We start from the raw sequence: 55,580 nt of genomic DNA on the forward strand, positions 1-55,580 counted from the left end.
GTCAGCGGTCGGTTCAAGGGTGATCTCCACCGTGGAGGAGCCGGGCGGGACGGGCATGGCGCCGCTCTCCCAACCCCAGGTGAAGACAAGCCGCCTGGGCGGGTCCACGATGAGGAAGCGGCCGGAGGCGACGTTCTCCCCGCTGACGCGGGTTCGGTACGCGCCACCTGGTTCGAACGAGAACGTACCGTCGGCGCCCATCCAGGACAGCCACTTCTCGCGGTCGGTGAAGAAGCCGAAGACGGTCTCGGGGCGGGCGGCGATGCGCCGTTCCAACGTGACGGTGTCCGTAGGGTTCGCGGGGGTCGTCATGAGGGCCTCTCGTTCCGTTCGGCCTCTTCGGCGAGCCGGGCCAGAGTGTCGAGCTTCGTGCCCCACATGGTCTGAAGGTAGTCGGCGAGCGGGCCGAGCGCCTCCCGGTCCGCCCGGTAGAACCGCTTCGTCCCGTCCTTGCGCAACGTGACGAGACCGGTGTCCCGAAGCACTTTGAGGTGCTGGGAGACAGCGCCGAAGGTGACCTCGAAGCAGGCGGCGATCTCACCCGCGGACAGCTCGTGCTCCCAGACCAGCCGCAGAATCTCGCGCCGCCTGGGTTCGGCGATCACCTGTACCGCGTCCATGTCCCCGAATTTTAGTCCAGCCTGCAGCTTGTCGTTCCGGGGTGGCTTATTTTAGTCTGCACTTAATTAACCGCACGGGGGCCCGGCACCATCAGGAGTACGTCATGACCTCGATCACCTACGAGACCGATATCGCCACCGCCCGGTCCGTGGTCCTGGAAGCGCTCAACACCCACGACGGCCTGACCGGCTGGTGGACGAACGACGTCAACCGCAAGGAAGAAGTCCTGTACTTCAACTTCCCCGGCGTCCCCGAGCCCTTCCAGCTCCGCCGCGACCAGGCCGACGAGAACCGCGTCGTCTGGGTGAACGTCGGCGCCTTCCCGCCCCACTGGGCCGGCACCACCATCACCTGGGACCTGACCGGCACGCCCGAGGGCACTCGGGTGGCGTTCGCACACTCCGGCTTCCCGGAGGGCGAGCCGGAGGTCCCGATGATCAGCGAAACCTGGGGCATCCTGATGACCCGGCTGAAGGACTACGCCGAGACCGGCAAGCCCAATCCCTTCTTCACCGTCTGAGAGCTCTCGATGAAGGTCGACGTCCTGACCGAGGCCGTCATCGCCGCCCCGTGCGAACGGGTCGCCGACTACGCGGCCGACCCCTCGCACGCGCCCGAGTGGTACGCCAACATCGCTTCCGTGGAATGGCGGACCCCGCCGCCAATGACAGTCGGCTCCAAGGTCGCGTTCATTGCCCGCTTCCTCGGCAGGCCCTTGGCCTACACGTACGAGATCACCGCATACGAACCCCGACGTCGGCTGGTGATGCGTACGGCCGAGGGCCCATTCCCCATGCAGACCACGTACACCTGGGAACCGCACGGCGAGGCCGCGGACCACACCCGCATGACGCTGCGCAATCATGGCGAGCCCAGCGGATTCGCCTCCCTGGGCACCACAGTGATGGCGACCGCCATGCGCCGCGCACAGCGCAAGGACCTCGCAGCCCTCAAGGCGCTGCTGGAGCACCGAACGTGATCCCAGCCGTCAAGCGGGCCTCGAAGCCGGTGACTCAGGGCAATGACGACGGGTTCGGCGCACTGCCGTCCGCTACTCGGGTAGCCGTCGGCTCCCGCATCACGGCTGCGAGGACGGGTGCAGGAGCGGCGCCGCCGGCCAGCTACCGGGGTCAGGCGGCGAGCACGGCCAGGACGACGGCGAAGGCGGGCAGCCAGGGCCCGGACGACGCCCCCCGATCAGGACGGGCAGCGCGCAACGTGCCCCACGGGCCAGCGCAGCCCGGCCCCCGAGCGACTTAGGTGCACGGGTCCCTCGCGTCCGTGGCTACTCCCGTTCCCGGAACGGTCACGCGGTGACTGTTCCGGGAATGGGCTGCCACACGGAGGGGCTGCGACTGGCTGTTCGGTCCCGGAGGATGAGGCGTCGGGTTCGCGTCGTTCAGGGGATGTCGGGCACGATCTCGAACAGCTGGGCAGTGATGGGCGACATGGGGCCCCGGGCCGTCGCAGGTGCGGTCGGCACAGCGTGCACTGTCCTGGAGGACGACACGACACCGACCGGGTACGTCCGTGACGTCGTCGAGCGGGTGACCGCCAGCATGCCGGTAGCGCGGGCCGCCGGGCAGGTCGAGCCGCAGCAGATCCTCGCCGAGCACATAGGGCACACCGTCGAGTTGCCGCTGGACCGCTCCTGCGTGCTCGCCGAGAAGGTCGCCGCCGACCCGGCAGCCGTGGTGGGCCTACGCCATCGCCTGGCCGACGACAGTGCGCGGCTCGTCGTCTCTCGCAGGCTCGATGCGACGGTCCCTGCCCTGCTTGACCACACCTGCCGTGGCGATGGTCGCGTGATCTGCCGCGGTCGCGGGGTACCCGTAGTGGACGAGGAGCCCATCCGGGTTCACCGCTTGATCACGGAAGGGCGCCGCCCTATGCCTGATGGAGCCGACCGCGCGCCCAGCACCGTCCCCCGCGCCGACCTGGCACTGGCCGCGGACTGCGAGGTGTGCAAGGGATGGGGAACGGTCGTCACCGACGACGGGCAACATGAGCTGTGCCCGGCCTGCCAGACCGGTGGGCGCTGAGCCGGCTCCGTCACGAATCCGCCCGCCCCCGCGCCCGGGAGCAGTAGAGGCACGACGTCGATGCCGGTCACACGGTGGGCCGGTTCCCAGCCGCGAGGCGGCGCCGGTTGTGATCGCCAGTCCCCCATCCCAACCCTTCAAGCCGGGCGTGTGGCGTTCGGGCTACGGCTATCGCATTGTGGGCGAGCCGAGGAGCAGTGCGGCAGGTCAGCCAGCGGGCGGTCTTAACCTGAGCCGAAAGGGAGACCGGGCGACATTCGGAGCGATGCGTGGCGAGGGTGGCGGTGTGGCAGCGGCTGGGGAGATGGAGGCGGCTGCTGCCGGCCGTTCTGCTGTTCGCGGCCGTGGTGATCGACTTCTTCACGCCGCCCACTCTCAGCGCTGCGGCTCTCTACGCGGCGGCGGTCCTGACAGCCGCCCCTTTGCTGTCCCTTCGCGGCACCATCGTCACCGGGGTGACCGCGTTCCTCCTCGATTTGGCGATGTTCGGGTACTTCGGCTACCACGCAAGCGCGACCGAGATCAGCGAGCTGTCCATGGTCGCGACGGTGGCTGCGATCGCGGTCTTCCTCAATCGCCTTCTGTATCACCTGCAGACCCAGCTGCGGTCCGCGCGCGATATCGCCGTCGCCGTCCAGCGGGCCGTCCTGCCGGATCCGCCGAAGGTGCACGGTCCGCTGCGTTTCGCTGCGCGCTATGAGGCCGCTCAGAGCGACGCGCAGATCGGCGGGGACCTCTACACGGTGGTGGACACGCCGTTCGGCATGCGCTGCGTGATCGGCGATGTGCGCGGCAAGGGACTGGAAGCGGTCCGGGCGGTCGCGGCCGGCATCGGCACCTTTCGTGAAGCGGCCCTGCAGGAGCCCAGCCTGACCAGGCTGGTGGAACGGCTGGAGCGAGCCGTCGCTCTGGAGGCCCAGCAGTCGGGGAACCTGACCGAGCTCGAAGGGTTCATCACCGGCGTGGTGGCGGAAGTCCCCCCGCACGGAGGCGAAGTCCGCCTGGTCAACCGCGGCCACCCGCCCCCCGCGCTGTTCCTGGCAGACACCGTGCGATACGTCGAGCCCAGTCAACCGGCACTGCCGCTCGGCATGGCCGCCCTGGCCACCAGCCCGGTGTGCATCGATACGGTGGCGTTCCCCCAAGGAGCCACCCTGCTGCTCTACACCGACGGCCTCACGGAAGCCCGCGACGAAAACGGCGCCTTCTACGACCCCGCCGACAGGTTCACCGCATCCCGGCATACGAGCCCGGACACCCTCCTCGACGCCCTGCTGGCCGACGTGCACACGCACACCGGCGGGCGCAGAACCGACGACATGGCACTCCTGGCCATCACCCACACACCCGAGAACCACGACGACGCCGAGGAGAACTAGGATCCACCCGGCACAGGCCTTCAGCACCTGACGGCCACGGTCTTGTCCAGGGACCGGGTCGTGGCCGGTGCGGCCAGTGACGACCACGCCGGACAGCCGTCGGTCGACGATCGAAGGCGCGGTGCAGGTGCCCAACTTCCAGCCGGGCCGGACCCACAGCCATTCGACGAACACGGTCAGCGAGCCGGGGGCGATGCCGGTGACGGGCAGTCCGAGCAACGCGCAGAACCGCTCCCGCTGCTTCCAGCCGGCGGCGTAGGAGTCGGAGGTGTTCTGCGGCCGGGGGCTCTTCTCGTGCCAGGCAGTTCGCTCCTCCAGCTCGTGGAGTCTGACGAGCACCTCGGGGGTGAACTCCTGCGCGGTGGCCCCGACCGGACAGGCCGACTCCGGCGGCGGCACCGCGGTCGGCGTCCCTCTCGCCTGCCGAACGTCATGAACCAGGTGGTCCACGCGACCAGGGCGGTGACCAGGCCGACGAGCGTCACGCGCAGCGCGCGGATCGCCCGGTGCGCGTGGGCGCCCCCGTGCCCGGCGCGGAACCCAGCACCTGGGCAGCCTCGGAGTGGATCATCCCCAGCTCCCGGGTCGGCAGCATCACCCTGCGCCACGCGTCTCCCCCACCCCCGCCGCCCGACAGCTGACCCGCTCGCACGCAGGGCCCCGGCCGTCAGGTCGGGTGACCTGTTCCGTGACATTCATCGCGCTTCGCCGCAGGCGGTGTGGTGAGTGGCCGTGGACGAGGCAGGGGCGCCCCTCGCGGGGCGCCCCTGCTCGCGAACTGAGGCGGTCAGCCCGGTCTGTGGAGGGAGGGGCTACCCGCAGCCGGCGCAGACCGTCTCCCGCACCAAACTCGATCGCCTCCCGCCGCCCCGGCGGGCCGCCGCAAACTGACCACCATCGCCGCGTGTCGGCGTCGCCGGCGTCGACAGGGACCACCGCCTGGTCTGCTGGGCGGTGACGTGGCCGGGCCGGACCTCCCACTGGCCGGCTCGCCAGGTGAGAAAGACCGGGGACAGCGGCGGCACCGCCAGATGCCAGAAGGCTCTTGCCGGCAGGGCCAAAGCGTGAACGAGCGCGGCCCGCACCACGGCCGCTTCCGTGATCGCCACCACGTGGCCCGCCTCGGGCGCCACGTGGTCCAGCCAGCGCGCCGTCCGGCGGCACAGCCCGCGCACCGACTCACCTCCGTGTGGCGCGGCATCCGGGTCCGTAAGCCAGGCACTGAAGGCGTCAGGGTCGGCTGCGGCGACGTCGTCGACGGTCCGACCGCACCATGTGCCCAGGTCAAGACCGCGCAGCGCGGGTTCGACCGCTGCCACCAGGCCGAAGGCGTCCGCGGTCTGGGCGCAGCGGACCGAGGGCGCCCGGACGGCCGTCCCGTGGAGAGGAAGCGCCGCTCCCAAGCTGCCGGCCATGCGCACACTGCACTCGCTCAGGGGAGCGTCACCGAGGAAGGGGTCCACGGCGGCGTCACCGCCGGGCACACTCACCAACGTCAGGCGGATCGTCATCAGACCAACCTCCTCCCGGCCCGGCCAAGCGCCGTGACCCGTGCGCTCCATGATCAGCGACAGCCCCGCCGCGGCAACATCCGTCAGACGGCCGGACCGCGCCCGCCGACCGGCTGGCGCGGCCCACCACCCGGCCGGACCCGGCACAGGCCGCCGGTTGCGACACAACGAGTTACCCCAGGTAACGATGGTTGATGGCGCGGCGCTCATCCGGACAGACGGCGGATGTTTGTAAGCATTTTCTATGGACCGCAGTGCACGGCTGTGAAGTGGCTCCAGGCGTACGGAGTTATCCTTGCCCCACTCGGCTCTCGGGCTGTCATCTGACTCGTACAGATTGATCGGGCAGGGCTCAATCGCCTCGGATGCGGGCATGCAGGTGCATGTCATGTCGGCCGTCGTCGTGGACCGCGGCGCTGCGTTTGGTGCCTTCCAGGAGATAGCCGGACTTGGTGGCGACCTTGCAGGAGGCATGGTTGCGCGTTGAGTGGTCCAGATGCAGGCGGTAGAAGCCGATCTCGTCCAGGGCCCAGACAGTGAGCGCCGTGAGGGCGCGCGAGGCGATGCCGGACCCGCGGGCGGCCGGGAGTACCCAGTACGCGACGTCGGCTATGCCGTCGTCGAAGTCGAGGCCCCGAAGTGCGATCCGGCCGAGCACCTGGCCATCGTCGTGGGTGATCGCCCAATGGCCGCCCTTCTCGCATTCCCAGTCCTGGCGGTATGTGTCGAACCACTTCCGGACCTGAGTCTCGGTGGCGGGTCGGCGCGTGTGCCAGCGGCGGATCTCCCGGTCCTGGTAAGCGGAGAGGAATGCTGGTGCGTCGGCCGGCTCCCAGGGGCGTAGCAGCAGGTCTCCGTGGGCGGGAAGCACGGGTTGGGGAGAGTCAGCGAGGAAGCCGGAGGGAATGACGGGCTGCGTCGGCAGAGCGCGAGTCATGGACCATGATCGCCCGGCGATGACTACGCACGTCAAGGTCGCAGACGCGGCTCTTCACGCGGTGACTCGTTCGCCGGCCCGCCAGGAGTGATTGCCCGGACACGACCTGTCCGGCGGACCGCTTCGGGGATGCGCTGACCGAGGCCCACCGAGGGTTCGAAACTACCGTCAACACCCCCTGCTCGGGCCAGTGGAACCACCCGATCAAGGTGGGGCCACATCACCTTGCTACAGGGGCGCGAATCACACCAATACACGCCCCCTCCACCCCGGCAGTGGAGCCAGAACAACTCCGTGCACTGGAGCCCAAAGAAGTACCTACAGACACCGCGGAAGGCCACGTAGGGCCACCCGGCCGCGCGCGCCCGTCACCGCAACGAAGCTGCCGGGATACCGCGGACACACGGATCCGTGGACGCGCGGAAGGGCGGGGGCATGGCGGAGGGGCCACGGGAATACCCGTGGCCCCTGGCTGCCTGGTGGCGGGTCGGTCAGGTGCAGAAGGAGTCGCTCCCCGGCGTCCTGACGCTCTCGGACGTCGTGACGCTCTTGGAGGTCCTGACCCGGGCGAGGAGGCTGCGCAGGGTGGAGAGCTCTTCGGGGGTGAAGTCGGCGAAGAGCTCCTTCTCCACGGCGGTGATGGCGTCCTGGGCCCTGGCCAGGACGCGGCTGCCCTCGTCGGTGAGTGCCACGATATGGCGGCGCCGGTCGGCCGGGTCACGCCGGCGTTCGACGAGGTGCGTGTTCTCGAGGTCGTTGAGGATCCCGCACAGGATGCTGGGATCCACCTCCAGGACCTCGGCCATGCCCTTCTGGCTCATGTTGCCCGACTCGCCCAGCATCACCAGCGTCGCGCCCTGGCGGGGTGTCAGCCCGCACAGCTTGAACGCGTGCTCCGTGCGGGCATAGGCGATGGCGCCGTGCCGGGCGAGCAGAAAGCCCAGCCGGTCGAGAGGTTCGGCCTCGACGGTGCCGGTCAGATCCGCAGTCATTGTCACCCCACTTACCTTGCCTGTCGGCAAACTATTACCCGAAAGTAATCATCTATCGGCGTCGATGATAGCAGGGACTCAATGATGCAGGTCCGGGCCGCGGCGAAGGGCACGGCCGACAGGACCGGGGGCGCGGCGGCGGACAGGGAGGGGTGACCGGCGGATGCACCATGCCGCCTCGGGCCGCACCGCCCCTGGCGGCCCGCTCCCCGCCCGGCGACCGGAGCCAGCCGGCGATCCGCCGACCGGTCCGTCCCCCGCAAGGCCGGCCAAGGCGGCGCGACGGCCCCATCGGACCCGCGTCCCCTGCCGCCGCGCCCCTCGACCCCGACCGCCGGTGCGGGGCGGCCGCGGCGGTGCGGTGGCGGGCGCGCCCGCGGCCCTCTGCCTCCGCACCTCATGACCCCGACCGCCGGTGGGGAGGGGCGGTTGGGGCGGGCGTGAGTCGACAGTTTCCGCGACACCCCGGCAGCTTGGTTTCGGTGAGTCGACAGTCACACCCACTCATTCATTGATGCGTCTCAACGATCTGCTAGCGTCAACGCATGATGTTGTTCGGCCGTACCGGCCACGAGCCCCTCGGCACAACGCGTCGATCGTTCACCGCCCGCACCACAGACCGGGCGAAGCAAGGAGACAGAACCATGAAGAAGCTGATGACCCGCGTCGCCCTCGCAGCCGCCACCGTGACCATGACCGGCGTCGCCGTCACCGGCACCGCCTCGGCAGCCACCCTGCCCACGGCCCAGCACAACGCTCACCACAGCACCGTCGCCACCGTGGCGGAGCGCGCCGGCCTCTCCCGCATCGGCCAGGGATGGTCCCTCTCGGACGGGCAGCGTGAATGGCACGGCGAGCGGGACCAGTCGGGCTACTCCTACTGGCGCTCCGACGACCACGGCCAGCACCTCCGCTACGACGGCCACCGCGTCTACCACCGCCACCACGGACAGTGGACCGCCGTCACCCAGGCCGACGAGCGCGCCTACGCCTTCGACCGCTGGCACTTCGACCAGCTCTGGACCCTCCGCGTCATCGAAGACCCCTACGGCATCTGAGCCGGCCCGCCCCGCAGAACACCCGAACAGACAAACCGATCAGACAGGCCGAGCAGAGAACATGATGAAGCAGTCGATCCGCACCCTCGGGCCCCTCCGCCGCCTCCGCCCGGTGACGGACTTCGGTACCGGTCGGCACCGCGGGCAGCCAGCCGCCGAGCGCCCCTCCGCCCTGGACGCCCCCGCAAACGGCCGCCACCGCCGCTCCGAGGCCCTCGCCCTTCCCGCATCCGCCTGACCACTCTCGTATGGCCCGACCCCGCGAGGCCGACCACCCACAAGGCCCTGCCGCACACGCCTCACACCACGAATCACCCACGCCCCCGACGCGCCACGGCACGGCACGGCACGGCAGCAGCCGACCCGGCGAACAACACCGAACCACCGCCCACGCACCGAGCAACACGGGCACACCACCACCGGCCCACCCGGCCGGCACACCACCGAGCATCACCCCTGAAGAGCACGCACCCGCACCCCCGCCCCGCCGCGCGAACAGGCCCGGACAGCTACCGCCCCGCCCGCTCCGCCACGCACCACACCGCAGCACCGCCGACGACCGCGGCCGCCATCAGCAGCAGGCCGCCATCACCACATCACCGGCCACCCGATGAAAGCCGCGAGCACCACCGACATCGCGGCACCGAAGACACAGACCGGGATGTGGCGGCCCTGCGGGCGCGGCTACCCGACGGCTCCGCGCATCGCACGTCGGCGCGGCTGCGCCACATCGCGGCAAGCGATCGCGCGGTGACGACGGGGATGGTGCTGCGTGAGTTCACCACACTGTTGGACATCGAGGTCAGCGAACCCCGACTGGACGGTCTGCCGCGGCCAGCGGTGCTGCCGTCCACAGCGAAGTACAGCTTGAGACCTGCCACGCGCGACTGGCCCTGGACCATCCCCGCGCGAAACCGCCCGCACGACCGGCGCACAGGCGTCTCCTTCGGCACCGCGTCGTCCTGATCGCCCACCTCCGCCGCCCCTATGCGGACCGGTCGCGTCATGCGCCACCCAGATGATCTCCGGCTACGAAACTCTTGCCAGAGCCACTCAGACGAGAACGTGGACAGAAGCTGTTGGCGTGGCGCGCCGTGGCGACTTCCCCCGGTGCGCAGCCGAAATGGCGATCACTGGCTTCGTGCAGCAGCTCGGTGACGGCGGCGCTTGCGTTCAATAGGAGCATATGCTCCTATTGGGGAGGCGCTAAAGCCCCAGCGGTAACAGCGGGCCGCCATCTGCACCCGCGAGTACACATCGCTTAGCGCTGAGCACCTACCCATATAGGTGCATAACGATCGAATCTGCCCTTACCGTTGCCTCGGAGGAGTCACACCATGACGAGCGTCAAAGCCGCAGCAGTCCAGATCAGTCCGGTTCTCTACAGCCGCGCAGGCACCATAGAGAAGGTCGTGAACAAGATCCGCGACCTTGGTCGTCAGGGTGTCGAGTTCGCCGTCTTCCCCGAGACCGTCATCCCCTACTACCCCTACTTCTCCTTCGTGCAGCCGCCCTACGCCCAGGCCAAGGAACACCTGCGTCTGCTCGAAGAGGCGGTGACCGTGCCGTCCGCCGACACCGATGCCATCGCCGAAGCCGCCCGGGAAGCCCACATGGTCGTCTCGATCGGCGTCAACGAACGCGATGGCGGAACGATCTACAACACGCAGCTTCTGTTCGATGCAGACGGCACACTGGTCCAGCGCCGCCGCAAGATCACCCCGACCTACCACGAGCGGATGGTGTGGGGCCAGGGCGACGGGTCAGGCCTGCGAGCCGTGGACAGCGCCGTCGGCCGCATCGGCCAGCTCGCCTGCTGGGAGCACTACCAGCCGCTTGCACGCTACGCGCTCATCGCAGACGGGGAGCAGATCCACGCCGCGATGTACCCAGGCGCCTTCGGTGGCCCGCTGTTCGCCGAGCAGATGGAGGTCAGCATCCGCCAGCACGCGCTGGAATCGGCCTGCTTCGTAGTGAACGCCACTGCCTGGCTCGACGCCGACCAGCAGGCACAACTCGCAAAGGACACGGGAGCCTCTGCCGGAGTGTTCTCCGCTGGCTTCTTCACCGCCGTCATCGACCCCGAGGGTCGCATCATCGGCGAGCCGCTCACGGCCGGCGAAGGCGAGGTCATTGCCGACCTCGACCTTTCCCTGATCAATGTGCGCAAGCGCCTGATGGATGCCCGCGGCCACTACAGCCGACCGGAACTGCTCAGCCTGAAGATCGACCGTACCCCGAGGTCCAATCTGCAGGAGCGCAGTACCCAGGCGTCGGCTCAGCCTTCCGCATCGGCGGAGGAGGGCCGCACCGAGGTGTAGTCCCTTTCGAGTCGCCTCGATCTCTCTTGGCGGACAGCGATGTTCGCAGACGTCCGCCTCCGCCAAGACCCCACCATTCGTGCCGCTCGCACCGGCAGGGCCATGACCAGGCATGACCTGGCCCCACTTCCTGTCACGGGCCCTCGACACCACTCGCGCCCGCCCATAGGCAGAGAGCAGTGCCGCCCCTCCCCCTTGCGCCCCAACGAAGGGGCACCGACACCGCAGGGGTTGGGTCCAGAGCCACAACTCTTCGTCCTGCCAGGCTCAGACGTCGACCGCCAAAACCTGGAGATGACGAAGACCTGGGCCCCGGAGAGGAGTGAGGCGGACGCCCCGTTGGCCTTCGGTGACGTGCCTGGCGAGGTTCCGCCCTCTGATGAAGGCCCTCATCACGGCCGTACCCGGTTCGGCCCAGGGGTATCTAACTCGTCGTCACGAACATCGAAGAAGCCCGCACCGAGCTCGTCGACCGCGACATCGAGGTGAGTGCGATGCAGGGAAACGACGCCGGCGGTACCACGCACAACGGCCGATAGGGCAAGAGCATTCGCTGGTCCGCGCCCCGACGACCACATAGTTGACGAACAAGGATGAGCAATGAGAGAAGCAGCGACGACCGGGACGAGCCGAACCTACGACGTGATCGTCATCGGCGCCGGACCGGTGGGCGAGAACGTCGCCGACCGGACTCGCGTTGCGGGGCTCAGCACGGTCATCGTCGAAAGCGAGCTCATCGGTGGCGAGTGCTCGTACTGGGCCTGCGAGCCGAGCAAGGCCCTGCTGAGGCCGGTACTCGCGCGCGCCGACGCGCGTCGTGTGCCAGGGCTGCGCGCAGCGGCGGCCGGCCCCCTGGACATCCCCGCCGTGCTCGCCCACCGCGACGAGATGACGTTCCACCGGGACGACACCAAGCAGGCCGAATGGCTCAGAGGGGTCGCTGTCGATCTCCTGCGCGGCCATGGGCGGCTGGAGGGTCCCCGGTGCGTGTCGGTGACGACGCCGGAGGGGGACACCACCGTACTGACCGCACGCCACGCCGTCGTCCTCTGCACCGGCACCACCGCCGCAGTGCCCGACGGTCTGGGCCTGGAGAGCACACGGCACTGGACCAGTCGCGAAGCGACCAGTGCGGACCACGTACCCGGCAGACTCGCGGTGGTGGGCGGAGGAGTCGTGGCGGTCGAGATGGCCACGGCCTGGCAGGGCCTCGGCGCCGAAGTAACCATGCTCGTCCGCGACGGCGGCCTGCTGCACCGGATGGAACCCTTCGCCGGGGAACTGGTCACGGAAAGCCTACGCGAAACGGGAGTTGACATCCGCTTCGACGTCACAGTCACCGCGGTGAAGCGCAAGGACGGAGACGACGGTGAGGTGACGATCACCCTCGACGACGGCAGCCACCTGGTCGCGGACGAGATCCTCTTCGCCACCGGCCGAAGCCCGAGGACCACCGACGTCGGACTCGACAGTATCGGCCTGACACCGGGCGACTGGCTCGCCGTCGACGACTCCTGCCGCGTAACGGCCGTTTCCGGCGGCTGGCTGTACGCCGTCGGAGACGTCAACCGCCGCGCGCTGCTCACACACCAGGGCAAGTACCAGGCGAGGATCGCCGGCGCCGCGATTGGTTCCCGAGCGAACGGCGAACCCGCGCAGGCGGACAGGTGGGGCCGACACGCCGCCACGGCCGACGGCACGGCCGTCCCGCAGGTGGTCTTCACCGACCCGGAGGTCGCTTCCGTCGGTCTGACCACGCACGAGGCGGCGCAGTCTGAGCGCCGCATCGACGTGGTCGACTACGACCTGGCACGCGTCTCCGGGGCCCACCAGTACGCCCGCAGCTACCGCGGCAGGGCGCGCATGCTGGTCGACGCGGACCAAGGCACCGTAGTAGGTGTCACCCTCGTAGGCCCCGGAGTTGGGGAAGTTCTTCACGCCGCGACCATCGCCGTCGTCGGTGAGGTGCCGCTGGACAGACTCTGGCACGCGGTTCCGGCCTTTCCCACGATCAGCGAAGTCTGGCTGCGGCTCCTCGAGACCTACCGGGATCGAACCCGCACTGACCAGGACCTGGCTGACATCACGACCGGCTGACGCCCTGCTTCGCCTTGCTGCATCCATCCACCAGGCGACCAGCTACACATCACCACCGACAACGCGTCCATCCAGCGTTGCGTCGACAGGAGGACTCCCATGGGCGATCTGATCACCACTGCCATCGAGGCACACGGCGGCCTGGACCGCTACAACCAGTACAGCTCGGCCACAGTGCACTTCCGTCTCGGCGGTTCACTCTGGCGCCTCAAGGGACAGGAAGGGATTCTGAGTCATGCGGCCGTACGGCTCGACCTTGACCGGCAACACGCCAGCCACTACCCCTTCACCGCTGCCGACCTGCGGACCTCTTTCACCGCCGAGCGGGTGGCCGTCGAGACCGTCAGCGGCAAGGTGAAGGCCGAGCGGCCCAACCCCCGCGCCTCGTTCCCGAGCGACGTGACCGCCTCCTGGGACGATCTGCACGTCGCCTACTTCGCCGGGTACGCCATGTGGAACTATCTGACGTCCCCGTTCACCTTCAGCTCCAGCGGGTTCACGGCAGTAGAGCTGTCTCCGATCACCGAGGAGGGAGAAACCTGGAGGCGCCTGCAGGTCACCTTCCCGGACCACATCGCGACCCACTGCCGCGAGCAGGTGTTCCACTTCGGCCCAGACGGCCTGCTGCGCAGGCACGACTACACGCCCGAGGTCATCAACGCCGGTCCTGCCGCGCACTATCCCACCGAGTACAAGGAATTCGACGGGATCATGGTTCCGACCCGGCGTCGCGTCTACCGGGTGGCAGAGGACGGGAGCGTATTGCGGGACACGGAACTCGTTGCCATTGACGTCGAGAGCGTGCTCTTCATCTGAACCAGCCGCGGCGCGTCTCGGCCCCTTGAACAGCCGGGGGCCCGAGCCCCCGTGATCAGACCCGCTCACTTGCGCAGGCGCCATGGCCGTGACCCCGGCATCGGCGACGTCCGCCGATCGTCATCTCGCGCATGACGCCCGTGACCACTCGAGGAACGACCACTCGAGAAACGTCCCGCGAGACCACTCGGACTTCGAACCGGTCGGCAAGCAGACCCAGTACAAAGAGGTCGATCTGGGCGAGAAGAGGGTCAGCCTGGGCGACGAGAGGGTTGTCGCAGAGGACCCCTACCGTGACGGCAAGAAGGTCGGCGACCACAGTGTGGTCTGCACCTACATCCAGGTGGAGCCAGGGGTGCTTCAGTGCCTCGGCACATAACTCCCTGCCCGAGGGGCAACTCGCCGGGCAGGCGCTGCTTCACCTGCCGGCTCCCAAGTCCGTCGACCTCGCCATCACGGGGGGGGGAACCGGCCTGGACCACAACGCCCGCGGCTACATCACGACGGTTCGCCGCCGGCATGACAGAGAGGCACTTCAGCGTCCACGTCGAGCGCTGACACCACGGCGATGACCGCTCGGGTGAAGGGCCCCCTGGCAGCCCGCGCAGCCGGCCTTGCCGACGAGGTCGCCTCCGGCGCCAAGGCGCCGCGCATGCCGCGCCCGCGGGAGTCCTGACGCAGTCGACCAGGGCATACACGTACAACGCCGCGACCATCGCGTAAATCGCGTAGACCAGCACTGACGTCATCGGGTCACCTCACGTGCAAGGGGCGGCTGCCCACTGGCGGGTATCTCAAAAAACTGGTTCACACTCACGCAGTGTGTGCCGTTCATGATCGCGTCGGCCGTGCTGGGCATCGAGCTCTCACCCGCACACTCCATCCGCCCTACCTGCGACAGAGTCGGAAAACCGGGCCGCCTGAGTCGCATCGCGTAGCCACGGAGAGCTCTTGCGTGACGGTCCCGACCAGTCGTGGAGTTCTCCGCTGCCGGCAGCCGTTGCCCACAGCCCAGGCCGCAGCTGATCAGTGGATCTGGACGGCTTTGATCGGCCCTTCGCCTGCTGTGTCGAGGCGCAGGAGGGGAACGTTCGGTGTGAGCCTCACTCGGCGGCGCCAGTGACGCCCGGCCGACCCTCAATTCTCGCGCCTGGCCACTCGACATCGGATAATGGCATATCGACCAAACGGCATCAGATCGTCACCGGCTGCGTCGCTCCTCGTGTCGAAAGGAGCCGTTCCGTGACCAGCATCAGTTCAGCCGAGGGTGCGCCGACAGGAGCTACCGCAGCCCCTGATATCGACTTGGCGGAGTTGCTCCATGCTGCGGTCCGGGATGCTGTGGCGCGGCTGCAAGCTGTGGCGGCCGCGTTCTACTTCCTGGACGAGGAGCGCAACGAACTCACGCTCGCGATGATCGCCGGCAGCCCCCCGTCCCTGTTCACCGTTCCGGGCCGTATCTGCCTGGATACCCCAGCCGCCTCTACACTTGCGGTCGCCTCGGGCACTGTGTCAGAGAGCTTGGACGCTCCAGGGCCTGGCGTTCCTGATTCTGACGATGCAGACGAGGAGTACGTGCTGCCCTATCCGTATGCCGCCCTGGCGGCCCCTGCAACGGCGGGGAGCACCCGCTTCGGCGTCATCACCGTCCTGCGTCTTGAAACGCGTCGCCCGTACGACGCCGGCGACCGCACCGAACTGGAAGGCATCGGTTCCAGGCTCGCCGAGGCGCTCGCCAAAATCGCTGCCGATGGTGTCGCCGTCAGGGCCGGACCCATGCCAATGCTTGCACCCATGGGCCTGGAGACGGATGCCAGCATCGCCGCACCCGGCTGGGGAGTGCCCGGCGTTCCGGGTACACCGGGAACAAGCATGATGTTTCCGCTGCGGCGGCTCGCCGACCTGCTCAATCGGGCCACGACGATGGACGACATCGTGGGAGCGGCTCAGTACTGCGTCGTGTCCCCGTTCGGCGCCCGGGCCCTCGTGCTCGCGTCAGCCAGTGAAGGCCGACTGTGGGTCCTGGGCCACTGCGGAGCATCTCGGGCGATGGCCCGCGGTCTGCACGGCACAGGGCTGGACACCCCGACCCTCGCGGCCAGAGCATTTCGCGGGCGCCCGCTGTTCCTGTCCGAAGGCCGGCCTTCGGACGCCCGATCAGACCCGTTCGACGGATCAGCGGAAGCCTACCTTCCTCTCACCGGGAGCAAAGAGCTGACCAGCATCCCCGTCAGCCGGAGCACCCACGTCATCGGCGTCTGCTGCCTGCTGTTCCCCGGCCATCGGGACTTCCCGCCCGAAGAGAGGGCAGTCCTGAGCATGATGGCGGGGTTGCTGGGAGCCGCGGTAGAGCGAGTCGAGCTGGGGACAAAGCAGCGTGAGATTGCCGAGTACCTCCAAGTAGGACTCCTGCCATCGGACCTGCCCGAGACGGAACGTCTGACCACCGCAGCCCGATACCGGCCGGCCGCCGCCACGTCCAAGGTGGGGGGTGACTGGTATGACCTCACCAGGCTGTCGGACGAACGGACGGTGCTCGTCGTCGGAGACGTCGAGGGCCATGGTCTGGAGAGCGCCGCCGTCATGGGCCAGGTACGCACCGCAGTGACCGCCTACGCAACTGAAGGTCACCGCCCTGCGGTGGTCCTCGACCGCGCTGGCCGCCTGCTTGAACAGCTAGGCACGCCTCTGATCGTGACCTGCTGCGTCGTCGCTCTGGACACGGTGGACGGTACCGCGGAGGTAGCTTTGGCAGGTCACCCCGCTCCGCTGGTCCACCTGCCCAACGGCAGCGTCGGCACCCTGGACGCACCGTCCAACCTCCCCCTGGGCGTTTCCCCGAACTGCCCGAACGGCTTCCAAGGGCGCGAACACACCATCGAGCCCGGTTCCGTCCTGATGCTGTACTCCGACGGCCTGGTCGACGGCAATTCGGGTGACCCGGAACTCCGTGCACACGCGCTGCTCACCGCCAATCACGCACAAGCCGACTCCGATCTTCAAAGACTGGCCGACCACATCCTCGCGGACGTTTCCGCCACCAAGGAACATCGCGACGACGCGGTCCTGCTCCTCGCCCGCTACGAGGGCGCCGGCACCGACGACACACTGCGGACGGGAAGCCTGCATATCCACCGCCGCGACCTGCAGGGCGCCAGGGCGGCACGAACTTTCGTAGACCACCAACTGTCGTCTTGGGGTTTGGCAGAGCTGACAGACACCCTCCAATTGGTGATCTCCGAGATCGTCACCAACGCCCTCATCCACGCAGGCAGCGACGTCGATGTCCGCCTGAGAGCATTCACAGACCATGTCCGGCTGGAAGTACGGGACTTCGACAGCAACCCTCCCGTCCCTTCGCCCCTCGCCTCCTCCCAGGAGTCCAACTCAGAAGCCGAACACGGCCGAGGCCTGCTCATCGTGGAGGCACTGGCCGAACCGTGGAGCAGCTCCCCCAACGGACGCGGCAAAACAGTCTCGCTGAACATGCCCATCCCAGTGTCCGACACCTGACGCTCGCCAGGCCGGCGGCCGGAGTGCCGTCACGGCTGCCGCAATCAGTCATCTCGGTACGACCGCGACAGGTGACTCTGGATCACCTTCCCGAGGGTTGGCAGGCCACTCAGATCACCAGCCACCCCGCCGTCACCCAGCCGAACGGGATCTTCTCGGCGATGGCCCGGTGGACCATCGCCATCGCCATCGCCACCTTCGTCTCGAAGGCGACAGGCCCGGCTATCTGCGCGGGAACACCAGCTGGTGCGGGCACTGCTCGCGTCCCCGTACTTGGCGGCTAGGCCGGAGGCGAAGTCCCGCAGCCAGTCCGAGGGTTCGGCGAGTTCGGCGATCAGGTTCTCTGCCTCGGACGAAGGGCCGGTCGGGGTGACGCTGCCGGCTGCCGGCGCGATCAGCCTGCCACACGTACGCCGAACTGGAACGATCCGATCGTGCTCATCGACTCGTAGCGTACGTAGGCGCCCGGGTACGGAGCGTGCAGAACCTGGTTGTTGCCCGCGTAGAGACCGACGTGCTCGGTGTTGTTGAAGAAGACGAGGTCACCGGGCTTGAGCGCACTCATGCCGATGTGGGTTCCGTCGTTGACCTGTGTGTAGGTGACCCGGGATATGTGGACACCGGCCTGTGCGTAAGCCCACTGTGTGAGGCCCGAGCAGTCGTAGGAGCTGGGTCCCGTGCCGCCCCGGCTGTACGGCTTGCCGATCTGGGTGGCGGCGGCGTTCAGGGCGGCGGCACCGAATGGGGAGGCGGCCACCTCGTTGCCGAGATCGACGCGTTCCGCGGCAGTGCGGCTGGCACGATCCTCGGCATCGGCGATCTCCTGACGTTCGGCGGCGGTCAGGGAGTTGAGGAGCTTTTGCGCCTTGCTCAGCTTGGCCTGGATCTCCTTCTTCTTCTTGCCGAGCTCGGTACGGGTGTCGGCGAGATCCTCGAGCTTCTGCGTGGCTGCGGCGCGCTGCTGGGCCAGCTGGCGCTGCTTCCGCTGGACCTTCTTCAGCGATTCCAGCTGCTGCGCCGAGAGCGACTCAAGCGTGGACGCCTTGTCCAGGTAGTCGTCCGGGTCGGCGGAGAGGAGCAGCTGGATCGAGGGATCTATGCCACCGGAGCGGTACTGGGCGCTGGCCATCGAACCGATGCCCGTGCGCAGTTCGTTGAGCTCGTCCTGGTCGCGGGCGACCTTGTCCTGGATCAGGCCGATCTCCTTCTGCAGTTTCTCCTGCTTCTCCTTGGCCCCGTCGTACTGGTTGGTGGCCCGCTCTGCCTCTTCGTAGAGCTTGTCGACCTTCGCCTTCACCTCGCTCTTGGTGGGCTTGGGGGCCGCGTTGGCAGCCTGCGAGGTGAGCGCCACCGCAGCGGCGGCGGTCGCGGTGAGCACAGTCACGCGGGCGCGGCTCTGCGGCTTGGGTCGACGGTGAAGCGCCACGAAGACGAACTCCTTCTTCCTCCACCGCCCACAGAAGAACCGCTGGACGGCGCCCCTTCACCGTCACTCGCCTCGTGCGAGCGATCATGCGCGTGAAGGTTCGAGCCCTCACCATAGTGATCTTCTTGTGACTATTTCAAAGTTTGAAGAGAACAACCTCGGTCGCGTTCTGCATTGTTTACGCACAAATCGATCACAACTCATACAACGCAGCATGCCGTCGCCTCACCCGTCAGACCCACACCACGGTCCGCCCCGACCACCTTGAAGTCCGGCCTCTGCATCTGGACTTGATCATCAACTCTCCTGGTTCGGGCGACCGTGTTCGGTGAGGGTTCCGATTCGTTTCACGGTCTCCCCCCTTCACGGCGTGGGACTGGCCTGCGGTTATTCGAACCAGGTGGCCGTCCGCGCCCGGGCTTGGAGGGGTGACCGGGAAGGCCGGTGCTTACGCTCGGCGCGCCGGCGCAGGTGCTCGCGACAGGGGTCGACGGGGTGGGCCGGTGGGCGAAGGCAAGGCGCAGGATCTGGGGTTCGGGCATACGGACGTAGGTTTTGACGCCGTCCAGAGCCAGGTCGAGACGGCGAGAGTACGCCAGCAGGCCGAGGAACTGCGGGCCCAGGCCGGGCGCTTCCGCGCCGGGATCACATCGTTGCGGCCAGCAGCCACCCAGCCGCCGGGCCGTCCGCGCGCGCCAGAGTCGAGGAGAGGGTGCGCTCATGCGCTGGCGGATGCCCCTGGGGAAACGCACCCGCCAGGTGGTGCCAGGCCGCAAGGGTGTCGGGGTGGCCCGGCCCCTGGACTCGTTGCCAACGTTCCACCACGTCGGCGAACGCGGTCACGGCGCTGGTCGGATCACCCGCCTCACCCCGCCAATTGACCAGTCCTTGCTGCACGTTGAGGGTGCACGGGTGGTCCGAGCCGTGGACCTTTTATATGGTCATCCGGCTGGGCGGGTCATGATGCGTTTGGATACCCGTGATCACGGGCTTCAGGCCCTCACCGTCGTGGACATTGACGGCCGAGACGCCGACAAGAAAAGGGGGGCGGTCCGTTCGTCCTGGCGGAGGACGGTGAGGTAGCGCATTGTCTACGTGCTCGCCTCCCCCGCTGACAGTCCCGCCACACGTTCTGGCGCTGCTGTCAGCAACCCACCGAACTGCCAAGCGACCAGACTGTGAGCGTCTGATGCGCGCATGCCCGAGCCGTATCCGTCCGGAGGATGGAGAACCGGGCTGCAGAAAGAGAGGCGACGCGTGGCCGCGCTGAAGGTGCCCGGTAAGCCGGATCAGAACATCGAGTTGGCGGCGCAGGCTGGGGATCCGGCTGCGATGAGGGTGATGGGCCATTACCTCCAGACCGCTCTCGAGCCGCACGCCGACCAGGTGGAGGCCGAACGGTGGCTCCTGGCCTCGGCCGAGGCCGGAGACCCGGAGGCGATGTTCAATGTGTCGTGGATCTATCACGAGCGGGCCGTCGACGCCGCCTGGATGAGCTGGTGCCGACGTGCCGCGGAAGCCGGCTGTGTCGGCGCGATGCGCGCCATGGCCGTCATCACCGCAGACACGGACGAGGAAGAATCCTGGCTCCGCCGGGCCGCAGGCGGCGGAGCCCGAGGCGAGATGCTCCGCCTCGCCGACCTGCTGACGAGGAAAAGACAGGAAGCCGAAGCGGAGCAGTGGTATCACGCACCCATCGCCCACGGTCTTTCCTCCGCACGCACTGACTTTGCCTCCTTCCTGATCGCACAGGACCGCCCGGCGGACGCCGAGCAGTACGTGAGGGTGGAGGCCGAAGCGGGCTCGTGGGCAGCCGCCAGGCGACTGGCCGAGGTCCTCGAAAAGCTGGGCCGGGCCAACTGCAGCCGGCAGGGCCGCCGAGTTGTAGTCGGCTGGCGGGAGCAGCGTAATCGCGATCAGGCGGCGGGCTCGGCGCTTACCCGAGCACCGAGCCCCACACCGCCGCTCCGTCACGGCGAGCGGTTGGCGTGACCCTCGGCCTTTCCGGCCAACTCATCGCCATCAGACGGCCGTTACGTCCTCCCCTGCCACGATGCCGCCCACCCCTGAGGACACAGCAGGGGCAGCAATCGCGGGTTTCACCCGCATCGCCCGTTCCCGACGCACTCACTGATCGTTTCAGAATGAAGTTCATTGTGAGGACTGGCAGTTGGGTGGACTGCGGCAGGATCTGTCGGGCGTCCGCTGATCTTGTGCCGGATGACCTGTGGGAACGTGCGGCCCCGCCATTACCTCCTCGTCCGCCCAGGCGGCAGCGGTATCCCGGGCAATAGCCGGCGGATGACCGGGCTGCACTGTGGGGCATGGTTCATGTGCTGCGCACGAGTGTGAGGTCGCGGGATGTACCAGCGGAACAGGTCGGCTGCAGTCGCGTGACGCCCTGGCGGCGTCTGCGGGACCGGACCGAGGTTGCTGTCTGGCTGCAGCTGCACGAGGTACTGCTGACCGAGCTGCGGGCCTCGGGCCTGCTGGACATAGATGACGTGGCGATCGACGGCTCACATGTCCGGGCTCTCAAAAGGGGGCAGGGCCAGGCCCGCCATGTCACAGGACGTCGCGCTACCTCGTCTCAGGGGGTGTAGCCACTGACGACCACGGAGGAGCACACGATGGACGCGCGACTGAACTACTTCGCCAGCCCGAACCCCGGCAAGGCCCTCAAGCACTTCATGTCGGCGGGCAAGGCGCTGAAGGAATCCCCGCTGCCAGCCGCGACGCAGGAGTTGGTGGCGCTGCGCGTGAGCCAGATCAACGGCTGCGCCGTGTGCATCGACATGCACACAAAGGAGGCCACCGCTGCCGGGGAGGCCCCGGTGCGGCTGAACCTGGTTGCGGCGTGGCGGGAGGCCACAGTCTTCACCGAGGCCGAACGCGTCGCGCTGGAGCTGGCGGAGCAGGGGACCCGGGTCGCGGACGCGGCCGGCGGGGTCAGCAACGAGGTCTGGGCGCGTGCGGCCGAGCACTACGACGGGGAGCAGCTCACCGCCCTGGTGACCCTGGTGTCCTTCATGAACGCGGTGAACCGGCTGAACATCATCACCCAGCAGCCGGCCGGCGACTACGAGGTCGGGCAGTTCCACTGAACGGTCGCCGGCGACCGGCCCGGGGCCCGGGGTCCGGGCCCATGGGGCCTTGCTCTGCGTCGCCGGTGGATCGGATGATCACCAGAAGATGCCCGCGCCGACGAGTACGGCCGGGCTGGACGATTGCTAGGGGGAGCCGGCGTGAGCAAGGTCGAGGAGTTCGAGGAGCTGCGGCCGCTGCTGTTCTCGATCGCCTACCGGATTCTGGGCAGCGTGGGTGAGGCCGAGGACGCGGTACAGGAGACCTGGCTGCGCTTCGACGGCTCGGCGACCCGGCCCACGTCGACCAAGGCCTTTTTGTCTGCCACGGTGACGCGGATCTCGATCGACGTGCTGCGCTCCGCACGGGTGAGGCGGGAGGAGTACGTCGGGCCGTGGTTCCCCGAGCCGCTGCTCACCGATCCCTATCAGGATCCGGCACGCTCGGCGGAACTGGCCGACTCCGTGTCGATGGCGGCGCTGCTGCTCCTGGAGCGGCTCAGCCCGCTGGAGCGGTCGGTGTTCGTGCTGCGGGAGGTGTTCGGCTTCGGCTTCGACGAGGTCGCCGCGGCGGTGGAGCGGTCGGAGGCGGCGTGCCGACAGCTGCTGGTACGGGCGCGGCGGCACATGCAGGCCGGACGGCCACGGTTCGAAGCGGACCGTCGGGAGCGGCAGGAGCTGGCGACGCGATTCTTCGGCGCCCTCCGCGATGGCGATGTCGTCGGCCTGCGGGATCTGCTCGCCGCCGACGTGTCGATGGTCGGGGACAGCGGCGGCAAGGCCCCGCAGCTGGCCAGGGCCGTCATCGGGGCCGAGAACGTGGCCCGGCTGCTCGCCTCCGTCTTCCCCCGGATGGCCTGGATCGACGTGACCTTCGAGCCGCACGAGGTCAACGGCCAGCCCGGAGCGATCTTCCGCGACCGGGACGGCAGGGTGCTCCACATCATGGCCCTCGATGTGCTCGACGGGCAGATCCAGACCATCCGCTCGGTGATCAACCCCGACAAGCTCGGCCACCTCGGGCCGGTCGCTGACGCCTGGGCTGTCGACCGTGAGGTGAAGCAGGCCCGCCGACAGACGAAATGACCTCGGGACTGGCGTGGGTCGGCTCGTTCACCGGCAGCTCATGTCTGCGGCCGCAGGATGGCCGGTTCGCCTGTCCGGCGAGGTTGAGGTCGTGCAGGCGGGCTATGCCGCGCATCGCGTGGTGCACGACGTCGCCGCGGAGGCGGCCAGTCGCGCACGATCTGCCAGGTCTTCATGCGGGCAGCCGGACCGACTGACCGCCTCCTTCGCGCACGCGTTCCCCGACCACTGGGGCGGCTTCTGGGGCATTTGCCGCCGGTTGCCGCCCCACATCATCTGTCTCCAGGCGGTACAACAGGTCGCCGTGCCCTTCGTGGGCACACGCTTCCCGCCCCGCCACGGTCCAAGTAAAAGCGCCAAAGTCCCGGGCCTCCGGGAACGGCACCCTGTTGTCGACGCCCGGACCGCCAAGGGCCGGCGACGGTGACCCCTTCGTAGTACCAACACCACTCCCCCACCGTCACCTTGCAGCCCGCCCCGCTCATCGGCTCGATGCGCGAATCGGTGACGAGTACCTCGGCGCAGACGCTCCATCCGTCCCTGCCGACATCGCCGGTGCTCGAACGACGTGCATCGGGAGCCGCCACGGAACTCGGCCACGGACGGCAGCAGGTCGATACCCGCGGCGAACGGCAGGGGAACGGCGCGCGGTCCGGCGGTGGCTGGGGCTGGGGCTGATCAATGTTTGATGCGCCCGCAGATGGCCGATCTTCGTCGGGTCACTATGTCCGGGAACTCGCACTGGATGGTGTCGCCGGGCCGGGAGAGGGCTGTCTCAAAGTAGCCGATGATCTTCAATATTCCTTGGGTTCTTGATCGCGTTCTGTTTAGAGTCCGCGTTTGTGCCGACTTCTTGTGTCCGGCACAGACCTGCAAGGGGGAAGAACACAATGAACCGAGTCAAGAACACAGTGGGTGCCATGGCAGCCACAGTCCTGCTCGGCGCCTTCAGCGTTCCGGCAGCTGCCTCGACCAGCAGCGACGCCGAAGCAGCGGCCAACCCGGCCTATCGGGTTCTCAAGCACCTCGACTACTCGGGCCCGGGCAAGGCGTCGTTGCGCGTAGGCTACTACGACCGTACGCACGACAAGGGCTTCGGCTGGAACAAGGTCAAGAAGAAGCACAACATCACGAAGTATTCCGCGGTCGAGTACATCGCCAAGTCCCCGAACCGAAATCGAGTCGGAAACTCGACGACCTATCACATGACCGGGTATGCGGGGAAGTACCGTTGCCGCAACGGGGTATGCACTCTCGTCAAGCAGTACAAGATGATCCTTTCGGTTAATGAGAAGGTACAGCGTGACGGCCAGGACAAGGGCGTCATCACCATGTACTGCGTGGGGGTTGTCCGGTGCCCCAACTGGGTCAGCACCACTCTGGCCAAGGAGAACCGCTCCCTTGCCGCTTCCGACGAAGGGACCGTTCCGGAGGAGGACGCTCCTGACAATTCTCAGGCCCCATCGGACGAGGTCGTGGACGAGGCTGACCTCGAGGACGAGAACACTCCCATGGACGGCGGTGCTCCGGCAGACGAGGGTGACGCTGTCGACGGCACCGAGACGTACCTGAGCTCCTACCAGCCGCTGGCGGACTCCGTGTCCGTCACAGCGCCGACCACCGCACTGACCGCCTCCGGCCGTGAAAGGCTGGCAGCCTCCTACAGTCCCCTCGCCTGGACTGTCCCCGTGTCCGCGACTGAAGACCGGTACCGCTACGCCGGGTCCTACAACCGACTCCGGTAAGACGTCGATCCGCACTCGCCGCCCCCGCCGGTCGGGGGCGGCCCTCCACCGCCGAGAAAGACACGTTCGTGGCCGATCAGGACAGCGAATTCCTCACCCATGCAGCCGAGGTCGCCTTCGACCTCGGCCTTGACCGATTCCGCGTCACCAAGCTCACGCTCCGATCCCGCGCCATCGAATTCACCGAGTTCAGCGGCCCGTCAGAACCGCCTGTCTACTTCGAGGGCGAGCCGCCCGCAACTGGACGCGAGGCACGCCGCACCTACGACTGGCAGCCCGCCGCCGACGCGCCGGCCTGGATGAACATGGCGTGGCTGCTCGACGATCTGGCCGCGTGGATCGATCAGATGGCCGAAGACCGCATCACCCTGATCGGCATCGAGGCGCCGGAGCCGCACGAGTGCGACGTGCTCGTCCTCGACGGCGACAGCCGCTATCGAGTCCGGATAGCACTGGCAGGCAGACGAGATGTCCTGGACTTCCCCGGCATGTATCTGCGGGAGATGTTCGCCGAGGGCCGCTACCGCACCTACCTGCTGGAGGACCAGCCGGTCGTCGACCTGCGTGGCATCCTCTGAAAGACTCGCCCGGCGTCGGCGCGGGCTGTCACTCGATGAGCCTCTTTCCGGCGAGTGCCAGATTGTGGAGGCGGGCGATGTCACGCATGGCGTGATGAACGCCGTCGCCTTTGAGGCGACAGTCTCCAAGGATCTTCCAGCACTTCATCCGGGCGAAGGTGTGCTCGACTCGACACGAACCCGCGCTTGCGAGACTGGTTGTGTAAGCGGGGATAGCTGCCGCACCGTCAAGCTCGTCGGTCAGGGCCGGGGTGCCGTGGTTCTTCGGCGTGTTGTCGATACGGCCGTAGCCAGTGGCGGCGGCCGGCGAGGCGGACACTGTGAGCGGAACAGGTGGTGATGTCACCCCACTGTGTGCTGAGGGTGAGGGTGCCGCCCGTCATGCCGCGTCGTCGAGTCGCTCGAACTGGTCGGCACTCAGCACCACCTCCAACGCCTTCATGTTCTCCGCGAGATGGGTTACCAAGCCTGTTCCCGGGATCGGGACCAGATTGGGTGAACGATGCAGGAGCCAAGCCAGCGCCGCCTGCGCCGGGGTGATGCCGAGCTCCGCGGCCACGGCGGCGACCGGGCTGCCAGGGCCGGTGTGGCCGCCCATGGCCACAGGGAAGAACGGCAGGAAAGCGATGCCACGCGCCGCCGTGTGGTCGACGACGTCCTCGTGGTCGCGGGCCCCCAGGTTGTAGAGGTTCTGCACCACGGCGATCGGGGCGGTGCGCCGTGCTTCCTCCAGCTGCTCGACGGTCACCTCGGACAGGCCGATGTGCCGGACCTTGCCCTCCTGCTGCAGCTGTGCCAGCGCGCCCACCTGGTCGGCGATGGGATAGGCAGGGTCGAGACGGTGCAGATGCAGCAGGTCGATACGGTCCGTGCGCAGGCGGCGCAGGCTCAACTCGGCCTGCTGGCGCAGGTAGGCGGGGTGGCCGAGCGGCACCCACTCGGTGGGAGAGGGCCGGGTGACGCCGACCTTTGTGGAGACGGCGACCGCGTCGCCGTACGGATGCAGTGCATCGGCGACCAGTTCCTCGCCCGCACCGAGTGCGTAGGCGTCGGCCGTGTCGACGAGGTTGACGCCGAGTTCTACGGCCCCTCGCAGCAGGGCGATCGCCGCGGCACGGTCGGCGGGAGGGGTCCAGATCGGTGCGGAGGCACCGCCGGGAGCGTCCGGTCCGTCGGCCAGCCGCATGGTGCCGTAGCCGATCCGGCTGACGGGAAGATCGCCGCCGAGGTTGAATGTGGTGCCGGTCGAGGTCGTGGCCGTCTTCGTGTTCGCGTCTGTGTTCGTCATGGCTCAGACGCTATGAGCTGACATTGATGAGAGATTCAAGCCCATGTGAGGTGGATCACCATGAAGATCGGCGAACTGTCGTCCCGGGCAGGCGTCAGCGTCCGGCTGCTGCGTTACTACGAGGAGCAGGGTCTGCTCGTGTCGCAGCGCACGGCGGGCGGTCACCGTTCGTACGACGCGTGCGCACCGGACGTCGTACGCGACATCCGGATGCTGCTGTCGGCGGGCCTGCCCACACGGACGATCCGCGAGGTCCTGCCGTGCGTGGAGAACCGCGGCACGACGGTCGGTGACTGCATGGCCGACCGGCTGCGCGACCGTCTCACCGAGCTGGAGACGCAACTCGCCGACCTGGCCGCCACTCGCGATGCTCTGGCTGCTCTGCTCACCGACTCGGCACGGCTGGCCGCGCTGAACTCGGCGGCCTGATGCCGGCCACTGGCGTGGCACGAGCGGGTGTCGTCCCGCTCCTTCAGAGCGTGACGGGTCCACATTCGGCAGCGGTCTGTGCGACTGGCCGGCCGGCAGGGCTGTCCGCGGTGGTCGCCCGGTGAGTGCCCATGCGAGGACAAGGGCGTCGTCCGTCCCGCGGACGGCGTCGTGTCCGGCACCCAAGGAGATCGTCGCAGGTCACGCGCGAGCGCCGGATCGGCTGAGAGGTCACGCCGAAGTGCCTTGATGGCCCTCTAGGCTTCTGACGTGCGCTATCTGACGGAGTCCTTCGCCCTTGGGGCCCTGGGACGGGGTCGACCGGTCGAGCAGTTCCTCGGTCCTGCCGGCTCACCCGAGCGTCCCGGCATCCACTACGTAGAGGTCCGGCCGGCCAAGACCCACTACGAGATCTGGCTGCACATCCTGGAAGACGTCGGTAACGAGACCTTCGCAGACCTGGTCGAGTTCCCTCCTCTTGAACCTGACGACGAGGAAGAGGAGTTCGATCGCCCTGTGGCGACTCGCGAGGAACCGCTCGCCGCCCTCACAGCCGCCGAACACGTCACCGGAGCAGTACGCGGAAGGTGGGTCGACGCCGGTCTGGTCCAGGACGAGTATCACGACTACGTGATGGCCGGACGGCCGGCAAACAGCTCACCAGATGGACACCCCTGGCCAGTGCCACCGTTCAGGTCTTGACGATCAAGGCGGATTACGCAGCGGCGGACAGAGTCGTGGAAACGGCCAGGCGGTGCTCACGCCGGCCCCCAGTCGTGCTCAGCGGATCTCCTCACCTGTGCTTTGGCCGCGGGCGGGGCTCGACGTGTTCGACGCCACCGTTACTCTCATGAAGATCAACACAGGAGAGACGGAGGTGCGCGTATGAATCTCGCCCAGAAGACGGTTGTGGTTACCGGGGCCGGGCGCGGGTTCGGAAGAGCGCTGGCGTTGGAGGCGGGCAGGTCGGGTGCGCGCGTGTTCCTGTCCGCGCGCACCCTGGCTGCCGCTCAGGGGGTGGCCGACGAAGTGGCGGCCGACAGCGGCGCGGAAGCAGAAGCGTTCGCCTGTGACCTGGCTGATCCTTCCACCGTGCGGGCCTTCGCGGAGGGGGTCGCCGCCCGCACCGACCGGGTAGATGTACTGATCAACAATGGTGCCCGCTATCTGGAGGGCCCCGATCTGTGGGACGCCGACGACGACGCGATCACCGACACCATCGCCTCCGGAGCCGCCGGCACCCTGCTGACCGTCAAGCACTTCCTCTCCCTGCTGCGTACTTCCGAGGGCGCAGATGTGGTCAACCTGATCTCCTCGGCTGCGGAAGCCCAGAACCACCGGTCCCAGGCGCATCCTGCGTTCTACGCGGCCAAGGCCGCCCAGGCCGGCTTCGCAGACGTCCTCTCTCATCGCCTCCGCCCCGAGGGCATCCGAGTCATCTCGCTCTACCCGCCCGACTTCACCGACGGCGACCCGCTCCACTCCACCTGGGAACACACATCCCGGACCGCCGACGACCCGCTGACCGCCCAATCTGTGCTCGAGTGCGTCCTTTTCGCGATCGGTCAACCGCGCGACTGCTTCATCCGGTCCTTTCACTTCGAACAGGTGTAGATCACCGGCACGGAACGCATCGTCACCCATCCACACACTCGCCCCCTGCCTGCACGGTCAAGAACCTCAGCGACCGGCAGAGTCCCGCGTGAGACGCCTCGAAGCGGCTCCCGATTCGGCGCGTAGCAATGCCACAGACCTGCCGCGCCGTTGTAGTACGCAGCCCTGCAGGACACAGCAGCAAATCGATCCATACAGGGACGGGGCGAAAGTACCGCAGGCCGTACGGGGCCAGTCGACTCGCCCACTCAGGCAGATGGGCCGTGACCGCCTTCCGAGAGCCGCGCGCAGGCAATGCGCGCTCACCCAGCCCGGCCGGCATCCGGCTCACGCCTCCCGTAGTTGCGTACCCGCGTGAGGGCCCGAACCGCCTTTTCGGTCTCGGGCCCTCACTCACGTGACCTCGCCTGTGTGGGCGCTTGCACGGCCTTGGAGCACCGTGGTGAGAGGCGGACCGGGCGCTTGCTCGAGTACTGAGCCCCAGACCGCCGCTCCGTCATGGTGAGCCGGCTGGCGTCCGGTGGCCGTCACCCCGGCACGATCGGGGGGCGAGAATCGCGGTACGCGATGTCGCGGATTCAGAGTGCTCAACGCCGCGGCCCTGGCCGGGGCGTGACGTCGTGCCGACGTGGTCGTGGGGCGGCCTGCCTCCATGCGCCGGTGCCCTCCAGATGTCATGTCCTTCGCTCGCTCAGGCTTCTCCCATCCCGGTGCTCGCGACTGCACCCACGATCGCCACCGCGTGTCCGCTCACTCGCACGCGCGGGTCCGTGGTGGATGCCTCGACCTGGAGCAGGCTGGGCCGACCGAGATCCTCCCCTTGGCGGATGGTGAAGGCGCCGGAGGGCGGGAGGGTGCCGAGGGCGCGCAGGTAGCCGCCGAAGGCGGCCGCCGCGGCGCCGGTGGCAGGATCCTCGACGACGCCGCCGATGGGGAAGGGGGCGCGGGCGTGGAAGAGTTCCTGGGCTTCTCGCCAGACGAGCTGGAGCGTGGTCCAGCCGTGACGGTGCATCACCTCGGCCAGAGCGTCGAAGTCGTAGTCGAGGGCCGCGAGACGCTCGCGGGTGGCCACGGCCAGAACCAGGTGCTCGTTTCCGCCGAAGGCGACGTGCGGTGGGAGTGCCGGGTCAAGGTCTTCCGGGGACCAGTGCAGGGCTGCAAGGGAGGCGTCTACCTCCTCGTCGCGCGCCGGTCGGGAGCGGGTGGGGACGCTGGTGAGCGTCGCCGTCACGGAGCCTTCGGGTTCTGTGGAGGTGTCCAGGGCGATCTCACCCGCCGGCGTGTCGAAGACGAGCGGGCCGGGGCCGATCCGTTCGGCCAGGGCCACCGCGGTGGCGACCGTTGCGTGGCCGCAGAAGGCGACCTCGGCAAGCGGACTGAAGTAGCGCAGTCGGAACCGGCGCGACGCGTGGTCCCCAGCGGTGACGAACGCGGTCTCCGAGTAGCCGACTTCGGCGGCGGTCGCGAGCATGGCGGCATCGTCCAGTGCGGCCGCGTCGAGTACGACGCCGGCCGGGTTGCCACCGGCGGGGTCGGTGGTGAAGGCGGTGTAGCGCAGGATTTCGGGGCGTGTCTTCAGGCTCATGCCCCTACCGTGGCATCGTACAGACATCCATACAAAGGATGGATGCCGATTGAATCCATCGTTTGTATCCGATGCTCAACGCTGTCGTCGGCGGCCTGGACATCCGACTGCCGCAGGCGGCCGGCGAACCCATGGTGCCCGAGCGCACCACCGTCGAGGCCTCCGCGCCGGACAACCGGCCCTGGACGCGCCGGTCGATGGTGGACCTGAACGCGGTCTTCTTCTCAAGCCTCACCGCAGAGGGCGGCCACGTCCCAGGACGGCTTCAACCGGTTCCGCATGCCGAGGAGTTCCTTACCGGCCACGTGATCGCCGAGGCCGGCCTCAACGGGTTCACTGCGGAGCAGGTCATCTCCTGGCAGCCGGACTATGCGGTGCATCACGACGGCAAGTACGTGGTGCTCAAGCTGAAGGGTGTCTCCGGTCCGAAGCGGGGGCCGGAGGCAGGCGGGGCGATGACACCGCACAGGCCGCCGGGCGACACCTGCCCACCGCAGCGCGAAGGGCCTGGCGCGAACAGCGCAGGATGGCCGGCCCATCCCCATCGCGGGCGACGAGCACTCCGTCGACGAGGTACAGCGCCCCGGGACGTTACGCCTTGACCGGGCCGCTCCCTGCCCTCTTCACGATGCGATCGCCGACTGCAAGCGACTTCCACAGGCCACGGTCGATGCGCACCTTGATGAGCTGGGCGTCCGATCGCCTCACCTTGATGAAGTGGTACATGTTCGCGCCGTCGAGCATGCCCCGCGACTTGTCCTCAACGATGCCTTCCCAGGCATCGTCCGGTCCTGGTTTGTGAGATTTGAACATGCCGCAAGCCTACGGAGGGCGACAGGCGTGGTGCAGTGTCAAGAGGCACACATACGGCAGTACAGGTGTCACACAAGGAGCCCTACAAATGTCCTGAGCAGCGCAACGACGTAAGCCTGCAGGACACGACACGCAGAACGTGGCCAACGCCTCATCGAGAAAGATCCCCCGCGCCTGCCCCTTCCGGCATCGCCGGCTTCAGCAGCGGCTGGCCCTTCGCCCCCCCCCAAGAACGGGCCACCGGCCGGCCCCCGCTCCCCCATCAAGCCCGCCACTGCCGTGATGAACCCGTCCCGCGCCGGCCTCACGTCCATCCGGGAAGCCGCCGGTGCTCAGTGCCAAAGATGCGCAGGCGACCCCCACCACCTGCCTGACACGGACCGACACCCCGCACAGGCGCATGGACCCCGCGCTCTCCGGCAGCCGGGCATTGGTCTCCCGGACTCCGCACGGAGCCCGAAGCACGATCCGCGTGCCGCTCGAGCACGCTCCCTGCCGGGATGCGGACCGTGAACACCGCCCACGACAGGATCCGAGCCGTCGGCGAGCTGGCCAACGCCACCCTCAAGAGCCGGCGGCTCCTGCGCAAGCTCCATTGGAGCGCTATGGCAGCGCCTGCCACGCTGATCTCAGGTTTTCAAGCTCAGCGGTCCTTCGGCCTGATTGAGCATCGTCCGCCCCGCCTCCCCGGCCTGACCGACGTGTCTGCCGCCCCCGGCCACGTACATCGGGCACCGCGCACCGGTCGATGCGCGAACGGTGAGGACCCGGAACCGTGACGGCACCGGGTCCACCACCGACTGCCACCCCTCACCACGCCGATACAGAAGTGTGGGGTACGGATCCCGTGAGTCGCGGCCAGTTGCAGATCATCGACCTCCACCTGCCGGACAAGGCCCTCGCCGCGGTGGAGAAACCGGCCCGCGACCGCAACTCCCTCCAGCACTACGCCTCATCGAGGGCGTCCCCGCCTCGACACACAACAGCGCCCCCTGAGTGCGTCAGTCGGCCACAAGGAGCATTGAAAGGCTTCCGCCGCTGCAGCAGCCTCCGGGCGGCCCTCAGATGCCTCGATCAAGGCGCAAAGAGACAGCCGCCATACCGGAGGTCATCAAGGCTGGGTGAACCGTAGGTGTCGTCGTTCGGCCAATTCCTCTGCGCTCACCACGGTCAGAATCGGGGCACCCGGCGGCGCGAACATGGTCACCACCAGCTCCGATTGCGCGTCCGGAAGGTTGTTGGCGCCCAGGTAGTGGATCACGTCGCCCCCGGGTTCGAACACGGCGTCACCGGCCTTGAGCACTCGGGGCGGCTGCCCCTCCAGCTCGAAGAGGATCTCGCCCTGGGTCACGTAGCCGAAGAGCGGTCCGGGGTGCCGGTGCGGCGGCGCGCCGGGGTCGCCGGGCGACAGGGTGACCCGGACGGTCCTGGCCTCGGCGTCGGCCGGCATCCCGGTCGTCGCCTGCGGCAGGGTAGCGATCACCTCGACGCCTGGGGGCAGGTGTGCCTGTTCAGCGCTCATGCATTTCTCCAATCAGGAAGTGTCCACAGTGAAGACAGGACAGCCTCCCGATCTGTGACAGCCCAGCCACGCACGACAACCTCTTCGGCGCGGCCGTCGAAGCTGGATCCGTTCACGCTGCTGATCGACGAGATCCTGCTCAGTGATCTGGACGCGACCAGGAAACAGCGCCACACCGTCACCTCGGATCTACCGCCGTCTGATCGACGAGCACTCCTCGTCCGAGGCGTTGCGTTGACCACTTGAACCCGCACCGATGAGAGGGCGCAAGCGTCGTGCGGGCAACCGCGCGGTCCGGCCAGGGACTGAGAGTCCGGTGTTTATACCTTGCTCGCGACCACCATGTAGTTCTCGGCCTCAAGATCGAACGTGCTCAGTTCCGTTTGGAGTCCGACCCGGTGCAGTTCGACTTCGAGTTCCTCGTACCGGTAGGGCCAGCAGGACAGCAGTTCCGAGCGGACAAGAACCAACCCGGTCGCATCAACTTGCGCGATCGCAATCTCGATGTGGTGCTCCTCCTCCCAATGCGGCGCAATCTCCCAGCGGTAGACCACGACGGCATCGCGACCGTTCCGGCGGACGAGTCGGTCACTGATCTCCAGCCGGGAACCTCTGGCCCTCACGAGTTCCCAGGTGCGGGATGTGAGTACCAAGCGCCCCCCGGGGCGCAGAAGCCGTGACATCGACTCCAGAGCAGCACCCCTGCCTGTCGCGCCCGTGGCATGGTGAAGCGAGTTGCCAACGCAGAACACCATGTCGAACGTGTCGTCCTGGAAATGGTCGGGCAACTCTTCCCAGTTCGCCCGTACGGCCCGGACGGATACCCCGAACGCCTCAGACAACTCTGCCGTCCGACGAACCATCGCCTCGCTGGCGTCAGTTGCGACAACCTGCATGCCACGACCGGCGAGGCCAACCGCCAACTGTCCGGTTCCGCACGAACAGTCGAGGACGTGAGCGTTCGACGGCAGGAGATTGAGGACGTCGTCGAACGACGCAGCGAACTCGGCTGGAGGCAACTTTGCATCCGAGATGAGCCATTCGTACACCTCGGCAAGCACGTCATAGCCTGTCACAACCACTACCTCCGTCACGCGGCAGACTCACGGTAGGACGTCACTCCATCAGCGGAGCAAGCCGGGCACCAATGGTTTTCGCCAACATCCAGCCGGCCCGAGGCGACGAACCGCTCTCCCGGGTGGCGCCCGTGGCGGAGCTCTTCGGGGTGCGGCCACGAGGGCCGTTGTCAGAGGCGATTGGCAAGATTGCGGCCATGAATGTCACTCCTGTCACTCCGCCACGGCCGATCGATGTTGTCGCGGTCTTTCCCCAACTGGCCCCGTTGGCCCGCACGGCGACCCGCCTGCACCCCCGCCCTGGGGTGCCGACGTGGCACGACAGCTCGATCGGCGGGCCGCTGCTCTGGCCCGCTGAGGAACCGTGGCCGCACTGCGAGGAACCGCATGTGGTGGATGGCATCAACCCAGCCCAGTCCCCGGCGGATCTGCGGCTGGAACGACGCATCTTCGCCGCCTCGCACGGCCGGGACATGACGTCGGAGGAACGGGAGACTCTCGAGCGGATCCGACCCCCTCAGACGTATCCGGTGAGGCCGGCGGTCCGGTCGTACGACAGCCCCATAGCCATGCTGCCCGTCGCGCAGCTGTACGTACGGGATGTGTCCGATCTGAGCCCGCCGGAGGGCAAGGACCTTCTCCAGGTTCTGTGGTGCCCCTTCGATCATCCGATCATGCCCAGGACCCTGCTCTTCTGGCGTTCCGCAGCCGCTGTCACCGACATCCTCGACACGCCCCCCGAGCCGCCCGCAGTGCAGTTCGACGGCTATCTACCGGAACCGTGCGTGCTCGAACCGGAGCAGATCACCGAGTACCCCGACCATCTGGAGCTGAGCGAAGAACTGCAGGAGCAGCTCAAGCAGTGGAGTGTGCCGCAGGCAGCGGAGGAAGACATGGACCCGGACACGTACTACGACTGTGTGCTGTCCAACGCACCCGGCTGGAAGGTCGGCGGCTGGCCCGCTTGGAACTCCACCGACCCCAGCCCGCAGCCCTGCTCCGAGTGCGGCACCGGCATGGAGGTCCTGATGACCGTCGCCACGTTTGAGGAAGGGGACGACGCCGGGAATAGCTGGTCTCCGTCCCCCCACCCAGGTGCTGGACCGTACCCCGGCCACCGCGGCTACAACGCGACCGGGGTCCAGATAGGCAGCGGCTACCGGCAGCATCTGTTCGTGTGCCCGGCGAAGCCCGAGCATCCACACATCGAGTTGATGACGTAGCCCGTCCGCGGTGTGCAGCCGGGGCGTCACGGTGCGGGCATGCCGTGACGCCGGCGGTACGCGAAGCTCAGGGTCCCGGACAACCGACAAATTTGGTTGACCTGCAGGAACGTGGCCTCCGACGCGTGGAGTTCCCGCGCAGGTGAGCTCGCATTACCTTCCACGAGGGTCGGTAGACGAACGTAGGCACATCCTGACGGTGCCCGACCGGCCCATGCCTGCGTTTCGTCACTTCGTGAGGCCCATTTCGTCGGTACCTCACCCAGGAGTGGCACAGCACCCGAGATGGCCGGGGCGTCTGCCCCACTTGCTGGGCGGATGGACGACGATGAGCACGTTCCCGATCAGTCCCCCTGCCTGGGTTCGCGTCCCCGATCGCTCAGTAATCGCGAACCCAGGCGCTTTGGTCGGCGACTACATCAAAGACAGCACCCGAGCCGAAATCGCCTACGCCCGGTCGCTGGGCAAGCCCGTGCGGTTCACGCACCGCGAAGTCGACCCTGATGCCTGACCGCCCGCTGCCACCTCGACAACCAGGGGTCGGCAGATGGTGGCGCTCCTGGCGTTTCTGCTGGGCGGGGGCGTCAGTGCCTACTGTGCGCGCAACGCCCTGCCCGTCTGGCCATCGGCGGCTACGACGGGACCGTGCGGATATGGGATCCCGCCGGCGGCGTGCCGACGACCATGATGCGGACGGACAGCAGTGTGTCCTCATGCGTCTACAGTCCGGACGGACGCCTCATGTTCGCAGGTACCGATGCCGGACTCTGCGCCTACGCGATGTAACCCGCAGAACCACTGATGCATCCCGACGCGCCACCAGGCAACGTCTCCGCCATCGCGGCTGCGCCGGGAACAGGGCGTGCTCCGGAGCGGGCCAGCTAGCTCCAAGCGGAGGAGCCTTCCGCCGGCGAGCTGCGAGGCCCTTGCCCTCCACAGGGACTGCAACTTCGAGACGCCTACATGGTCCCGAATGGCGGCGCTGCCGTAGCCATCCCTCGAATCCCCGCACCATGCCCACCCAGCCGGGCTCAACCTCGGCATCGGCTTGGCGATGATGGAGTGCCGGCGCCCAGTCCCGTTCACCGATGGGCGGCCAGCACGGCCGCGAAGCCCTCTTGCAGGTCCTTGGCGAAAAACTCGGGGACCTCCAGCGACGGGAAATGTCCCCCGCGTTCGGGCGACCTCCATCGGACGATCTGCCGGTACCGCTCCTGTGCCCAGGGGCGCGGGCACTTCTCGATGTCGCGGGGATACATGCTGATTGCTGACGGGACGTCGACGCGAAGTTCAGGGTCCAGCGAGTTGTGGCTTTCGTAGTAGATGCGGGCCGCCGATGCGCCGGTCCGCGTCAGCCAGTACAGGGTGACGTCGTCGAGAATCCTGTCTCTGGAGATCGTCTCGAACGGGCTGTCCTCGGTGTCCGACCAGTCGGCGAACTTGTCGAGGATCCAGGCAAGAAGCCCGACCGGTGAGTCGACGAGCGAGTAGCCGATGGTCTGCGGTCGGGTCGCCTGCTGCTTCGCGTACGCCGCGCGGTGGCGCCAGAAGTCGCGGGTGTCCTCGGTCCACTTGCGCTCGGCCGCTGTCAGCCCGTCCGTCGACAACCCGGGCGGGGCCTCCGCGAACAAGGTGTGGATGCCGAGAACGTGCTCCGGGAACCGGCCGGCGAGAACCGTGGTGATATTGCCGCCCCAGTCGCCGCCGTGGGCCAGGAACGTGCTGTAGCCGAGCCGTCCCATCAGTTCCACCCACGCGGCCGCGATCTTCTCGGTCCCCCATCCCGTGGTGGCCGGCTTGTCGCTGTAGCCAAAGCCCGGCAGCGACGGAACCACGACGTGGAACGCCGGCGCGTCCGCGTCCTTCGGGTCTGCGAGCTCGTCCACCACATCGATGAACTCAGCGATGCTGCCCGGCCAGCCGTGCGTCAAGATCAGAGGTGTGGCATCTGCGCGCGGATCGGCGGTGCAGGAAGTGGATTCCCAGATCATCGATGGTCGTGCGGAACTGGCCGATTTGGTTCAGGCGTTTTTCGAACGACCGCCAGTCGTATCCGGTGCGCCAGTAGTTCACGACATCGGCGAGGTCGGCGAGCGGGACGCCCTGTTCCCATCGGCGAGGGCCGGGCGCGGCGCGATGGACCGTCTCGGCCTCCGGCAGTCGCGCCGCGGCCAGTCGCGCGCGCAGATCGTCGAGGTCAGCGTCAGTTGCGTGGGCTTCAAATGCTTGCACGTCGTCGGTCGGACGGGGCATGAGACCTCCAGGCCATCGGAGAACCGTCTAAGACGGTTCTAGCAGCGCCCCGAGCCACGCCGCAACCGGCTAAGGTGGTTCCATGCGTGCTGCGTTCCCCGAATTCCGCCTCGGCAACGTGCTGGCCACCAGCTTCACCGGGACCCTGTCGGAGCGTCACGGCAACGCTGTGGAGCGCATCCCCACGCCACAGCGACTCATGGACTGGCTGACGGTGAACGGCCTCGCCGTGGACTCCTGCACCGCCGCCCAGCTCGACCTCGCCCGGGAACTGAGGGAGTCGATCCACGCCGCCGCGACGGCGGCCGCGGTCCAGGACGCTCTCCCTGCATCTGCTGTCCACGTCCTCAACGACTGCAGCGCTCAGGGGCGGGCGGCCGCGATCCTGACGCCCCAGGGCAAGCGGCAATGGCGACTCGGCTCGGCTTCCTGCGTGGAAGATGCCCTCAGCGTGATCGCCGCCGACGCGATCAGCATCATCGCAGGCGAGCGGGACGGAAAACTGGCCTTGTGCGCATCACCGACCTGCCGAGCCGCCTTCTTCGACACCAGCCAGAGCCGCACCCGCAAATGGTGCGACATGAACACCTGCGGAAACCGCCAGAAGAAGGCGCGCTTCAACGCCAACCAGCGCAAGAACCCCAGCCCAGCAGAGTGATCGTCACCTCGGTAGATCCAAGCGGGCCCCCACCTGCGACGCATTCGCCGCGCCCGGCGCACCTCAACGGCACCACCAAGACGGAGTCCTACGTGGCGACGCGGCCGTTGGTTCGGTCACGGGACGGCGCACGCGGAGCCGGACTCGCTGTCAGCTGCCGCCGAGGTCGCGAACTCCACGAAGAAGCATCCGGTCTGGGCCCGGAGCCCGGCCGCCGGGGCGAGCGGAGTCGTCAACGCCTGGCCGACACATGCGTGTTGACGCCTCGCGTGCAGAGCCGCATCACTGGCGGAAGGCGGCGACGACGATGCCCACGAAGGATCGGACGACGAGGCTGACGCCGCCTTTCGCATGGGCCACGACCACCGGGCTGTGCGGCATGTCGAGCAGGGGAACCATGGCGAGCCCTTCGTCCGGTTCGTGATCCATCGGCGTCATGCCGACCGTGCCGTTCCACAGCACGGCCTGCCTGCACTCGGTCACGGCCCGCACGACCGGTCCTGAGCGTTGCCTTCCTCCGCTCCAGTAGGAGCGCCAATGGGTGTCGGTGGTGTCGGGAAAGCGGAACCAGCTCCGATCGTCCAGGTCCGCAAGCGTGAGGTGGGGGCGAGCGGCCAGTGCGTCGTCGGCGCGCAGCAGGGCGGCAACGGGATCGCAGCGCAGTCGTGTGACGTGCAGTCCCCTTTCGTCGAACGGGCCGCGGGTGAGGGCGACGTCGACGCGGCCCGCGGCGAGCCCGCACGTGGGGTCGGTGAGGTCCGACTCGCGTACCTGGATTTCCACGTGCGGGTGGTGGCGGCGGAAGGCCTCCACGAGGCGGTGGCTGCCGGGGGCGATGCCGTCGCCCAGCATGCCCACGGTCATGGTGACCGGCCCCGAGAGCGCGGCGATGCGCGCGCGGATGCGCTCGGCGGCCTCCAGCAGTGAGCGGGCCTCGTCGACCAGAACGGCCCCAGCAGGGGTCAGCGTCACGCCGGCAGGGGTCCGGTCGAACAGCCGTGTCCCGAGGTCCGCTTCGAGGTTCTGGATGGCGCGGCTGAGCGGCGGCTGACGCATGTGCAGGCGTGCTGCGGCACGGCCGAAATGCAGTTCCTCCGCGACGGCGACGAAGTAGCGCAGCAGGCGCAGGTCCATTCCCGCACGATACCCGTCGGGTATCAGGGCTGCTGAAGAGGTCTTGGACAGGCGGCAGGGCCGGGCGGTGGAATCGAAGAGCCGCACGCCGACTGTTCAGGCACGAGTGCTGGACGGCGGATCCCCATGTACCGCGCGCGGCGACGTCGCTGAGTCCTCGGCCGGCAGCCGAGCGCGGCGTCACACGGCGGGCGCCGCACTCGGGGCCCTCACGTACGAAGGATGTGGTCATGGAGTTCGACAGGCGGCGGCGCAGTGTCGTCAAAGCCCTGGTATCCGGCGGAGTTGCGGTGGCGGGTGCATCCGCGATGGCGTGGCCGGTTGCCGCGCGGACACGGGCACAGGCGGCACGGTCCACGCCCCGGGGGGTGTGGCGCGCGCGGGCTTCTCTCCCGGTCAAGCGGGCCGAGGTCGCGGTGGCCGCGCTCGGGGGGCGCGTGTACGTCGTGGGCGGCACCGTGCAGCGAGGTGGCGAGGCCCCGGTGTGGGCGTCGACAGCGGTACACAGTTACGACCCTCGACGGGACCAGTGGTCGAGCCACGCCCCTTTGCCCAGGCCACTCACGCATGTCGCAGTGGCCGCGCACGGCGGACGGCTGTACGTGTTCGGCGGGTTCACCGGCGCGGTGCACATGAACCCGCAGCCGGACGCCTACGTCTACGACCCGCAGCTGGACCGCTGGGGCCGCCTGCCGGACATGCCGCTGGCGCTCGGATCGATGGGAGTGGCGGCCGTCTGCGGGCGACTGCATCTGCTCGGAGGACGGGACTCCCATCGCGTCGTCACCCCGGAAGGCTCGCCCATCTCCCTGGGGTTCGGGACCGTGCGCACCCACCACGTCTTCGACCCCCGGCACAACACCTACACCGCAGCCCAGCCCTTGCCGGCCGACAGCCGGGATCATGCCGGTATTGCCGTGCTCGGTGACCGCGTCCACGTCGTCGGCGGCCGCGTGGAGGACGTGGGCGACAACCTCACCCGCCACGACGTGTACGACATTCACCGCCGGCGATGGACACAGGCTGCACCCCTGCCCGTCGCCCGCTCCGCCGGAGCTGCCGTCGTCCTGAACGGACGCATCGTGTACGCGGGCGGCGAGTGCAGGCCTGGCAGCACCACCGACACCTTCGACGACGTCACGGCCTACGACCCCCGCACCGACCGCTGGTGTGCCGTCACGACACTGCCGGGCAGTCGCCACGGGTTCGGCGCTGTTGAACTGCACGGCCGCGCCTACTTCGTCGCCGGCTCACCGAGCTGCGGAGGAGGAGCCAGCGCCGACACCCTCGAACTGACCATGCAGCCCACAGGCCGATGATCCGACCCAGCCGGCAAGCCGTCGGCCGGCACCGTGGTCCTGCGCTACGGAGCGAAGTCCGGTCTGTCCCCGTCCCGGCGCACGACCAGTACGCAGAACACGGCGGGTGTGCCGGGCACGGCTGAAGCGTTCGACGACTTGGGCAACTTCGGCGCTTCCACCGCCACGACAGACCTGAACCGCGACGGCTGCACGGACAAATTCCGGACAAGCATCCGCGCGGGAACGTAGTACGGAATCTGCTGCGACGCGGGCTGCCGGGCGAGCTGAAAGGATGTCTCGGAGACCCTGGTGGCCGCTCTGATGGCGGCAGACGAGCGGTCGGTACGCGCCGGACGTCTGGCCCGTGTGGATTGTTGCCGGTCTGCGTGAACGCCTGCAGACGCTGCCCACGCCCGTGGGCGCCGGCGTCGGTTGCCGCGCTGGTGCGCAGGTGCTGAACTGAGCACATGTTGGGGCGGACGGTGTGGGAGCGAAATCTTCACCAGGCCGGTTGTGCGGCCGGACTGGCAGCGACTGGTGAGCGCATCGTCGTCCACGAACGCTGGACTCGCCTGGTGGGTCTCGATCCCCGCGACGGCACGCAGCGCTGGGATGTTCCAGTCGGCACGTGGCCCCGGGGGATCGTGATCGCCGGCGAACGCTGTTTGGTGATCCCGCAGAGTGTCCCTCGGCTGTTCTGCCTGGACGTGCGCACCGGGGAACTGCTGTGGACTGCACTGCTTGCTGAGTTCACCGGGCATCTCATTGCGACAGCGGACACAGTGATGGTCGGTGGTTGGCGCGGCTACACCCCGCTCACGGCCTTCGACCTGCGGACCGGGACGTTGCTCTGGCAGAGTGCCAGGAGTGCCGAGCTCGTGGTTCCGGCCGTGGCGGGCGCCGGTGTGTTGGTCGGTGAGCCGCACGGCAGCGAGATCCGCTTGATCGACCCGCGTGACGGACGGACCAGGTCGCGGTGGTTACTGCCCGAGCCGCTGGCCTCTGGCGATGCGGAACCGGTCCTCACACCGCTGGATGCCGATCGGGTCCTCGCCCGTTCCGGGCCACGTACGGTTGTCGAGATCTCGCTCTCCACAGGAGTCGTCGCAGACTTCTACCGATCTGACGAGGATCTTGCGTCGCAGGCGGTCGGCTGGACCGGATCGATGCTCTGGCTGCCCGACGTGCGCGGTGGGACCCTGGCCATCGATGCACACTCGGGCAGGCCGCTGCGCGCATTCGGCACAGTGCGACCGTTCGTCGGTCACCCCGTCCAGGTGGACTCCGGGTTCGTCCTTGCCGCACGCCACGGACTGCTGGGCCTGGTCGATCCAGACCTGGAGGCGCCCTGCTCCAGCAAGTTCGTCAGCCGCAGGATCAACGCACTGTGCCCCCACGGCCCGGGCACGGTACTGATCCTGACCAAGGGCACGTTGCGCGTCGTCGAGGTCGATACGACCGCTGGTCCATGACCGACTGTTTCCGGGAGAGTCGCTCGGCTCCGGCCGCCGGGTGCGGTGTGCGATCGGGGCTGAGCAACACGATCTTCCTGACGTGATGTGTGGAAGAGTCGGACGCCCTTGCCCACGTCGGCCGTATGAGGTCGAGCCCTGGGGTTGAGAAGATCAGGAGCCCTTCCATGCCCGATGAGATCACGCTGCGCCCGGTAACCGCCGACGATCTCGACCTGTTCGAGCGCGAGTTCAATGGGCCGGAGGGGACCGGCCCGTACCAGTGGTTCGGCTTCGGTTCACCGGCCGGCCTGCGCCGACAGTTCGCCGAGACCGGCCTGCTCGGCCCTGACAGCGGCGTGCTCTCGGTCGCGGAGGGCGGCCTGACGGTGGGCCGGGTCGAGTGGTTCGCCAGCACTTGGGGGCGGCCCGCCACCTCCACCTGCTGGACCCTGGCGATCGGCCTGGTGCCGTCCGCGCACGGCCGCGGCATAGGCACCCGGGCCCAGCGACTGCTGGCCGAGTACCTCTTCGACCACACCAGAGCCGAACGACTCCAAGCCTGGACGGACTGCGCCAACCTAGCCGAGCAGCGCGCGTTGGAGAAGGCGGGCTTCGTCAGGGAGGGCGTGCTGCGCTCCGCGCAGTGGCGTGGCGGCCAGTGGCACGACCAGGTGATCTTCTCCATGCTCCGCGCGGAGCGGTCCGGCGAATCCTGATCGAGCACAGCCGCGGGCGTCATGACCGGCACCCGGTGGGAAGGGCAGGACGTCGGCAACTGGTTCCGCGTGCCGACACCCCGCAGCGCTCCAGGTCCGCGCTCGTCCGCAGCGAGGTGACGGCCATCCGCAGGCCCGTGGCGACCGCCTGCGGCCGCGCCGGCTCCGCGATGGCCCGGTGTCCTCGCCGGTGCGTTGCTCGCACGGTGGCGGGAGGGGGCTCAGCGTGCGGCCTGAAGGTACTTCAGGACGGCCAGCACACGTCGGTGGTCGTCCGGCGACTGATGCAAGTTCAGTTTCTGCAGGATCTGCCGGACATGGGCTTCCAGCGTCTTGGGACTCATGGACAGCGTTCCGGAGATGGCCACGTTGGAACGCCCTTCGGCCATGAGTGCCAGGACTTGGAGTTCCCTGGCTGTGAGGCCCGAGAGAACATCGGGCCGGCGCGGCCGCCGCATCAGGGTGGTCACGATCGTGGGATCGATGACGCACTCGCCCTCGACGACACGGCGCAACGCGTCGACGAGGAGGGCGATGTCCGATACGCGCTCCTTGAGGAGATACCCCAGATGCTCGGGCGCCTCGCTGATCAGACGCATGGCGTAGTGCGCCTCGAGGTACTGCGACAGGACGAGGACGCCCATGCCGGGATCCAGGGATCGCAGCGTGCGGGCGGCGACCAGGCCCTCATCCGTGTACGTCGGCGGCATCTTGATGTCCACGATCACGGCGTCGGGCGCCGCGGAGTCAAGTTCGCGCATCAGGGTGGCGGTGTTGTCGGCGGTCCCCACCACCTCGCAGCCGGCCTCCGAGAGCAGTCGTGCCAGGCCGTCGCGGATCAGCATCGAGTCGTCGGCGATCACGACTTTCATCGGATGTCCCCCGTTCGTGATCTTCATTCGATTCTGCTGTCTCGGCCGGGATGCTGGCTGTGAGCAGTGTCCCGCCCGCGGCCCCGTCGCCGACAGTGACGCTGCCGCCCAGGGCCTCGACCCGGTCGGCGATCCCTCGCAGCCCCGAGCCGTTGCTGTCGGCGCCGCCTCGGCCGTCGTCGCTCACGCGCACCACGACGGTGCCCGCGTCAGCGACAACCTCGATGCTCGCCCTTGTGGCGGCCGCGTGCTTGGCGACGTTCGTCAGCGCCTCGGCGCACACGAAGTACGTGGCCGCTTCAATCGGAGGTGGCAGTCGGCCGACGTCGACCGACACCGAGACCGCCACTCCAGCCCGGTCGGCGAGCAGTGGCAGTGCGGCGCCGAGCCCGCCGGCGGTGAGGCTGGGCGGCCTGACGCCTTGGGCGAACTGGGCCAGTTCGCGCTGGGCGGCGGCCACCTCGGCCAGTACCTGCGAAAGCACGGCGCGCCCTTCCTCGTCCGTCTCCGCTTCGAGGGCGCGGAGGTGGCGCAGTGCCTGAGCCAGATGGGTTTGCGCTCCTGTGGCCAGTTCCGCTTCCAGCGCGCGCCGCTGGGCGTCCGCCGCCTCCACGATGCGGCGGCGCGCTGTGGCGAGCTCGGCCATGCGGGCGTGGACTTCCGCTCTCATGCGCGCGTTGGCGACGGTCAGGCGCAGCGCCGAGATGGCGCCGTGCAGCAGCTGCTGGTCCGACAGCACCGCGGGCTCGTGGATGAGTACCGCGACGGGCTCACCGCCGTCCTCGACAACCGTCGTCACCCGCCCAGTGGAATGCTGGGCGATGTCGAGCGGTCGACCGGTTTCGTCGCAGTACGCCTGCCGGCCGGGCACCCAGTAGCCCAGGCTCAGGCCGGGATCGCCCAACGCCCTTGCCAGTTGGCCTTGGAGCCCTGCGACGTCCGTACGGCGGCCGAGTTGTGTGACCAGTTCGGCGAGGGTGGCCTCGCTCCAGCGGCCGCACAGCAGATCCAAGGTCAGCCAGATGACCACCAGGCAGATGGCCGTGTCGTAGACCAGCAGGACCGCGCGGTCCGCGCCCCACTCCAGCAGCACGTTGGTGCTGCCCAGGGCCAGCACGGCGGCAAAGACCAGCGCCGCGGCCAGCGCCGAACGGCCCGCCCTTCGGGCGGGGCCCGACGTCCGGGCGAAGACGTCGAGGGCTGCCGCGACCACGAGAGCTGACAGTCCCACGGTCAGCCAGGGCGCGGAGACAGAGACCTCGTAGAGAGCCGCCCCATAGGTGGCGAGGACCACGCCCATGGCCGGCCGCCGGTGCAGCCGCCCTATCGGATAGGACAGATGCAGCTGGACCAGCGGACCCCGGTGGAGGAGGACCAGGCCGGGAAATGCGCTGCCCAAGAGCCAGCACACCCCGGCGATCGCCATGAGCGGACCGACGCGGCTGCCTCGCCTGCCCGCCCAGGTCACCGCGCCCGCTGCGAGAAGCACCGCACCCACCGCGGCATCGGCCAGGGACAACATCGCATCCGGCATGGCCCGTTCACCCCGCCAGCGCCAGCAGCGCGATGCGCGACAGCTTGTCCTTGGGGAGGAAGCCGCGGGCCGCGCTGCGCTCGAGCCGCCCCGCGTACACGGTGGCGTCGCGGCTGGACGTGAGGATGACGGCGGGCCGATCCCGCCCGCCCTCGGTCAGGCGCGCGCAGACGGCGAACCCGTCGATGTCCGGCAGCACGATGTCCAGCAGCACGATCTGGGGGTTCAGCCGCTCGGCCGCACAAAGGGCCGACGCGCCGTCCGTGGCCTCCCCGACCACGTCGAAGCCCTCCGCCTCCAACAGTGCCCTGGCGAAGGCCCGGAAGCCTGCGTGATCGTCCACGATCAGAAGGGTCGGGGCCATCGTCCCAGGGTGACCGTGTGGAGGACGGCGGCGCATCAGGGCTGCCCCCGATGCGCCGTCGCGCCGCCGTGGGGCCTGTTCAACGGGTCACCGTCGTCCTGGCCCAGGGCTGCTTGGTACCGCCGAAGGTCACGGCATAGCCTCCGCAGTCCGCGCAGTCGCCGAAGTCGAAGTTGTCGAAGGTGAGTCGGTCGCCGGTGAGGCGGAAGGTGGCGTTGAAGGTGAACAGTCCGTCGAGATGGATGCGGTCGCGGAACGCCTGGTAGGGCCACCGCTCGGTCTCGCCGTGCGGGTCGGTCTTGGTGAGGATGCCGTGGTCGAAGCTCAGGGTCCACGTACCGTTCGGGGGACGTTCGGTCCAGGTCTCGTCCCCCGGCCAGTGCCGCCAGTCCGAGTCGGCCATCGTGCGCGTCCACGTCCCTTCGAGCGGACTGGCCGTGGTGGACTTGCCCGCGCATGAGGCGGTGTCAGGGCCTACGCCGGTGGTCTCCTTGAGGTACTGGATCTGCTCGAGCCAGTCCGCCGTGCGCGTGTCCTTGCGCAGTCCGGCATAGACCGGCTTCAGGGCCGCCTCCATGGCTTTGAGATCGGCAGTGGAGGCCGCGGGGAACTTCATCCCGAGCCTGCACAGGGTGGGCGCAGCCTCCCGGTCCTCGTTGCGGGAGGCATCGACGCCCTGTGTGAGGGTCTGCTCGATCGCCTTCGCGAGGACGGCCCTCTGCTGCGGGGAGAGCTTGTCGTGGGCGGCCTTGCCCATGACGACCACGAGGGCGCGCGGCCACAGGGCGACGTTGCCGGTCACGTACCTGGCATCGCGGTCATGATGCCTGCCGAGGACCGCGCCGAGTTGCATCTGAACGCCGCCATAGGACGTGAGGTCGGTGCTCGCGGGTGCCGTGACGGCCGTCGCGCCCAGGGCCCGCAGGCTTGCGTCCATCAGGGCCGAATCCTGACTGACGATCTCCTGGCCCTTGAGGGCGTCCGGATTCACCAGGACCGTGCGAGTACCCACCAGACGCGCCAAAGGCCCGGGCAGGACACCGATGCCGACCACACCGGCCTTTCGCACTCCGCGGAGCATCTTCGCCGGAATGCCGGCCTCGAACACCCTCGCCTCCAGCTCGTAGCTGTCCACCAGCATGGGTGCCAGCAATGCCTGGAAGTCCGTGATGCCGACCCGGTCGAACGAGCGGGCCCCCACCCAGGCCATGTCGGCCTTGCCTTCGCGGATGTCGCCGAGGGTCGCGACTTCCGGCCGGGCCTCTCCTTCGCGCCACTCGTCCCGGAACTTGATCCTGATCGTCTTCTTGGACAACTGCTCGACCCGCTCGGCCCAGGCCACCAACTGCGGCGCCCTGACGGCTCCGCCGGGGTTGGCGAGGGTGAGCACAGTGGCCTCGGCACCGGCGTGTCCCCCCGCCCGGTCCGTCGACGGGGCCGAACACCCCGCCGAGATCAGCAACGCTCCCCCAACTGCCGCCGCAGCCAACCACGTTCCTTGTTTCCGCCGTTTCACGGGGCACCTCCCATCGATGCCCCTGACGCTAGGGACGCCCCCAGAGCGGGACATCGGGGCTGTCCCTGCCGAACGCCACCGCCAGAATCAGGGACAGCCCTCTGTCAGAACAAGGCCCGTCCCGGGACCATCGTCCCCACAGCGCAACGAAGCGACTCGCCTGCCGGAGGCATGCCTGATGCCGATACGCCTGCTGCTGTTCGGGCTGGGAGCCGCTCTCAGCCTGGTCACCGTGGACATTGCGCGGACGGAGCGGGGCTTCTCCACGGCTCTCACGACACCGCACGGCCTGACCGCCCTGCTGGGTGCCGGCTGGGCGCTGCTGATGTGCGCTCTGGCTCTGAGGAGGCGACCTTCCGACCGACGGACAGGACTGCTGCTGTTCGTCGCGTCCTACGCCTGGTTTCTGTCGGAGTGGGACAACCCGGGCACGACTTCGTCACTCGTGTTCTCCGTCGGTCTCGCCCTCAACGCGGCATGCCCGGCAGCGGTGGCGCATGCGGTCCTGGCCTACCCCGGCGGCCGCCTCGGGTCATGGCCCGCACGCACGCTCGCCGCGGCAGGCTACGCGATCACCGTGGGCGTACAGGGCGTTGGCGCGGCCACGTACTTCCGTCCTCAAGCCCAAGGCTGCTCACAGTGCCCACGCAACTGGTGGGCAGTGGCCGACGCCCCGACTCGCGCACAGAGCATCGCATCCTGGGGCGTGCAGGCGGGTACGGCCTGGCTCTGGGCACTCATCATCTTCCTCGTCTGCCGCCTCCTCACCTCCGGTGGCGCCGCACAGCGGTCCACCGGCCCGACGACGCTGTGCGCCCTCGGCTACTTCACGGCCGTGGCCATCTCCTACCTCCACAGCCTCGACCGCGGCTTCCTCGGCACCGACGGTCTCGACGGCCAACTGTGGCAGACCCAGGCCGGGGCACTGATCCTGCTGGCGGCCGCGCTGACCGCGGAGACGGTCCGCGCCCGGCTCAGGCACGGCGAGCTGACCCGCATGGTGATCAACCCCGGTGACGCGGCCACGCCGAGCAGACTGCGCGACGCGATAGCCGAACGCCTCGCAGACCCCGACCTGCAGATCGCCTATCCAGTCGGAGACGGCAACGATCACGTCGACGCAGCGGCCAACCCGGTCGCCCTGCCCCCGCCCAACGGCAGAGCCGCCACCCCGCTCCACCGCGGCGACACCCACATCGCCACTCTGATTCACCGTCAAGGCCTGCCCATTGACCCGAGTGCGATGAACGAGCTCATGTCCGGCACCCACATGGCCCTGGAACACGGGCGCCTCCACGCCGAATGCCTCGCCCAACTCGCCGGCCTGCGCGCCTCCGGCACCCGCATCGTCACCGCGGGCGACGAGGAGAGACGCCGTCTGGAGCGCGACCTGCACGACGGCGCCCAGCAGCGCCTTGTGGGCCTGGCCCTGGGACTGCGGCTGCTCCGCCTCCGATCGACGGCCGTGCCAGACCGGCTGGACTGGGCCGAGCAGGAGCTCGACCAGGCCATCGCCGAGCTCAGACGGCTGGCGCGGGGACTCCACCCCGTCCTGCTGAAGGAAGCCGGCCTCGCCGTCGCCGTCGAAGCACTGGGCCACACCCGAGACCTGCGCATCGAGGCCCTCCCCCGCGTGCGCTTCCCTGATGTCCTGGAATCCACGGTGTACCTGATGGTGGCCCGGATGAGCGAAAGCAGGGCAACAACCGTCCGCATCGACACCTGCGACGGGCGACTGATCACGCACGTGACGGTGGCAGGCGGAATGCCCGACCTCGCCGACCTGGCCGATCGGATCACCACACTCGAAGGGGAGTTCACCTCCCGCACCGAACACGGCCAGACACGGGTCACCGCCCAACTTCCACTGCACAGCCCTGGCCAAGCCGCCGACACCGGCCCCTGAGGCCGACGCCGCGACTCCGTTCGTGCCCCTGCCGGAACACCGGTCCGGCCGGAACACCGGTCCGGCCGGCCCGAGGGCGGACGCCCGTGTACGCGGGCAGGTCAGACGCGGGTGGTGTGTCGGTCCAGGAGGGCCCGCAGCCGGTCGACGTCGTCGGGCGTGCTCAGCCCGTGCTTGGGCAGGACCTCGAGACACATGATGTTGGGGTCCCTGCTGAGCAGGACGAAATGGCCGCGCGTCTCCCGGTAGCCCTGAAGAACCGACCACTTCTGGATGAGCGTGCCATGGTCACTGCTGGTGGTGATCCCGGCCGAGGACACGGTGGTGCGGTACTCGCCCTGCCATCCGACAGTCCGCTGCACCTGAGCGGCCTGCAGCCGCGGATAGGCGCCCACCAACAGGACGACGAGCAGGAAGAGAACGGTGGAGACCACGTCGACACTCCCCCGGTTGATGGTGCCCACCAGCCACTGCCCCACCCACAGTGCAAGGAACACGCTCCGCAGCACCAGCCCCCACCGCTTGATCCGCGCCCGGACCCGCAGACCGACCAGCGTGTCGGCGGGCTGCGGGCGATACACCAACTGCACCGCCGACCCGCCCACTACACCGCCGACAACTTCCCCACCATTGTCGGTGACTTCGCGGCCCTCGGCCATGATCCCTCCCCCAGTGAGACGACCCGCGGATCCTACCGACTTGATGGTCGCCCAGCCGCCTTCGGCCGCTTCGGCCCTCGAGCAGAAGGCGGCCGCAGCCACCTGGAAGACCCCTTCCTGGTGCACCGTCGCCACCCAGGACAAGAACGTCCCGCCGGCTGCACTGCACTTCGTGCCCTGTGCCGGCGCCTGACGGTGCGGTGCGAGCAGCAGGGCCAGCTCGTCGTAGCGGTGGCGAGGTCGCACCTGCGCTGCCCCGGTGACGGCGCCCGCGTGAGCCGGCCGGAGACCTCACCCGCCGGGACCCGGCGGCACGTCCGCCCTCGGCGGCTGCAGACGTCTCCGGACAGACGGCCACACGTCGCTCGTGACGGACCGGCGATGCCGCGCCGCGGTGCTGTCTCAGCCGATGGTGACGACACGCGCCCAGGGCGGCGGGGTGTCCGGGACGTAGTCGGGGTTCTCCTCGTCCACGGCACGCAAGGGACGGGGGAAGAGACCGACGACGGTGCGACAGGGCGGCTGCGCGGAGGGCCAGGGCGTCTGGCCGTCCGTGAGGGCGACGATCACGTCGGGGCGGGGCCGAGAGCGCAGCGCCCGCGCGAAACCGGAGCGCAGATCCGTTCCTCCGCCGCCGACCAGTGCGATGTTCTCCGCGCGGCAGAGCTGGACGGCGACCCCGGCCGCCGCGTCGCACGAGATCACCGAGACCAGGTCGCGCCGTCCGCCCACCGCCCGTGAGATCGCCGCCACCTCCAGCAGTGCGCTGCCCAGTTCGGCGTCGCTCACCGACCCGGAGGTGTCGATCACGACGCAGACCCGGGGCGGTGTACGGCGCAGGCTCGGCAGCACCACTCCCGGGACCGAGGCCGACCGCCGGGACGGACGCCGGTAGCTGTGGTCCTCACCCACCCCCGGCGCACCCGCCGCCGAGCGGACCGCCGCCCCCAGCAACTGCCGCCACGGCTGCGGCGGATGGAACGCCTCGTCCGCCCACCGGCGCCACCCCTCGGGAGCGTCGCCCGGTCGGCCCTTGATCCCCTCCGCGACCCGGAAACGGACCGCGTCCCGCTGCTGCCTGGTCAGCCCGTGTGCCCCATCGGGTCCCAGCTCCCACGGGCGGTCCTGCCCGTCGGCACCACTGCCGCAGTCCAGCCAGGCCAGTGCCGAGTCGAGCCCGGACATCGACGTCGTCCGCAGGTACTCCTCCATCAGCAGCCCGACGGGCAGCCGCAGCAGTGACGGCAGCACCGCCCCGGCAGGCAGGGGCAGACCGTCACCGTAGATGTCGTCGTTGATCTCGAAGTCGGCGGCGATGTTCCGCCGCAGCCTCCCCCAGCCTTCGGCCCGGGCAACCCCCGTCTCGTTGCCCTCGCCCGGCCCGTGCTCCTCGTGCTCCCGCGCATACCGCTCGCCCCGCCCGTGGTGGTCCCGGAGCAGATGTGAGACCTCGTGCACCCAGACGCCCGCCAGCTCCTCCACCGGAGTGCGCGCCACGAAGCGCGGGGAGACATAGCAGCGCCAGTGGGCGTCCACCGCCATCGTCGGTACCGAACGGTCCTCCACCACGTGCAGTGCGAAGAGCGCGCTGGCCAGGTAGGGACGGACCTTCACCGCGTGCAGTCGAGCGGCCAGCAACTTCTCCATGTCCAAAGGGAGTCCGGGACCGCCGAGCGGCTCGTCTGAGCCGGTCGGCGGTCCCGGCACGATGGGCCGCACCGGGCGTGGTGGCGCGGGTGGGGACATCGGGCGCGGCACCGGGCGTTTCACGGCCCCCGTCATCGGGACACCCCCGTCACGCGGCCTGCGTCGGCCGCCGCTGCGGCCCGCACCACCGACCGGTCCGCCCGTCGGGCAAGACCGACCACCCCTGTTAGCCGCTCCACCGCCTGCGGCACCTCCCAGTCGTCGCGCCGCAGCGCGGCCAGCGCCGTCGCAGGGGCGACCAACAGGTCCGGGGCGCCGGTCTCCAGCGCCCGTACCAGCACTGCCCAGGCCGCCTCCCACCGCTCCCGATCCGGCCGCGCACCGACGGCGGCCACCACCGCCTCCAGCGCCGCCTGACGCAGATCGCCCCGCACCGGCAGCTCTGTGGAGGCCGGATCGGCCAGCAGCGACTGCGGATCCGGCAGGTCCATCCGGTCCAGGTGGGCGAGGAGTTCGAGCCCCGGCCCGTCCCCCACCGCGCCCCGCACCAGCAGTGCCAGCACCTCCCGGGAGACGGAGGCCGCCGTGCCGAAGGCCAGCAGGGTCAACGCGGCCTCCCAGCTCCGGGGCGAGGGCCAGGCTCCGCCGCGCCGGGTCTCGGTGCTCGGCATCCGGTGGATCAGCGTCGGCCGGGCTTCGAGGAAGCCGCAGACCGCGCGCCGGGCGAAGGCGACCGCTTCCGGCAGCCGCTCCTGCACCAGCCGGGGCAGTTCCGCGCGGGGCCAGACCCCTCCCAGCCCGCGTACCACCACCTCCCGGTCGTGCACCCAGTACAGATGCACGAACCGGTTGGCCAGCGGTGGGCTCAGCTCCCATCCGTCCGCCGCCGACGCGCGTGGATTGGCGGCGGCCACGATCCGTACGCCCGGCGGCAGTTGAAGGGCACCGACCTTCCGCTCCAGGACGACCCGGAGCAGTGCGGCCTGCACGGCCGGGGTGGCGGTGGAGAGTTCGTCCAGGAAGAGCAGCCCTCGCCCGGCGCGCACGAGGTCCACCGCCCACTGGGGTGGCGCCATCGGCACCCCCTGCACCGCCGGGTCGTCGCCCACGATGGGCAGCCCGGAGAAGTCGGAGGGTTCGTGGACGCTGGCGATCACGGTGGTCAGCGGCAGGTCGAGGGAAGTGGCGAGCTGTGTCAGGGCCGCGGTCTTGCCGATGCCCGGCTCACCCCAGAGCAGTACGGGCAGGTCGGCTGCGACGGCCAGGGTGAGCGCTTCGAGCTGCTCGTCGGGGCGTGGTTCGGTCGTGGTGGACCGCAGGAGGGTCAGGAGGTCGTCGGCGAGGGTGAGTTGGGTGCCGGTTCCGGATGTGTCGGCGGAGGTCGGCGCGGCCGCGCCGACGGCCGCGACCGTGGCGGGCAGGAGCGTATTGGAGGTCGTCATGGCATCACCTGGGTGCGATAAGGGAACGGGACGGCCCGTCCTGGATGGCGTGGGGTGTCGGCGCGGAATGCGCGGCGCGGGAAAGTGACGTCGGTGGGGCAGCCGGTCAGCGGTGCAGCCCGGTGCGGGGCCGGGCCTGGCTGCTGCGCTTACGGCTCATGTCGTGTGGCGTACGACGGTTGAGCCGGGGACGGTGGTCCGCCTCCGAGTGCCGCGCACTCGAGGTCTTCCCGTCCCCGACCGCACCGGCGGCGGGGTGTTCGGCGACCAGCCCCGAGCGGAAGAGTCCGTGGTCGATACGGCGGGCCACGGCCGACTCCAGTTCCTGCCGGAGCGGTCCGTCGCGCAGGATCGCACCGGGACCGAGCAACCTTTCGACCACGTCAAGCGCCCCGGCGGCGTCACCGTGGGCGAGCCGTTCGCGGACCGCGGGCAGTTCCTCCGGGTTGCAGTGCACCGCGTCGATCGCCCGCAGGCACGGCAGCGCCGGACCGCCGAGAGCCACCAGCAGTTCTTCCCTGCGTAGTTGGGCGGGGTCGTGATCGATCGCCGTCAGCACACCGTCCCGCAGCGCGATCCGGTGGATCTCGCCCCGGCACTGCACCCGGTGCGGATCGCCGGTTTGGGGGGCGAGACCGACCACCGGTGCCGTGCCGGAAGCTGCCACCGAGCCGGAGGTCTCCAATGCCGCGGCGACGAGCGGATGCAGCCGCTGGGCCGCGACCAGCCCGGCCCGCAGCAGCTCCAGGTCCGGAAGCACCCGGACCGCCGCCTCCGGCAGCACCGGAAGCGCCGCGACCTCCTGCGGCGGCAGCGCCTCGCGCAGCGGCCGGAACGTCGGGGCATGGCTGTCGTCGAGGGCGACGAGTTCGAGCACCGTGCGGCTCCGCGCACCGAGCCGCACGGTGAACGCCCCGAGAGGGCGGCCCTCGGCCCGCAACAGCAACTCCGCCTCGGCGGCCCAACGTGCCACCGCCCACGCGGAATCGAGGAGGTAGGGCTGATCCGCCCGACCTGGCAGATCCGACCGGTCCGGCAGGACGGGATGGCCGGGTGCGTGCGCCCGGGCGGGCGGCGCCACCGCCGGTACCCGGCCCGCCCCACACCGCCGCGCCAGTTCACCGCTCCGCCCGGAATCCCAGAGATGGCGGTGCAGGTCGAGCCGGAAACGCCGGTCGGGATGCGGGTGCGGATGATGCCTGTGGACACCGTCCCCGGACCCCTCCCACAGGGCCAGGGACATCCGCTGTCCTGCGTCCGCCCAGGCCGGAGGTGTCCGCACCACCAGATGCAGCGGCGTGGTGCCGGAACTCCGGTAACAGGCCAGGGAGAAGGTCAGGCCGGGCCGAAGCCGCCCGTCGGGGGCGATCCGGGGCATGTGCCAGCGGAGCAGATCCGGAGCCAGGAGTCGCAGATCTGCACGAAGACGGGTGACGAGATCGGTGCCGTGGCGATCGCGCACGGCGCGCAGATCGAGATCGACATCGAGCCGGGCGGCGGCGCAGGCCCCCGCCCAGTCGCCGACCGCACGCCGCGCGGTCGCAGTCTCGATCATGGACGGTGGCACGGCGTACTCACGCACGCGCTGCCACATCAACAAGCGGGTCGGAGCCTCGTTCGCAAAGTGATGTGCCATCAGCACTCACCTTGCGCGAACGATTCCCCCGTTCCATACGAGGAGAGATTCTTCATCGTCGGCATCGTAACCACGACGACGACAATCTGTCAGGCCCATTGAGTCACGCATCGACGGTCGACTTCAGCGACATCCGCGTGATGAAGGGCGGGCCGGCCGCCGGTCCGTCCCCGGTGGACCGGTGCAAGTCCGACAGCAAGCACCTGATCGTCGAGGCACACAGCGTCTCGGATCGCCGGCACGGCCCGGATCAGCGGGATCAGCTGGGTGACGTCGAGTGAGGGCAGGTGATGCACCTAGGAGGGGGCCTGCTCGATGCGTCAGTACGCACGCGCAGCAGTCGAGCCCGTATCCGATCACATCCGGGATCTCAGTACGTCGACCTCACAGCCCGGCGCGAAGGGGTCGAAGCCGTGCTCGCCCAGCCAGCGAACGATCAGCAGGCTTCGCAACGACCACCACGCGCGGATGACGTCGAGGTCGACGTCGGTGCCGTAGCCGGCGAGAACGTCGTCGAGGTGCTCCTCGTGTCCGAGCGTGAAGGTGGCGAGGTCGAACAGGGCATCACCCTGGCCCGCCTCGGACCAGTCGATGATGCCCGTGACCTCGTCGCCGTCGACGAAGACGTGCGCGATCTGCAGGTCGCCGTGCGTGAACACCGGAGTCCACGGCCGGAGCGCGGCCTCGGCGACCTGGCGGTTGCGGGTGACCAGGTCGGCGGGCAGGACGCCGTTCGTCACGAGCCGCTCACACTCGTCGTCTAGTTCCGCCGCCAGCGCGTCGATGCTCCGGCCGGCCCGGCCGGGCCGGGGCGGCAGCGGCGCGTCGTGCAACTTCCGGATGGCGGCGCCCGCCGCGGCCCACGCCGCCGGCGACCCGGTCGACGGCCCGCCGAGGCGGCCGAGCGTCGTCCCCGGGACCGCTGCGATCGCGAGCACGGGCGGGTTGCGCCACAGCACCTCCGGGGTCGGGACCGGCGCCAGGGACATCACCTCGACCTCGACGTCGATGCGCGCCTGATCGGAGTCCACTTTCAGGAACACGTCACCGACACGCAGAGTCGCACGCTCGGAATGGGCGACGACGACTTCGACCTCATCCATGGGCGCCCAGTATCCCGGGGACGACCGTCGACGTCGCCGGGTTTGTCGCGTGCGAATACGCGGCTGACCGCGGCCCCGCCACCCAGCGACCTCGTGCACGACACCGACCTCTGACCAGCTCCGGCCCACCACTTTTGTCAGGAGTCCTGAGTGGGATCATCTGGCGGCGTCCACACGTCGGGTCCGCCGCCTCGCCATTCGATCAGCTCGGGGTCGTCGATCGCCGTATCCGCCTCTGGCAGGCCCGCGAGGCGCAGGAACTCCACCAGGTCCAGCAGGTGGTAGGCCGTGCCGACCGATTCGCCGCGGATCATCACTCGCCTGCCGCCCTCGGGATCCGGCGAATGTACGACCACGGGCACGCTCTCGACCATGGTCCCAGCCTCCCACTCCGACAGCCTGGACGGATGTCCGCGCTGCTCACTCCACGTGCCCGAGCTCCCAACGCGGTCGACAGTGGCTGCGGGCGGGAATGCCGTCGACGAGGACGCTCAGCGCCTGGTCCCTGGCTGCACCCCTGGGCCTCTTGCCTGCCACCTGGCAGCCGTCGACATGGGACGTAGAGCGCGGGGGCGTGTCCATCGAGGCCCCGCTCGATGAGCCAGTCCGGTGCCGGGGGGCGGGCTTCGG

The 55,580-nt window shown here is 68.8% G+C and carries 53 protein-coding genes and 7 pseudogenes (1 of these 60 only partly in view); 31 read left to right on the forward strand and 29 right to left on the reverse strand.

What is annotated here, in order from left to right:
* Both ABEB03_RS27500 and ABEB03_RS27505 read right to left on the reverse strand, forming a co-directional pair.
* Positions 1 to 312: the 5' portion of an SRPBCC family protein gene (locus ABEB03_RS27500; RefSeq protein ID WP_345655084.1), read on the reverse strand. 165 nt of this gene lie to the left of the window's left edge; the window shows 312 of its 477 coding nt (coding positions 1-312); it begins with the start codon at positions 310 to 312; the stop codon falls past the left edge of the window.
* The gene (locus ABEB03_RS27505) at positions 309 to 620 is read right to left on the reverse strand and encodes an ArsR/SmtB family transcription factor (RefSeq protein ID WP_345655087.1); all 312 of its coding nucleotides are present in this window, start codon (positions 618 to 620) and stop codon (positions 309 to 311) included. Before ABEB03_RS27505 ends, ABEB03_RS27500 begins: the two co-directional genes overlap by 4 nt.
* 104 nt (positions 621 to 724) lie before the next feature.
* Between ABEB03_RS27505 and ABEB03_RS27510 the strand changes: the two genes are divergently transcribed.
* The 5 genes and pseudogenes from ABEB03_RS27510 (at position 725) to ABEB03_RS27530 (ending at position 4,301) form a co-directional block, all read left to right on the forward strand.
* Positions 725 to 1,141 (forward strand): SRPBCC family protein, encoded by a 417-nt coding sequence (locus tag ABEB03_RS27510; RefSeq protein ID WP_345655091.1) that lies wholly within the window; start codon positions 725 to 727, stop codon positions 1,139 to 1,141.
* 9 nt (positions 1,142 to 1,150) lie between these two features.
* On the forward strand, positions 1,151 to 1,600 hold the full coding sequence (locus tag ABEB03_RS27515) for an SRPBCC family protein (protein ID WP_345655094.1): 450 nt from the start codon (positions 1,151 to 1,153) through the stop codon (positions 1,598 to 1,600).
* A gap of 490 nt (positions 1,601 to 2,090) precedes the next feature.
* Positions 2,091 to 2,390, forward strand: a pseudogene (locus tag ABEB03_RS27520) (carbonic anhydrase); the annotation flags it as partial.
* 551 nt (positions 2,391 to 2,941) lie between these two features.
* Positions 2,942 to 4,042, forward strand: coding sequence for a PP2C family protein-serine/threonine phosphatase (locus ABEB03_RS27525; protein ID WP_345655097.1), 1,101 nt, complete (start codon positions 2,942 to 2,944; stop codon positions 4,040 to 4,042).
* Positions 4,043 to 4,118: 76 nt separating this feature from the next.
* Positions 4,119 to 4,301 carry a hypothetical protein gene (locus ABEB03_RS27530; RefSeq protein WP_345655100.1) on the forward strand — a complete coding sequence of 61 codons (183 nt, stop codon included), beginning with the start codon at positions 4,119 to 4,121 and terminating at the stop codon, positions 4,299 to 4,301.
* A 553-nt stretch (positions 4,302 to 4,854) separates the two neighbouring features.
* On the opposite strand, the gene ABEB03_RS27535 is transcribed toward ABEB03_RS27530, so the two are convergent.
* From ABEB03_RS27535 to ABEB03_RS27545, 3 genes are all read right to left on the reverse strand, one after another.
* Positions 4,855 to 5,553 carry a histidine phosphatase family protein gene (locus tag ABEB03_RS27535; RefSeq protein ID WP_345655103.1) on the reverse strand — a complete coding sequence of 233 codons (699 nt, stop codon included), beginning with the start codon at positions 5,551 to 5,553 and terminating at the stop codon, positions 4,855 to 4,857.
* A gap of 352 nt (positions 5,554 to 5,905) precedes the next feature.
* Entirely contained in the window at positions 5,906 to 6,490 is a 585-nt protein-coding gene (locus ABEB03_RS27540; protein ID WP_345655105.1) for a GNAT family N-acetyltransferase, read from the reverse strand.
* A gap of 491 nt (positions 6,491 to 6,981) precedes the next feature.
* Positions 6,982 to 7,482, reverse strand: coding sequence for a MarR family winged helix-turn-helix transcriptional regulator (locus ABEB03_RS27545; protein ID WP_345655364.1), 501 nt, complete (start codon positions 7,480 to 7,482; stop codon positions 6,982 to 6,984).
* A 644-nt stretch (positions 7,483 to 8,126) separates the two neighbouring features.
* Between ABEB03_RS27545 and ABEB03_RS27550 the strand changes: the two genes are divergently transcribed.
* The 7 genes from ABEB03_RS27550 to ABEB03_RS27580 all read left to right on the forward strand — a co-directional run bounded on the left by ABEB03_RS27550 (position 8,127) and on the right by ABEB03_RS27580 (position 17,287).
* Positions 8,127 to 8,540 (forward strand): hypothetical protein, encoded by a 414-nt coding sequence (locus tag ABEB03_RS27550; protein WP_345655108.1) that lies wholly within the window; start codon positions 8,127 to 8,129, stop codon positions 8,538 to 8,540.
* A gap of 663 nt (positions 8,541 to 9,203) precedes the next feature.
* The gene (locus ABEB03_RS27555) at positions 9,204 to 9,506 is read left to right on the forward strand and encodes a hypothetical protein (protein WP_345655111.1); all 303 of its coding nucleotides are present in this window, start codon (positions 9,204 to 9,206) and stop codon (positions 9,504 to 9,506) included.
* Positions 9,507 to 9,877: 371 nt separating this feature from the next.
* Positions 9,878 to 10,861, forward strand: a complete 984-nt coding sequence (locus tag ABEB03_RS27560) for a nitrilase-related carbon-nitrogen hydrolase (RefSeq protein ID WP_345655114.1) — start codon at positions 9,878 to 9,880, stop codon at positions 10,859 to 10,861.
* A gap of 600 nt (positions 10,862 to 11,461) precedes the next feature.
* A complete protein-coding gene (locus ABEB03_RS27565; RefSeq protein ID WP_345655119.1) occupies positions 11,462 to 12,958 on the forward strand; it encodes a dihydrolipoyl dehydrogenase family protein in 1,497 nt (498 codons plus the stop codon).
* A gap of 99 nt (positions 12,959 to 13,057) precedes the next feature.
* A complete protein-coding gene (locus ABEB03_RS27570) occupies positions 13,058 to 13,774 on the forward strand; it encodes a hypothetical protein (protein ID WP_345655122.1) in 717 nt (238 codons plus the stop codon).
* A gap of 82 nt (positions 13,775 to 13,856) precedes the next feature.
* Positions 13,857 to 14,153: a hypothetical protein gene (locus tag ABEB03_RS27575; RefSeq protein ID WP_345655125.1), complete on the forward strand. Its 297-nt coding sequence runs from the start codon at positions 13,857 to 13,859 to the stop codon at positions 14,151 to 14,153.
* 863 nt (positions 14,154 to 15,016) lie between these two features.
* Positions 15,017 to 17,287, forward strand: coding sequence for an ATP-binding SpoIIE family protein phosphatase (locus tag ABEB03_RS27580; RefSeq protein WP_345655128.1), 2,271 nt, complete (start codon positions 15,017 to 15,019; stop codon positions 17,285 to 17,287).
* A 109-nt stretch (positions 17,288 to 17,396) separates the two neighbouring features.
* Here the strand turns inward: ABEB03_RS27580 and ABEB03_RS27585 are convergent, their stop codons facing one another.
* Together ABEB03_RS27585 and ABEB03_RS27590 are read right to left on the reverse strand one after the other, a co-directional pair.
* Positions 17,397 to 17,543, reverse strand: coding sequence for a hypothetical protein (locus ABEB03_RS27585; RefSeq protein WP_345655378.1), 147 nt, complete (start codon positions 17,541 to 17,543; stop codon positions 17,397 to 17,399).
* 138 nt (positions 17,544 to 17,681) lie between these two features.
* Positions 17,682 to 18,713, reverse strand: a complete 1,032-nt coding sequence (locus ABEB03_RS27590; RefSeq protein ID WP_345655131.1) for a C40 family peptidase — start codon at positions 18,711 to 18,713, stop codon at positions 17,682 to 17,684.
* Positions 18,714 to 19,970: 1,257 nt separating this feature from the next.
* On the opposite strand from ABEB03_RS27590, the gene ABEB03_RS27600 reads away from it, so the two are divergent.
* The 4 genes and pseudogenes from ABEB03_RS27600 to ABEB03_RS27615 all read left to right on the forward strand — a co-directional run bounded on the left by ABEB03_RS27600 (position 19,971) and on the right by ABEB03_RS27615 (position 22,882).
* Positions 19,971 to 20,705, forward strand: a complete 735-nt coding sequence (locus tag ABEB03_RS27600) for a tetratricopeptide repeat protein (RefSeq protein WP_345655134.1) — start codon at positions 19,971 to 19,973, stop codon at positions 20,703 to 20,705.
* A gap of 197 nt (positions 20,706 to 20,902) precedes the next feature.
* Positions 20,903 to 21,259: pseudogene (locus tag ABEB03_RS27605) on the forward strand (transposase); the annotation flags it as partial.
* 84 nt (positions 21,260 to 21,343) lie between these two features.
* Positions 21,344 to 21,817 carry a carboxymuconolactone decarboxylase family protein gene (locus ABEB03_RS27610; RefSeq protein WP_345655137.1) on the forward strand — a complete coding sequence of 158 codons (474 nt, stop codon included), beginning with the start codon at positions 21,344 to 21,346 and terminating at the stop codon, positions 21,815 to 21,817.
* Between the two features lie 141 nt (positions 21,818 to 21,958).
* Positions 21,959 to 22,882: an RNA polymerase sigma-70 factor gene (locus ABEB03_RS27615; protein ID WP_345655140.1), complete on the forward strand. Its 924-nt coding sequence runs from the start codon at positions 21,959 to 21,961 to the stop codon at positions 22,880 to 22,882.
* 73 nt (positions 22,883 to 22,955) lie between these two features.
* On the opposite strand, the pseudogene ABEB03_RS27620 reads toward ABEB03_RS27615, so the two are convergent.
* Positions 22,956 to 23,064, reverse strand: a pseudogene (locus ABEB03_RS27620) (IS5/IS1182 family transposase); the annotation flags it as partial.
* A gap of 738 nt (positions 23,065 to 23,802) precedes the next feature.
* On the opposite strand from ABEB03_RS27620, the gene ABEB03_RS27625 reads away from it, so the two are divergent.
* Positions 23,803 to 24,627 (forward strand): hypothetical protein, encoded by an 825-nt coding sequence (locus ABEB03_RS27625; protein ID WP_345655143.1) that lies wholly within the window; start codon positions 23,803 to 23,805, stop codon positions 24,625 to 24,627.
* Between the two features lie 68 nt (positions 24,628 to 24,695).
* The gene (locus ABEB03_RS27630; protein WP_345655147.1) at positions 24,696 to 25,205 is read left to right on the forward strand and encodes a hypothetical protein; all 510 of its coding nucleotides are present in this window, start codon (positions 24,696 to 24,698) and stop codon (positions 25,203 to 25,205) included.
* Positions 25,206 to 25,233: 28 nt separating this feature from the next.
* Here the strand turns inward: ABEB03_RS27630 and ABEB03_RS27635 are convergent.
* Positions 25,234 to 25,377 (reverse strand): annotated as a pseudogene (locus tag ABEB03_RS27635) (IS5/IS1182 family transposase); the annotation flags it as partial.
* 207 nt (positions 25,378 to 25,584) lie between these two features.
* Positions 25,585 to 26,493: an aldo/keto reductase gene (locus ABEB03_RS27640; RefSeq protein WP_345655152.1), complete on the reverse strand. Its 909-nt coding sequence runs from the start codon at positions 26,491 to 26,493 to the stop codon at positions 25,585 to 25,587.
* A 60-nt stretch (positions 26,494 to 26,553) separates the two neighbouring features.
* Here ABEB03_RS27640 and ABEB03_RS27645 point away from each other — a divergent pair, with 60 nt between their 5' ends.
* Positions 26,554 to 26,922 carry a MerR family transcriptional regulator gene (locus ABEB03_RS27645; RefSeq protein ID WP_345655156.1) on the forward strand — a complete coding sequence of 123 codons (369 nt, stop codon included), beginning with the start codon at positions 26,554 to 26,556 and terminating at the stop codon, positions 26,920 to 26,922.
* Between the two features lie 351 nt (positions 26,923 to 27,273).
* Here ABEB03_RS27645 and ABEB03_RS27650 read toward each other — a convergent pair whose 3' ends face one another.
* Positions 27,274 to 27,546: a hypothetical protein gene (locus ABEB03_RS27650; RefSeq protein ID WP_345655159.1), complete on the reverse strand. Its 273-nt coding sequence runs from the start codon at positions 27,544 to 27,546 to the stop codon at positions 27,274 to 27,276.
* 261 nt (positions 27,547 to 27,807) lie between these two features.
* Between ABEB03_RS27650 and ABEB03_RS27655 the strand changes: the two genes are divergently transcribed.
* A complete protein-coding gene (locus ABEB03_RS27655; protein ID WP_345655162.1) occupies positions 27,808 to 28,536 on the forward strand; it encodes an SDR family oxidoreductase in 729 nt (242 codons plus the stop codon).
* A gap of 691 nt (positions 28,537 to 29,227) precedes the next feature.
* Here ABEB03_RS27655 and ABEB03_RS27660 read toward each other — a convergent pair.
* The gene (locus ABEB03_RS27660) at positions 29,228 to 30,121 is read right to left on the reverse strand and encodes a PhzF family phenazine biosynthesis isomerase (protein WP_345655165.1); all 894 of its coding nucleotides are present in this window, start codon (positions 30,119 to 30,121) and stop codon (positions 29,228 to 29,230) included.
* Between the two features lie 71 nt (positions 30,122 to 30,192).
* On the opposite strand from ABEB03_RS27660, the gene ABEB03_RS27665 reads away from it, so the two are divergent.
* A complete protein-coding gene (locus ABEB03_RS27665; protein WP_345655167.1) occupies positions 30,193 to 30,723 on the forward strand; it encodes a hypothetical protein in 531 nt (176 codons plus the stop codon).
* Here ABEB03_RS27665 and ABEB03_RS27670 read toward each other — a convergent pair.
* Positions 30,713 to 30,934, reverse strand: coding sequence for a DUF7489 domain-containing protein (locus ABEB03_RS27670; protein WP_345655169.1), 222 nt, complete (start codon positions 30,932 to 30,934; stop codon positions 30,713 to 30,715). The genes ABEB03_RS27665 and ABEB03_RS27670 overlap by 11 nt on opposite strands.
* Positions 30,935 to 31,385: 451 nt before the next feature.
* Between ABEB03_RS27670 and ABEB03_RS27675 the strand changes: the two are divergent.
* Positions 31,386 to 31,536: pseudogene (locus tag ABEB03_RS27675) on the forward strand (IS5/IS1182 family transposase); the annotation flags it as partial.
* A 509-nt stretch (positions 31,537 to 32,045) separates the two neighbouring features.
* Here ABEB03_RS27675 and ABEB03_RS27680 read toward each other — a convergent pair.
* Both ABEB03_RS27680 and ABEB03_RS27685 read right to left on the reverse strand, forming a co-directional pair.
* Positions 32,046 to 32,456 carry a cupin domain-containing protein gene (locus tag ABEB03_RS27680; RefSeq protein ID WP_345655171.1) on the reverse strand — a complete coding sequence of 137 codons (411 nt, stop codon included), beginning with the start codon at positions 32,454 to 32,456 and terminating at the stop codon, positions 32,046 to 32,048.
* Positions 32,457 to 32,776: 320 nt separating this feature from the next.
* The gene (locus tag ABEB03_RS27685; RefSeq protein WP_345655365.1) at positions 32,777 to 33,532 is read right to left on the reverse strand and encodes a class I SAM-dependent methyltransferase; all 756 of its coding nucleotides are present in this window, start codon (positions 33,530 to 33,532) and stop codon (positions 32,777 to 32,779) included.
* Positions 33,533 to 33,729: 197 nt separating this feature from the next.
* Between ABEB03_RS27685 and ABEB03_RS27690 the strand changes: the two genes are divergently transcribed.
* On the forward strand, positions 33,730 to 34,755 hold the full coding sequence (locus tag ABEB03_RS27690; protein ID WP_345655173.1) for a hypothetical protein: 1,026 nt from the start codon (positions 33,730 to 33,732) through the stop codon (positions 34,753 to 34,755).
* Between the two features lie 594 nt (positions 34,756 to 35,349).
* Complete coding sequence (locus ABEB03_RS45425; RefSeq protein WP_425589313.1) at positions 35,350 to 35,541, forward strand: WD40 repeat domain-containing protein; 192 nt, start codon at positions 35,350 to 35,352, stop codon at positions 35,539 to 35,541.
* A 296-nt stretch (positions 35,542 to 35,837) separates the two neighbouring features.
* Here the strand turns inward: ABEB03_RS45425 and ABEB03_RS27695 are convergent.
* Positions 35,838 to 37,008, reverse strand: a pseudogene (locus ABEB03_RS27695) (epoxide hydrolase family protein).
* An 82-nt stretch (positions 37,009 to 37,090) separates the two neighbouring features.
* Here ABEB03_RS27695 and ABEB03_RS27705 point away from each other — a divergent pair.
* A complete protein-coding gene (locus ABEB03_RS27705) occupies positions 37,091 to 37,666 on the forward strand; it encodes a CGNR zinc finger domain-containing protein (protein ID WP_345655180.1) in 576 nt (191 codons plus the stop codon).
* A gap of 282 nt (positions 37,667 to 37,948) precedes the next feature.
* On the opposite strand, the gene ABEB03_RS27710 is transcribed toward ABEB03_RS27705, so the two are convergent.
* Entirely contained in the window at positions 37,949 to 38,800 is an 852-nt protein-coding gene (locus ABEB03_RS27710) for a LysR family transcriptional regulator (RefSeq protein WP_345655183.1), read from the reverse strand.
* A 308-nt stretch (positions 38,801 to 39,108) separates the two neighbouring features.
* Between ABEB03_RS27710 and ABEB03_RS27715 the strand changes: the two genes are divergently transcribed.
* The 3 genes from ABEB03_RS27715 (at position 39,109) to ABEB03_RS27725 (ending at position 42,271) form a co-directional block, all read left to right on the forward strand.
* On the forward strand, positions 39,109 to 40,119 hold the full coding sequence (locus ABEB03_RS27715) for a Kelch repeat-containing protein (RefSeq protein WP_345655367.1): 1,011 nt from the start codon (positions 39,109 to 39,111) through the stop codon (positions 40,117 to 40,119).
* A gap of 449 nt (positions 40,120 to 40,568) precedes the next feature.
* On the forward strand, positions 40,569 to 41,573 hold the full coding sequence (locus tag ABEB03_RS27720; protein ID WP_345655185.1) for a PQQ-binding-like beta-propeller repeat protein: 1,005 nt from the start codon (positions 40,569 to 40,571) through the stop codon (positions 41,571 to 41,573).
* 167 nt (positions 41,574 to 41,740) lie between these two features.
* Entirely contained in the window at positions 41,741 to 42,271 is a 531-nt protein-coding gene (locus tag ABEB03_RS27725; protein ID WP_345655187.1) for a GNAT family N-acetyltransferase, read from the forward strand.
* A gap of 67 nt (positions 42,272 to 42,338) precedes the next feature.
* Here ABEB03_RS27725 and ABEB03_RS45430 read toward each other — a convergent pair.
* The 5 genes and pseudogenes from ABEB03_RS45430 to ABEB03_RS27745 all read right to left on the reverse strand — a co-directional run.
* Positions 42,339 to 42,452: pseudogene (locus tag ABEB03_RS45430) on the reverse strand (phosphate signaling complex protein PhoU); the annotation flags it as partial.
* 40 nt (positions 42,453 to 42,492) lie between these two features.
* Complete coding sequence (locus ABEB03_RS27730; RefSeq protein ID WP_345655189.1) at positions 42,493 to 43,134, reverse strand: response regulator transcription factor; 642 nt, start codon at positions 43,132 to 43,134, stop codon at positions 42,493 to 42,495.
* Complete coding sequence (locus ABEB03_RS27735) at positions 43,019 to 44,677, reverse strand: sensor histidine kinase (protein WP_345655191.1); 1,659 nt, start codon at positions 44,675 to 44,677, stop codon at positions 43,019 to 43,021. The genes ABEB03_RS27730 and ABEB03_RS27735 overlap by 116 nt, the downstream gene beginning before the upstream one ends.
* A gap of 7 nt (positions 44,678 to 44,684) precedes the next feature.
* Complete coding sequence (locus tag ABEB03_RS27740; RefSeq protein WP_345655193.1) at positions 44,685 to 45,041, reverse strand: response regulator; 357 nt, start codon at positions 45,039 to 45,041, stop codon at positions 44,685 to 44,687.
* Positions 45,042 to 45,120: 79 nt separating this feature from the next.
* Positions 45,121 to 46,530 carry a TRAP transporter substrate-binding protein gene (locus ABEB03_RS27745; RefSeq protein WP_345655195.1) on the reverse strand — a complete coding sequence of 470 codons (1,410 nt, stop codon included), beginning with the start codon at positions 46,528 to 46,530 and terminating at the stop codon, positions 45,121 to 45,123.
* 205 nt (positions 46,531 to 46,735) lie between these two features.
* Between ABEB03_RS27745 and ABEB03_RS27750 the strand changes: the two genes are divergently transcribed.
* A complete protein-coding gene (locus ABEB03_RS27750) occupies positions 46,736 to 48,463 on the forward strand; it encodes a sensor histidine kinase (protein WP_345655197.1) in 1,728 nt (575 codons plus the stop codon).
* A 101-nt stretch (positions 48,464 to 48,564) separates the two neighbouring features.
* Here ABEB03_RS27750 and ABEB03_RS27755 read toward each other — a convergent pair whose 3' ends face one another.
* A complete protein-coding gene (locus tag ABEB03_RS27755) occupies positions 48,565 to 49,122 on the reverse strand; it encodes a YcxB family protein (protein ID WP_345655199.1) in 558 nt (185 codons plus the stop codon).
* 40 nt (positions 49,123 to 49,162) lie between these two features.
* On the opposite strand from ABEB03_RS27755, the gene ABEB03_RS27760 reads away from it, so the two are divergent.
* Entirely contained in the window at positions 49,163 to 49,315 is a 153-nt protein-coding gene (locus ABEB03_RS27760) for a hypothetical protein (protein ID WP_345655201.1), read from the forward strand.
* Positions 49,316 to 49,524: 209 nt separating this feature from the next.
* Here the strand turns inward: ABEB03_RS27760 and ABEB03_RS27765 are convergent, their stop codons facing one another.
* The 3 genes from ABEB03_RS27765 to ABEB03_RS27775 all read right to left on the reverse strand — a co-directional run bounded on the left by ABEB03_RS27765 (position 49,525) and on the right by ABEB03_RS27775 (position 53,847).
* On the reverse strand, positions 49,525 to 50,769 hold the full coding sequence (locus ABEB03_RS27765) for a vWA domain-containing protein (RefSeq protein ID WP_345655204.1): 1,245 nt from the start codon (positions 50,767 to 50,769) through the stop codon (positions 49,525 to 49,527).
* Between the two features lie 131 nt (positions 50,770 to 50,900).
* Positions 50,901 to 52,211: a MoxR family ATPase gene (locus ABEB03_RS27770; RefSeq protein ID WP_345655207.1), complete on the reverse strand. Its 1,311-nt coding sequence runs from the start codon at positions 52,209 to 52,211 to the stop codon at positions 50,901 to 50,903.
* Between the two features lie 106 nt (positions 52,212 to 52,317).
* Positions 52,318 to 53,847, reverse strand: coding sequence for a hypothetical protein (locus ABEB03_RS27775; protein ID WP_345655209.1), 1,530 nt, complete (start codon positions 53,845 to 53,847; stop codon positions 52,318 to 52,320).
* Between the two features lie 98 nt (positions 53,848 to 53,945).
* On the opposite strand from ABEB03_RS27775, the gene ABEB03_RS27780 reads away from it, so the two are divergent.
* Positions 53,946 to 54,128, forward strand: a complete 183-nt coding sequence (locus ABEB03_RS27780; protein ID WP_345655211.1) for a hypothetical protein — start codon at positions 53,946 to 53,948, stop codon at positions 54,126 to 54,128.
* Between the two features lie 75 nt (positions 54,129 to 54,203).
* On the opposite strand, the gene ABEB03_RS27785 is transcribed toward ABEB03_RS27780, so the two are convergent.
* From ABEB03_RS27785 to ABEB03_RS45435, 3 genes are all read right to left on the reverse strand, one after another.
* Complete coding sequence (locus ABEB03_RS27785) at positions 54,204 to 54,950, reverse strand: phosphotransferase family protein (protein WP_345655213.1); 747 nt, start codon at positions 54,948 to 54,950, stop codon at positions 54,204 to 54,206.
* 137 nt (positions 54,951 to 55,087) lie between these two features.
* Positions 55,088 to 55,324: a hypothetical protein gene (locus tag ABEB03_RS27790; RefSeq protein ID WP_345655215.1), complete on the reverse strand. Its 237-nt coding sequence runs from the start codon at positions 55,322 to 55,324 to the stop codon at positions 55,088 to 55,090.
* A 46-nt stretch (positions 55,325 to 55,370) separates the two neighbouring features.
* Positions 55,371 to 55,532 carry a DUF6233 domain-containing protein gene (locus ABEB03_RS45435; protein ID WP_425589306.1) on the reverse strand — a complete coding sequence of 54 codons (162 nt, stop codon included), beginning with the start codon at positions 55,530 to 55,532 and terminating at the stop codon, positions 55,371 to 55,373.
* Between the last annotated feature and the right edge of the window lie 48 nt (positions 55,533 to 55,580).

The organism is Streptomyces siamensis, from assembly GCF_039543605.1.
GTDB classification, from domain to species: Bacteria; Actinomycetota; Actinomycetes; order Streptomycetales; family Streptomycetaceae; genus Streptomyces; species Streptomyces siamensis.

Excerpts from the sequence above, each read along its gene's own strand:
- ABEB03_RS27505 (WP_345655087.1), bottom strand. The coding sequence starts at position 620 with ATGGACGCGGTACAGGTGATCGCCGAACCCAGGCGGCGCGAGATTCTG.
- ABEB03_RS27510 (WP_345655091.1), top strand. The coding sequence starts at position 725 with ATGACCTCGATCACCTACGAGACCGATATCGCCACCGCCCGGTCCGTG.
- ABEB03_RS27515 (WP_345655094.1), top strand. The coding sequence starts at position 1,151 with ATGAAGGTCGACGTCCTGACCGAGGCCGTCATCGCCGCCCCGTGCGAA.
- ABEB03_RS27535 (WP_345655103.1), bottom strand. The coding sequence starts at position 5,553 with ATGACGATCCGCCTGACGTTGGTGAGTGTGCCCGGCGGTGACGCCGCC.
- ABEB03_RS27540 (WP_345655105.1), bottom strand. The coding sequence starts at position 6,490 with ATGACTCGCGCTCTGCCGACGCAGCCCGTCATTCCCTCCGGCTTCCTC.
- ABEB03_RS27545 (WP_345655364.1), bottom strand. The coding sequence starts at position 7,482 with ATGACTGCGGATCTGACCGGCACCGTCGAGGCCGAACCTCTCGACCGG.
- ABEB03_RS27550 (WP_345655108.1), top strand. The coding sequence starts at position 8,127 with ATGAAGAAGCTGATGACCCGCGTCGCCCTCGCAGCCGCCACCGTGACC.
- ABEB03_RS27560 (WP_345655114.1), top strand. The coding sequence starts at position 9,878 with ATGACGAGCGTCAAAGCCGCAGCAGTCCAGATCAGTCCGGTTCTCTAC.
- ABEB03_RS27565 (WP_345655119.1), top strand. The coding sequence starts at position 11,462 with ATGAGAGAAGCAGCGACGACCGGGACGAGCCGAACCTACGACGTGATC.
- ABEB03_RS27570 (WP_345655122.1), top strand. The coding sequence starts at position 13,058 with ATGGGCGATCTGATCACCACTGCCATCGAGGCACACGGCGGCCTGGAC.
- ABEB03_RS27575 (WP_345655125.1), top strand. The coding sequence starts at position 13,857 with ATGGCCGTGACCCCGGCATCGGCGACGTCCGCCGATCGTCATCTCGCG.
- ABEB03_RS27610 (WP_345655137.1), top strand. The coding sequence starts at position 21,344 with ATGGACGCGCGACTGAACTACTTCGCCAGCCCGAACCCCGGCAAGGCC.
- ABEB03_RS27625 (WP_345655143.1), top strand. The coding sequence starts at position 23,803 with ATGGCAGCCACAGTCCTGCTCGGCGCCTTCAGCGTTCCGGCAGCTGCC.
- ABEB03_RS27640 (WP_345655152.1), bottom strand. The coding sequence starts at position 26,493 with ATGACGAACACAGACGCGAACACGAAGACGGCCACGACCTCGACCGGC.
- ABEB03_RS27645 (WP_345655156.1), top strand. The coding sequence starts at position 26,554 with ATGAAGATCGGCGAACTGTCGTCCCGGGCAGGCGTCAGCGTCCGGCTG.
- ABEB03_RS27655 (WP_345655162.1), top strand. The coding sequence starts at position 27,808 with ATGAATCTCGCCCAGAAGACGGTTGTGGTTACCGGGGCCGGGCGCGGG.
- ABEB03_RS27660 (WP_345655165.1), bottom strand. The coding sequence starts at position 30,121 with ATGAGCCTGAAGACACGCCCCGAAATCCTGCGCTACACCGCCTTCACC.
- ABEB03_RS27665 (WP_345655167.1), top strand. The coding sequence starts at position 30,193 with ATGCTCAACGCTGTCGTCGGCGGCCTGGACATCCGACTGCCGCAGGCG.
- ABEB03_RS27670 (WP_345655169.1), bottom strand. The coding sequence starts at position 30,934 with ATGTTCAAATCTCACAAACCAGGACCGGACGATGCCTGGGAAGGCATC.
- ABEB03_RS27680 (WP_345655171.1), bottom strand. The coding sequence starts at position 32,456 with ATGAGCGCTGAACAGGCACACCTGCCCCCAGGCGTCGAGGTGATCGCT.
- ABEB03_RS27690 (WP_345655173.1), top strand. The coding sequence starts at position 33,730 with ATGAATGTCACTCCTGTCACTCCGCCACGGCCGATCGATGTTGTCGCG.
- ABEB03_RS27705 (WP_345655180.1), top strand. The coding sequence starts at position 37,091 with ATGCGTGCTGCGTTCCCCGAATTCCGCCTCGGCAACGTGCTGGCCACC.
- ABEB03_RS27710 (WP_345655183.1), bottom strand. The coding sequence starts at position 38,800 with ATGGACCTGCGCCTGCTGCGCTACTTCGTCGCCGTCGCGGAGGAACTG.
- ABEB03_RS27715 (WP_345655367.1), top strand. The coding sequence starts at position 39,109 with ATGGCGTGGCCGGTTGCCGCGCGGACACGGGCACAGGCGGCACGGTCC.
- ABEB03_RS27720 (WP_345655185.1), top strand. The coding sequence starts at position 40,569 with ATGTTGGGGCGGACGGTGTGGGAGCGAAATCTTCACCAGGCCGGTTGT.
- ABEB03_RS27725 (WP_345655187.1), top strand. The coding sequence starts at position 41,741 with ATGCCCGATGAGATCACGCTGCGCCCGGTAACCGCCGACGATCTCGAC.
- ABEB03_RS27735 (WP_345655191.1), bottom strand. The coding sequence starts at position 44,677 with ATGCCGGATGCGATGTTGTCCCTGGCCGATGCCGCGGTGGGTGCGGTG.
- ABEB03_RS27740 (WP_345655193.1), bottom strand. The coding sequence starts at position 45,041 with ATGGCCCCGACCCTTCTGATCGTGGACGATCACGCAGGCTTCCGGGCC.
- ABEB03_RS27750 (WP_345655197.1), top strand. The coding sequence starts at position 46,736 with ATGCCGATACGCCTGCTGCTGTTCGGGCTGGGAGCCGCTCTCAGCCTG.
- ABEB03_RS27755 (WP_345655199.1), bottom strand. The coding sequence starts at position 49,122 with ATGGCCGAGGGCCGCGAAGTCACCGACAATGGTGGGGAAGTTGTCGGC.
- ABEB03_RS27765 (WP_345655204.1), bottom strand. The coding sequence starts at position 50,769 with ATGGAGAAGTTGCTGGCCGCTCGACTGCACGCGGTGAAGGTCCGTCCC.
- ABEB03_RS27770 (WP_345655207.1), bottom strand. The coding sequence starts at position 52,211 with ATGACGACCTCCAATACGCTCCTGCCCGCCACGGTCGCGGCCGTCGGC.
- ABEB03_RS27775 (WP_345655209.1), bottom strand. The coding sequence starts at position 53,847 with ATGGCACATCACTTTGCGAACGAGGCTCCGACCCGCTTGTTGATGTGG.
- ABEB03_RS27785 (WP_345655213.1), bottom strand. The coding sequence starts at position 54,950 with ATGGATGAGGTCGAAGTCGTCGTCGCCCATTCCGAGCGTGCGACTCTG.
- ABEB03_RS27790 (WP_345655215.1), bottom strand. The coding sequence starts at position 55,324 with ATGGTCGAGAGCGTGCCCGTGGTCGTACATTCGCCGGATCCCGAGGGC.
- ABEB03_RS45435 (WP_425589306.1), bottom strand. The coding sequence starts at position 55,532 with ATGGACACGCCCCCGCGCTCTACGTCCCATGTCGACGGCTGCCAGGTG.